At 44.2% G+C, this 57,671-nt stretch carries 37 protein-coding genes (1 of these 37 running past the window's edge); 15 read left to right on the top strand and 22 right to left on the bottom strand.

From position 1 onward, the window contains the following. Positions 1 to 264, top strand: the 3' end of a protein-coding gene (locus AABK40_RS17230) for a sensor histidine kinase (RefSeq protein ID WP_338398297.1). 1,233 nt of this gene lie to the left of the window's left edge; only the last 264 of its 1,497 coding nucleotides appear in the window; its start codon lies beyond the left edge, outside the window; its stop codon occupies positions 262 to 264. A 1-nt stretch (position 265) separates the two neighbouring features. Here the strand turns inward: AABK40_RS17230 and AABK40_RS17225 are convergent, their stop codons facing one another. The 5 genes from AABK40_RS17225 to AABK40_RS17205 form a co-directional block, all read right to left on the bottom strand. Continuing rightward, a complete protein-coding gene (locus AABK40_RS17225; protein ID WP_338398296.1) occupies positions 266 to 859 on the bottom strand; it encodes a hypothetical protein in 594 nt (197 codons plus the stop codon). Between the two features lie 497 nt (positions 860 to 1,356). Next, positions 1,357 to 1,497 (bottom strand): hypothetical protein, encoded by a 141-nt coding sequence (locus AABK40_RS17220; protein ID WP_338398295.1) that lies wholly within the window; start codon positions 1,495 to 1,497, stop codon positions 1,357 to 1,359. A gap of 151 nt (positions 1,498 to 1,648) precedes the next feature. Next, on the bottom strand, positions 1,649 to 2,902 hold the full coding sequence (locus tag AABK40_RS17215; protein ID WP_332921433.1) for a hypothetical protein: 1,254 nt from the start codon (positions 2,900 to 2,902) through the stop codon (positions 1,649 to 1,651). A gap of 116 nt (positions 2,903 to 3,018) precedes the next feature. After that, the gene (locus AABK40_RS17210) at positions 3,019 to 3,162 is read right to left on the bottom strand and encodes a hypothetical protein (RefSeq protein WP_332921432.1); all 144 of its coding nucleotides are present in this window, start codon (positions 3,160 to 3,162) and stop codon (positions 3,019 to 3,021) included. Positions 3,163 to 3,170: 8 nt separating this feature from the next. Continuing rightward, the gene (locus tag AABK40_RS17205; protein WP_338398294.1) at positions 3,171 to 4,190 is read right to left on the bottom strand and encodes a helix-turn-helix transcriptional regulator; all 1,020 of its coding nucleotides are present in this window, start codon (positions 4,188 to 4,190) and stop codon (positions 3,171 to 3,173) included. A gap of 425 nt (positions 4,191 to 4,615) precedes the next feature. On the opposite strand from AABK40_RS17205, the gene AABK40_RS17200 reads away from it, so the two are divergent. Next, positions 4,616 to 7,588, top strand: coding sequence for a SusC/RagA family TonB-linked outer membrane protein (locus AABK40_RS17200; RefSeq protein ID WP_338398293.1), 2,973 nt, complete (start codon positions 4,616 to 4,618; stop codon positions 7,586 to 7,588). Positions 7,589 to 7,601: 13 nt separating this feature from the next. Beyond that, positions 7,602 to 9,002: a RagB/SusD family nutrient uptake outer membrane protein gene (locus AABK40_RS17195; RefSeq protein ID WP_338398292.1), complete on the top strand. Its 1,401-nt coding sequence runs from the start codon at positions 7,602 to 7,604 to the stop codon at positions 9,000 to 9,002. Between the two features lie 68 nt (positions 9,003 to 9,070). Here the strand turns inward: AABK40_RS17195 and AABK40_RS17190 are convergent, their stop codons facing one another. After that, positions 9,071 to 10,918, bottom strand: coding sequence for a peptidase U32 family protein (locus AABK40_RS17190; protein WP_338398291.1), 1,848 nt, complete (start codon positions 10,916 to 10,918; stop codon positions 9,071 to 9,073). 84 nt (positions 10,919 to 11,002) lie between these two features. Beyond that, a complete protein-coding gene (truA, locus tag AABK40_RS17185) occupies positions 11,003 to 11,788 on the bottom strand; it encodes a tRNA pseudouridine(38-40) synthase TruA (RefSeq protein WP_338398290.1) in 786 nt (261 codons plus the stop codon). Positions 11,789 to 12,105: 317 nt separating this feature from the next. On the opposite strand from truA, the gene AABK40_RS17180 reads away from it, so the two are divergent. Continuing rightward, positions 12,106 to 15,363: a two-component regulator propeller domain-containing protein gene (locus tag AABK40_RS17180; protein ID WP_338398289.1), complete on the top strand. Its 3,258-nt coding sequence runs from the start codon at positions 12,106 to 12,108 to the stop codon at positions 15,361 to 15,363. Positions 15,364 to 15,419: 56 nt separating this feature from the next. Here the strand turns inward: AABK40_RS17180 and AABK40_RS17175 are convergent, their stop codons facing one another. The 8 genes from AABK40_RS17175 to AABK40_RS17140 form a co-directional block, all read right to left on the bottom strand. After that, positions 15,420 to 16,736 (bottom strand): ammonium transporter, encoded by a 1,317-nt coding sequence (locus AABK40_RS17175; RefSeq protein WP_338398288.1) that lies wholly within the window; start codon positions 16,734 to 16,736, stop codon positions 15,420 to 15,422. Positions 16,737 to 16,986: 250 nt separating this feature from the next. Continuing rightward, positions 16,987 to 19,227, bottom strand: a complete 2,241-nt coding sequence (locus AABK40_RS17170; protein ID WP_338398287.1) for a TonB-dependent receptor — start codon at positions 19,225 to 19,227, stop codon at positions 16,987 to 16,989. Between the two features lie 278 nt (positions 19,228 to 19,505). Continuing rightward, entirely contained in the window at positions 19,506 to 20,465 is a 960-nt protein-coding gene (locus tag AABK40_RS17165; RefSeq protein ID WP_338398286.1) for an NAD-dependent epimerase/dehydratase family protein, read from the bottom strand. 92 nt (positions 20,466 to 20,557) lie between these two features. Further along, positions 20,558 to 21,784 (bottom strand): helix-turn-helix transcriptional regulator, encoded by a 1,227-nt coding sequence (locus AABK40_RS17160; RefSeq protein ID WP_338398285.1) that lies wholly within the window; start codon positions 21,782 to 21,784, stop codon positions 20,558 to 20,560. 207 nt (positions 21,785 to 21,991) lie between these two features. Next, the gene (locus AABK40_RS17155; protein WP_332921421.1) at positions 21,992 to 25,387 is read right to left on the bottom strand and encodes an efflux RND transporter permease subunit; all 3,396 of its coding nucleotides are present in this window, start codon (positions 25,385 to 25,387) and stop codon (positions 21,992 to 21,994) included. 15 nt (positions 25,388 to 25,402) lie between these two features. After that, positions 25,403 to 26,542 carry an efflux RND transporter periplasmic adaptor subunit gene (locus tag AABK40_RS17150; protein ID WP_332921420.1) on the bottom strand — a complete coding sequence of 380 codons (1,140 nt, stop codon included), beginning with the start codon at positions 26,540 to 26,542 and terminating at the stop codon, positions 25,403 to 25,405. Positions 26,543 to 26,566: 24 nt separating this feature from the next. Beyond that, on the bottom strand, positions 26,567 to 27,901 hold the full coding sequence (locus AABK40_RS17145; RefSeq protein WP_332921419.1) for a TolC family protein: 1,335 nt from the start codon (positions 27,899 to 27,901) through the stop codon (positions 26,567 to 26,569). Positions 27,902 to 28,366: 465 nt separating this feature from the next. Continuing rightward, the gene (locus AABK40_RS17140) at positions 28,367 to 29,680 is read right to left on the bottom strand and encodes an LA_2272 family surface repeat-containing protein (RefSeq protein ID WP_338398284.1); all 1,314 of its coding nucleotides are present in this window, start codon (positions 29,678 to 29,680) and stop codon (positions 28,367 to 28,369) included. Positions 29,681 to 29,885: 205 nt separating this feature from the next. On the opposite strand from AABK40_RS17140, the gene AABK40_RS17135 reads away from it, so the two are divergent. Next, positions 29,886 to 30,593: a thioredoxin domain-containing protein gene (locus AABK40_RS17135; RefSeq protein WP_338398283.1), complete on the top strand. Its 708-nt coding sequence runs from the start codon at positions 29,886 to 29,888 to the stop codon at positions 30,591 to 30,593. 101 nt (positions 30,594 to 30,694) lie between these two features. Here the strand turns inward: AABK40_RS17135 and AABK40_RS17130 are convergent, their stop codons facing one another. The 4 genes from AABK40_RS17130 to AABK40_RS17115 form a co-directional block, all read right to left on the bottom strand. Continuing rightward, complete coding sequence (locus AABK40_RS17130) at positions 30,695 to 33,058, bottom strand: ATP-binding protein (protein WP_338398282.1); 2,364 nt, start codon at positions 33,056 to 33,058, stop codon at positions 30,695 to 30,697. A gap of 6 nt (positions 33,059 to 33,064) precedes the next feature. Beyond that, complete coding sequence (locus AABK40_RS17125; protein WP_338398281.1) at positions 33,065 to 33,496, bottom strand: hypothetical protein; 432 nt, start codon at positions 33,494 to 33,496, stop codon at positions 33,065 to 33,067. Positions 33,497 to 33,836: 340 nt separating this feature from the next. Next, positions 33,837 to 36,182: an amylo-alpha-1,6-glucosidase gene (locus AABK40_RS17120; RefSeq protein ID WP_338398280.1), complete on the bottom strand. Its 2,346-nt coding sequence runs from the start codon at positions 36,180 to 36,182 to the stop codon at positions 33,837 to 33,839. Between the two features lie 148 nt (positions 36,183 to 36,330). Then, positions 36,331 to 37,824, bottom strand: coding sequence for a TIGR00341 family protein (locus AABK40_RS17115; protein WP_332921413.1), 1,494 nt, complete (start codon positions 37,822 to 37,824; stop codon positions 36,331 to 36,333). Positions 37,825 to 38,009: 185 nt separating this feature from the next. Here AABK40_RS17115 and AABK40_RS17110 point away from each other — a divergent pair, with 185 nt between their 5' ends. Then, on the top strand, positions 38,010 to 38,369 hold the full coding sequence (locus AABK40_RS17110; protein WP_332921412.1) for a SnoaL-like domain-containing protein: 360 nt from the start codon (positions 38,010 to 38,012) through the stop codon (positions 38,367 to 38,369). A 138-nt stretch (positions 38,370 to 38,507) separates the two neighbouring features. Here the strand turns inward: AABK40_RS17110 and AABK40_RS17105 are convergent, their stop codons facing one another. Beyond that, positions 38,508 to 40,157, bottom strand: a complete 1,650-nt coding sequence (locus AABK40_RS17105) for a SusD/RagB family nutrient-binding outer membrane lipoprotein (protein WP_332921411.1) — start codon at positions 40,155 to 40,157, stop codon at positions 38,508 to 38,510. Between the two features lie 67 nt (positions 40,158 to 40,224). Then, entirely contained in the window at positions 40,225 to 43,371 is a 3,147-nt protein-coding gene (locus AABK40_RS17100) for a SusC/RagA family TonB-linked outer membrane protein (protein ID WP_338398279.1), read from the bottom strand. A 667-nt stretch (positions 43,372 to 44,038) separates the two neighbouring features. On the opposite strand from AABK40_RS17100, the gene AABK40_RS17095 reads away from it, so the two are divergent. From AABK40_RS17095 to AABK40_RS17070, 6 genes are all read left to right on the top strand, one after another. Continuing rightward, positions 44,039 to 44,428 carry a hypothetical protein gene (locus AABK40_RS17095; protein WP_338398278.1) on the top strand — a complete coding sequence of 130 codons (390 nt, stop codon included), beginning with the start codon at positions 44,039 to 44,041 and terminating at the stop codon, positions 44,426 to 44,428. A gap of 194 nt (positions 44,429 to 44,622) precedes the next feature. Next, positions 44,623 to 45,147, top strand: a complete 525-nt coding sequence (locus AABK40_RS17090; protein WP_332921408.1) for a DUF1648 domain-containing protein — start codon at positions 44,623 to 44,625, stop codon at positions 45,145 to 45,147. A gap of 698 nt (positions 45,148 to 45,845) precedes the next feature. Beyond that, positions 45,846 to 46,682: a carboxypeptidase-like regulatory domain-containing protein gene (locus tag AABK40_RS17085; protein WP_338398606.1), complete on the top strand. Its 837-nt coding sequence runs from the start codon at positions 45,846 to 45,848 to the stop codon at positions 46,680 to 46,682. Between the two features lie 222 nt (positions 46,683 to 46,904). After that, positions 46,905 to 47,741 (top strand): carboxypeptidase-like regulatory domain-containing protein, encoded by an 837-nt coding sequence (locus AABK40_RS17080; RefSeq protein WP_338398277.1) that lies wholly within the window; start codon positions 46,905 to 46,907, stop codon positions 47,739 to 47,741. Between the two features lie 135 nt (positions 47,742 to 47,876). Further along, positions 47,877 to 48,329 (top strand): DinB family protein, encoded by a 453-nt coding sequence (locus AABK40_RS17075; protein WP_338398276.1) that lies wholly within the window; start codon positions 47,877 to 47,879, stop codon positions 48,327 to 48,329. A gap of 5 nt (positions 48,330 to 48,334) precedes the next feature. Continuing rightward, complete coding sequence (locus AABK40_RS17070; RefSeq protein WP_338398275.1) at positions 48,335 to 48,853, top strand: GNAT family N-acetyltransferase; 519 nt, start codon at positions 48,335 to 48,337, stop codon at positions 48,851 to 48,853. On the opposite strand, the gene ttcA is transcribed toward AABK40_RS17070, so the two are convergent. Next, entirely contained in the window at positions 48,839 to 49,651 is an 813-nt protein-coding gene (gene ttcA, locus AABK40_RS17065; protein WP_338398274.1) for a tRNA 2-thiocytidine(32) synthetase TtcA, read from the bottom strand. The genes AABK40_RS17070 and ttcA overlap by 15 nt on opposite strands. A 184-nt stretch (positions 49,652 to 49,835) precedes the next feature. Between ttcA and AABK40_RS17060 the strand changes: the two genes are divergently transcribed. The 3 genes from AABK40_RS17060 (at position 49,836) to AABK40_RS17050 (ending at position 57,658) form a co-directional block, all read left to right on the top strand. After that, entirely contained in the window at positions 49,836 to 53,120 is a 3,285-nt protein-coding gene (locus tag AABK40_RS17060) for a T9SS type A sorting domain-containing protein (RefSeq protein ID WP_338398273.1), read from the top strand. Between the two features lie 272 nt (positions 53,121 to 53,392). After that, positions 53,393 to 55,978, top strand: a complete 2,586-nt coding sequence (locus tag AABK40_RS17055; protein ID WP_338398272.1) for a glycoside hydrolase family 2 TIM barrel-domain containing protein — start codon at positions 53,393 to 53,395, stop codon at positions 55,976 to 55,978. A gap of 90 nt (positions 55,979 to 56,068) precedes the next feature. Beyond that, positions 56,069 to 57,658 (top strand): sulfatase family protein, encoded by a 1,590-nt coding sequence (locus tag AABK40_RS17050; protein WP_421953312.1) that lies wholly within the window; start codon positions 56,069 to 56,071, stop codon positions 57,656 to 57,658. The last annotated feature ends 13 nt before the right edge of the window (positions 57,659 to 57,671 follow it).

Raw genomic sequence — 57,671 nt, 5'->3', positions numbered from 1 at the left:
ACAGTAACACTGGAAGTGAGTGCCGCAAAGGAAGGTATTCAGATTGCCATTAAAGACTCCGGCCCAGGTATTCCGGTGGAGGAGCAATCGTATATTTTTGAACGATATCGACAGGTGGCCTCTTCAAAGCCAAAGATGGGTGCAGGCCTGGGGCTGGCGATTGTCAAGAAAATTCTTGAATTGCATCAATCGGACATCCACATCCAGAGCGCACCCAACCAGGGAACATCATTTTATTTTTCCTTGCCCGCTTACCAGGCTTAGCTCAGCGCTGGTTTGCCAAAAAAAAAGCTTTCAGTTGTAAGGCTGCTTCTTCTTTGGAAAAGGGCTTTTTACCCACCGGAGAGGTCAGATAAACCATATAGTCATGCCAAATTTGAGTCGGGGCGATATAATCAAGAAAATTGAGCATATCCATCCGGCTCATATGTGGCAGGGCATCTTCAAGTTTACCCATGGTGAAAGTGGCAAACTCCTCGAAAGAAATCCCGAAATATTTGAAAAACGCATGACCGTCCTGCTGATCCTGTTGCCAAACTTGCTGATAGTCCTTTAGGGGGGTAAGGCTGAGGAAAATCGAGTTGGAAACCCCTTCAATATCACAAATACTGTCGTGCCATTCAATGCTGTATCCGGCATCAAACGCTTTGCTGATGGCTTCATTGGAATCCAGGAAGTCTATCCAATGGTAAGAATCCGCTTTGGTATGACCGATAATCTGCTGGTCGTTCTGAAAAAAGTCCAGAGAATGCTCCTCAAGGCATACCTGATCAGTTTGTACACAAAGCTCAAATTGCTGCTTTAAAAAATCAATTAACGTGTCGGTATCAGACACTGAGATTACGGAAGTTAAATTCATGGTAAAAGTATATTTTGATGTTGATGGCTCTTCTATAAAAAGTAGATGTCCTGAAGACACGAACATCACATTCACTTCAGTACATTGACCAACAATGGCTTACAATTGCGCACTCCTAAGAAAGGTGGTTCAATCCGGAAAGCAAATGCACTGTTTGTTTGATCGTGCTACATAACTATAAGGGAAGTTTATGCCCAACACCGCATGTGATTTTTTACCAATGGGGAGATTTAGATAATTTTCTAAGTAAAAAAATAATTAGTGATATACAAAAATAAATTATCGCGGAAATTTCATCTCTTTTTAATGTGCTTGCAGGTCACTGCAGCCGAATGATATCACGGTCATACGAACAGGAGGGGACAATAAGTAGGTGTCAATTGGGAAAATATCTTTGGGTATATCGCTTGATATTTTAAAGTGAGATGCACTCCGCATTTTTGATGTCCGGAAAGCAGTTCACTGTAAAACAAATCCTTTATGCTCAACCCAAAGTATCATTTTTTCAAGCTTCGTTTTCTGCGGTCCATCACAATTTTATAAGCCTCTTCGAGCGAGATTACCCCCATCTGATTTAATCTTAACAGGTTGATTTCTTGCGCAGCTTGAGGCGCGAAAGTACTTTGAACAGTTTTCATAATCGATATTGTTTTAAATAATATAAATCTAATTGCTTCAGCAATAAAACAATGTATTGCTTAATCTTCGCTATTATAATTATTTTAACAATATCAATTTTTCAGCCAATCATTGCTGAACACTAAACAAATTTCATATCGACTTTAAAATTTATAAGAATTCCCCAAAAGATTCAATAAAATTCTTGAAGGCTTCAATGATATCCTGATGATAAAATTCTATAATTTCATTCTGATCCACCGGAAAAAGTTCTAAAAATTCGATATCCTCCACCGTAATGGAAAAAGTGATTTTCCCGTCGTAATGCGGCAACACTACAAATTGTGGATTTTGTTTATGAAATAACAACAGCTGCTGCTCCACAACGAGGGTCGTGAAATAACCATTGATCTTTAATGGTCCGCAATAGGGTAAATTCCACAGGCAATAGGCCGAATAAGGCAGCGGCGACAAGCTCAGGCCTTCCTCCTTGGCAATTACCTCTGCAACAGCCGTGGCTGTCTGCTCTGCTTTGAAAAATGCGGCCCGGGCAATGGTATCGACATAAATCAGCTCATTGGTTCTGTTATCAATCCCCAAAAAACCACCGCCAACGGCAAAATAAAAATGATCCTGATCAAACAGCGCAATGGTCTTCTCTTCATAACCCATGAAGAGCGCATTCTCTTTGAAGGGTTCGATCAAAAGCGACTCCAGCAAGGGTTGATCATAAATGGCCATATCACTGACATCCCACGTACTAAAACGCTTGGCATCATCACTTTTAGACAGATAAGGCTCAAAGTCCTGATCTTTAAATTTCAGCTTGTAATAGAAATACTTTTTCTGATCAATCTCATCGTAGGCCTTGGCCGCCACCAGTAAATCTTCGGGCAACGTTATCCGCAGGTCAAAAAACTGTTCATCATTTTCAAACTGCGCCCCAAATTCAGCAAGAATAGGGCGGGCAATACGACCGACAAGCATCAGGTCATGGGCCTGCTCTTCCACCTCAAATTCCTCTTCCTCATTTTCGGAAAACTCCTCATAGATTTCCTGAAAAAGTGTGTCGTTGGCATCGAGCACCTCATCGATATAATCTTCCTGCGAATTGAGGTGCCTGAAATATATTTCCGACATATTCCTCAGGAACAGAAACTGAAGTTCATCGTCTGTGATAGGTTCTGAAAAGTAACGAATCACATGAAAAAAATAAGGGACTACCCCCTCATAATTAAAGATGGCCGCCGCCCCTTCAGGTTTGAGCGTTTCGGCATCCTCGTCATCCAAACACTCTACCCGAACAATACAAGCCGGATCCGACGTTACGGTCATGTATTCCACATCGGGAGCAGTGTCTGGTGCGGGTAAATTTCCGATTATTACTCGGGGAAAATCAAAGGAATTGGACTCTTCAAATGCCATAATTGAATTGGTTTTACAAAGAGACAATTTAAATTAAATTGCCTGAATTGCAAGCAAGTTACTGCGGCTCCTTGACAATACCGCCTTAGCATCTAAAAAACCGACTTTGCCCCTGTTTAAAACTTGTTATCCTCCTGCAAATTCGGAATATAGGTATTGATCTTTGCATTACTGATCAACAATACTGCTGCAATTCTCCCAAAATGACGCTTCATCACCTCTGTAATGCGCCAAATTTTCGCTGCAAATTTCAGTTTCAAACACGCGCTTACTGATAATGAGAAAGAGCTACCTCAAGACTGTTCTTCATCCGTTCCCGTAAGCTCAGGGGCGAAAGCACTTCTACATCCTGCCCAAATTCAAAAATCTTGGAAAGCAGTTCGAGGTTGGGATGCACCTTAATTTTGATGGTCAGCGAATGCGACTCGGGCTCCTGTGCCACCACTTCCTGCGAGCTGTGCAACTTTTTGGTCAGTACATAATTGCCCCTTTTATTCCTGAACTTCAGCACAATTTCCTCAATAGGTTCTCCCTTGCCCAGACTTACGCCGATCAGGTTGTTGAAATAGCTATTGATGTCGGTAATCCCCTGCGGCTCGCGGAAAGAGCAGGCATTAATAGAAAACCCAATAATGCGGTCAAGGGCATAGATGGTCAAATCGCCCGGATACTGATCGAGATTGCCTATCAGAAACCAGCGGTTATTGTACTGCTTGAGCAGGTAAGGGTAAAAAAGATGGGTCTGCCCCATCGGGTTGTTGAAGGACTGATATGTAATATCAAGTGCCTGTTTATGTTTAATGGCATCATTGAGCCCCGACAAATGCTCAATACCTTTCAAATCCACCTGCTCAAAAACAATCGTTGGACGCTCCTCTTCCACAGAAACTTTAAACGTCTCCTTGAGCAATTTCGTGATGTTCCGCAACTCTTTCATCGACTCAAAACTGCCATATTGCTCCAGCAATTCGATCGCCTCTTTCACCGCCTCCTGATCCCGCGAAGAAAGCTTTCCCTCACGAATCGAATAATCGGGCTCGGTATATTCATAATAATTTTTCGACCTGTTGAATTTGATAGGCGCCGGCTTCCCCGTAACCCCCGCTTTCAAATCCTTAATGTCATTCTGGAACTGCCGCTTGCTAATAGAGAAATCATGATCCCCCGTCATTTCCTGCATCTTTTCAATAATATGGCGCAACAGCTGCTCCCTATTGTACTTTCTTGCTCCATTCAGTGCATCATCAATAATCTGATAACGCATCATGGCGTGTTTATTTGTTGACATAAGCTTAAAATAAAATCGTTTTGGTTTCCTACGCGCAATAAAGGTAGTGGCCGAAAATGCAATGTAACTGCACTGAAGTTTGGAAGCATTAATTTTCAGGAAAAATCTCGTCCCGCTAAAAAAGTATGCTTCCAGCAACCCTATACACAAATAGGAAAAATTAAACTAATCATAAAATTAAATCAATTCAAACGCAAAGATAACCAAAATTACAGTTTCACCCCCCTGCTTTTCGGGTGATCAACAGGCCTCCAAGACGCTTCACATTTTTTTGCAACAAGGAATCATAAATTTTGAACAAGGATAAATCAAGCGGGTTAGAAAGGTGAACCCGTACTTTTTTGCCCCTTTTTGCCGTAGTTTTCACGATGGAGGGACGCTGCAAAATATCGGACAAACAACCTTTGAAGATAAATACCATATTGATGAAAAGACTACTGTTTACCTTTCTGCTGTTGCTCGGCGTACTTTCTGCCTGGGCACAAACCCGCCTGATTTCAGGAAAAATCACTGATGAAGAAGGTGAAACCCTGCCCGGAGTGAACGTCCTGATTAAAGGAACCAGCACAGGTACGGTTTCAGATATTGATGGAAATTACTCCTTTCAGATTCCTAAAAATGACCCCGACCTGATATTGGAATTCTCCTTCGTCGGCCTGGCCACCCAAGACATTAAAGTGGGCGACCAGCTGGTGATTAATGTGGAGATGGGGGCTGATGCCAAACAACTCGAAGATGTGGTTATTGTCGGGTATACCAAAGTGGACAAATCCACCAGCGTACCCGTGATTGATAATGTAAAAGACATTGTTACGCCAAACGTTTCACAAACCCTGACAGGGAAATCTTCCGGTGTGGCGATTCAGGCTTCCACCGGGCAGCCTGGTGCAAAAACCAATGTACGGATTCGTGGCGTAGGCTCGATCAATGGCGCTACCAACCCTCTATATGTGATTGATGGGGTGATCATCGATTCTGATGAAGTCATTACCGGTAATCAACAGTCAGAACGTGACCCGCTGGCCAATATCAACCCTTCTGATATTGCTGACATCAGGATTCTGAAAGATGCCGCAGCCACTGCTTTATATGGTGCACGTGCCTCCAATGGGGTGATTGTGATTACCACCAAACAGGGAGAGGCGGGAGAGACCACCTTCTCGGCGAACTTGGCCGCAGGGGTATCCCGAAAATATGACGGTAAATTCGAATTGATGAATGCTGCGCAGTATATCGATTTTTTCGGACTGAATGCCGCAGATTATAATGGTATAGATACCGACTGGCAGGATTTGGCCTTCCGTACGGGACATACTTTGGATTTTCAGATTTCTGCAAAAGGCGGAAATGAGAAAACGAAATTCTTCACCTCTATTGGTTATTTTGATCAGGAGGGGATTCTGATCGGCTCAGACTTTAAAAGGTATTCCGGCCGATTGAATGTGGATAATCAAGCCACAGATAAGCTAAAACTCAGCTTTAGTATCGATGTCGCTAAATCATTTCAGAATGACGCCTCCAGTGGTGGACTGTTCAGCTCTCCACTGCTCGGCTCCTACTTCCAGGCTCCCGTGAACAGCCCTTATGATGCCAACGGAAATTTATACACCAGGCTTCCTGCCACGCCTGTAACACCGATTACGGCAAACTTCGTGTACGATACCCCACTGAATAAAAGACTGACAGAATCTTTGTGGGGAGGAATCTCCGGAAAGTTGGAATATGATATCTGGAATGGGATTTCTTTCCGTTCGACCAATTCCTACCGACTGGAAATCGCGAGGCTGACCCAATATTTTGAGCCAACCACCTCTGATGGTTTCGATCCTAATGCCGCCGGAAGTATCAATGAAACCAATTCGCAGAACGGCGTTTTCACCACCACCAACCTGCTGAATTATGAAACGGCCATCGGTAAAGGGAACTTCACCGCACTGCTCGGTACGGAGTTTCAGGATGCTGATATTTACTTTTCTACCGTCGGTGGAAGTGGATTACCGATTCCCCTTGACGTATTGCAGGCCACCACACAGCAATTTACCGCAGATGGCCGCGGAGACTCCTATAAATTCTTCTCGATCCTTTCTCAGGTAACTTATAATTACGATGGGCGATACTACCTTTCGGGTTCATTCCGTCGCGACGGTTCCTCAAGGTTCGGTTCCGACAACCGCTATGGTAACTTCTTCTCCGTTGGTGCCAGCTGGATTATTGATAACGAAGAATTTTTCAGCAAAGAGGTCATCAGCCAGCTGAAACTCCGAGGCTCTTTCGGTACAACAGGTAATGCCAACGGCATCAGTAATTTCGCCTCACGCGGGCTTTACCGATACGGCGTGTACAACGGTCAGCCGGCATCTACGCATTTTCAAATCGCCAACCCGGATCTTACCTGGGAGGTCAAAGAAAAAGCAAATGTAGGTTTTGACATTGGTTTTAAATCAAGGGTAAAAATGACGGTGGATTTTTATCATGAAAAATCCCGTGACCTCCTCTTACAGGTGCCACTTGCTGGAGAGAATGGCTTTGTAACGGTCACTAAAAATGCAGGTTCTTTGGTCAATAAAGGAATTGAGCTGACGATCACGGCCAATAATATTGAAAAAGAAAATTTCACCTGGGAAACTGATTTCAACATTTCCCTGAATGATAACGAGGTAACCTCTTTGGATGGTATTGCTCCAATACGGACTTCATTTAACACCATTGAAGAAGGACAAAGTATTTACACCTTTTATATGCCTGAGTGGCTCGGTGCCAACCCTGCCAATGGTGATCCTGCCTGGTATGTAAATGAACAAACACCAATTACTCCCTCGGAAGTGAATAACAGCAACAGCCTCTTCTTTGCCCCGAACGGCCGTGTGGCCACCACTAATTATTCGGAGGCGGAAAGAATTTATGCGGGCAGTCCGTTACCAAAATTCACAGGTGGAATGACCAATAAATTTAACTTCTATGGAGTGGATTTTTCATTTCTGCTGACCTTCCAAACGGGGAATAAAATCTATAACCGAACACGAACTTTTAATGATGCCGATGGCACAAGATTTTTCAATCAGGTGGTATCTGCCCGTGAAGATCGTTGGACGAACCCTGGGCAAACGGCCTTCCGCCCACGCTTTGGCAGCCGTGGGGGCACCTCCACTTCCACAAGATATTTGGAAGATGGTGACTTCCTGAGCCTGCGGAATATTACGCTTGGTTACACCCTGCCCGACCAATGGATTGGCAGCCTTGGCCTCTCAAAGGTGCGGGTGTATGTGTCAGGGCAAAACCTCTGGATTCTGACCAACTACACAGGCTATACGCCAACCACCGTAGATTTCGACGGTTATAATTCTTTTGAATACCCTGAAGGGATTGTCATTACTGGTGGCCTGAATGTTAACTTTTAATCCAATCACGACCATGAAAATAAAAAATATACTCCTCTGTACCTTTGTTTTGGGCGCCATGTCGCTCACTTCCTGCAACCTGGACACCGAACCGGATTTTGCAGTACCCGTGGATGTTGCAGCGCAATACCCACAGGATCAACTTGCTGGGGTACTTTCAAATATGTATTCCATCGATTATTATGGAAGAAATGCCTATGTGCTTGCGGATGTAGGTACCGACGATATTGTTCAGGGTATTAATACTGGTGGGCGTTTTGAGTTTGAATCCAGGATGGAAAAATTCGAAGCCATGTCCATCTCAGGAGGAAGTACCTACGACCCCATGTATCAGGCCATAGAAAATGCCAACCAGATCATCAATAACCCTAACACCGATGGTAATATTCGGGGGCAGGCGTATTTCTTGCGGGCGCTGGCCACCTTCGATGCGGTCAAGTTTTACAGTGATGTACCTATTGCCACGGAACCCACAATCGACCTTGACGAGGCATTGGGCAACAATATGCCAAATGTGGATGCCGCAAAGGTGTATGCGCAGGTCGAGCTTGATTTGGATTCCGCTTTCAACCTGATTACCAATACTGATAATGTCAATTTCCCATCGAGAAATGCCGTGGAGGCCTTGAGGACTCGCCTGTACCTGTTCATGGCGGTAGAATCCAATGAAATGCCCTCAGCAGAAGCTTATCAGAAAGTGATAGATGCTGCTGATGCGGTGCAGGGCGTTACCCTTCTGGATACCACAAACTATCCAACTTACTTTCGAAGCAAAGCCAGTAATATAGAAACCATTTTTGAAATTGCAGTGGATCCCGTTCAGAGTCGTGGGTCAAACAATTTTGGGTATGTTTATTTCTTCGACGGCACCACGGGCTATGGCGCTTATACCGCAAATCCAGAATTTGTCGATTTATATGATAACAGCGACATCCGCAAAAGCCTCTTTGTTACCATTGATTCCGTGAATTTACCGGGATATAAATATATCTATAAATTCGACCAGCAAGAGGGAGTAACAGCCCTGCATTCCCCAAAAATTTTACGCTATTCTGAGGTGCTGCTGAACAAAGCTGAGGCATTGGCGCATTTAGGGGACAATACTGCTGCAGCGGCAATTATTGATCTAATTCGTAAAAACAGGTACACCAACCCCAACAGGGCTACCCCTGCCACGGGCGACACCACCGACGTGTACCTTGAAAGAAGAAAAGAACTCGCTTATGAGGGGCACCGCATGTTTGATCTCCGACGCCACGGCCAGCCTGTTACGCTCGTCCGTTTGGTCGATGGGGCGGTGAATGATGATGTTCAAATCTTAAAAACCGTTCCTGCCGGCGACAAACAGTTTTGGTATCCTATTCCACAACGCCCGATATTGGCAAACCCCAATTTGGTACAAACGAAGTATTAATAATTGATGTATTGGCAGGGCATGAAACATACATGGCGGCAGGGCATGCCCTGCCGCCACCTTAATATTTAATCCGCTTTTTCGATTTTCATCACACAAGCCTTACAATCCACCTTCAGGCGGAAACGATGCTCGCCATGTTCCAAAAATAACGGCGTTTCAACACCCACAGGCGGTGTGGTGAAATTCTCATGGAACTGACAAATCCCAATCTGATAATGCAGACAATGGCGGGTGGTCATCAGTCGCGATTTTTGGCGGTCTTCCTCCTCCCGAATTTCATAGCCGTCCTCGATGATTTTTACACCATGACGCTCGTAAAATTTTCTTGAAAGGCTATTGATCACATTGCCATGATGATCCAATTTTCTTTTTGGATAAGGAACGTCGTTTGGCTCAAAAACTTTCTCCTCCCGATGATGTGCATTCAGGCGAACCTCCAACAAGGCCTCCAACAAATCACGGCGCATCTGATTCACAGCTCCCGAAGGCAAAAATGGCACTTCTTCCGGTAAATTCACCTGTGTAATCTGAAAAATAGAATCCCCCGATTTTTTCAAGGATTTCTGTAAACCTGCTACGGCTCTTTCCATATTTTTGGCAGGCTCCAACGCCTGATCGAAAGTCAATCTCGCTTCATGACCATGTACATCAGCAATGGATAAATGCACCTGATTGTCACCAAAGGAAGCCGTCAGTTCTGCATCAATCTTTCTTGTGGTACGGTCGCCATTGAGTTGCTTAACAAAATCCTGATCGTGGTTACGGTAGATCATTGTGCCTTCAGTCAAACCAGCCACATTTGACAAATTCAGCCAACCGTCTTGCCCCACGGTCTCGATTTTCATTCCGCCAAGTTCACCATCATCCTTGATATAGCAAAGGCCATCACCATTGGCAAAATCAAACTCAGAATTCAGCAAAATGCTTTTGTTCTTGATTTTGGAAACCTTGCCCATCGGCTTACCCATCGCCTTTGGCGTATCCTCATTGATCAACGATCGCTTCGGGCGGTGTTCTTCAAAGAAATAAGTCGTATACGTTCGGTTGAACGTGCGCTCAGGATCCGGCTCAAAAGTAGTGCTTACCTTTCCATCACTTGCCGAAACAATCTCAGGGTGTTTTTCCAAAACGGCATCCACCTTCTTGCGGAAGTTACCCACCACATTTTTTACATAAGTCTCATCCTTCATACGCCCTTCAATCTTGAGCGAATCCACCCCCGCCAAAATCAAATCCTCCACATGATCCGAAAGGTTCAGATCTTTCAACGACAGCAAATGCTTCTGTTCGGCAATCTTCATCCCGTTGGCATCCACCAAATCATACGGCCAACGACAAGGCTGCCCACAGGCACCGCGGTTTGCCGAACGGCTACCGATCGAATTACTCATATAGCATTGTCCCGAAAGGCAAACACAAAGTGCACCGGCCACAAAATATTCCAATTCAACATGGGTCTGTTTGCGGATTTCCTCAATCTGCATCAAACTCAGCTCACGTGCCAAAACCACACGATCCAAACCCACATTCTCCAAAAACTTAATGCGATCCAAATCATAGTTATGCGTCTGCGTACTTGCATGCAAAGGCATCGGTGGCAAGTCCATCTCCAGCAATCCCATGTCCTGAATGATCAATGCATCCGCACCCGCCTCATATAGCTCCCAAGCCTGTTTTCGGGCATCTTCCAATTCGTTTTCATACAATATTGTATTCATCGTAACGAATACCTGTGCATGATATTGATGCGCATATTTCGCCAGATTTTCAATGTCCTGCACCGTATTTGGAACTGCCGAACGCGCCCCAAACTTGTCGGCACCAATATATATTGCGTCGGCGCCATGACGGATCGCCGCACGACCCACCTCTATATTTTTTGCTGGAGCAAGTACTTCTACCTTTCTTCCCATGATGATATTCTGCTGTGGTTTTTGTTTTGTTTGATTGAAGGTTGATGTGAAAATTACATTCTGATCAAGCACATAGGCTTGACCCTATACCTCGTCGAAACTCAATTTATTCAACATCAAGCCCGAAGCTGGCGCAATGTAGGAAACAGGCTGATTGTCGCCGCCCTTCAAGGCTTCCTTCAACTGCTCAATCGTCAGCTTCTCCTTCCCTACTGCAAAGATCGCTCCCATCATCAGTCGCACCTGATGGCGCATAAATCCTTTGCCCTGTACCCTTAAGAGGTAACTATTTTCAGGAAAAAAATTCGCTGTGTAAAGGTCATTTTTTACGATTTCACACAAATCAATCGTGCGCTCAAAAATCGTCTCGGGACTTGGCTTGTAGCAAAATCGCTGAAAGTTATGTACCCCCTGAAAGCACTTGGCTGCTTCCATCATTTTCTCCACATTCAATTCCTGTTCCACATACACCATGAAAGGTGCGGCAAAAGGATGATTTTTTTCGCCAGAAGAAAATAAGTAGATATATTCCTTCAGTTTTGATCCCTGAATCACATTGAACTTTTCATCCACCTGCTGCACTTTCGTTGCCCGAATATCACTCGGCAAGTTGGTATTCAGTGTAGATAGAAAATCTTCCTCCAACGGCTCCCAGACGAACAGCTCAATCGCCGCCTCATTCGCCGAAACCATCGCATCGGTTCTGCCCGAAGCCAATATTTTAAATTCATCATGACCCAGCACATAGCGGATAGTCCTTTCGACCATCAGCTGAACGGTTTTTACGTTCGGCTGCTTTTGCCAGCCATGATAACGGTAACCGAGGTATTGTAACTGAATCAGATAGTAATAGCGCTTATTCTTAAACATTTTGCAAAAGTAATATTTTCCTCTCGATTATCGATTGTGGGCTGTAAAAAAAGGTATGTCGCAGAAATCGTGATCATCCTTCTAATCATGTAAATCATGGTCAAAAAATGATGGACAACCTATGCTTGACAAGCTTTCTTCCCACAGCAAGTAAACATTCATCTTGAAAAAGAGGACAATTAAACAATTGCTTTGTCTCCTATAAAGTATTGATTAGTTTGATTTAATCAATTACCACCAATTTTTTATGGAAGGAAGCTGATCAACTCCCACTGTTTGATGCTTCCCCAACTATGAATTGTTAGCATTTTTTTATTATGAGAATTTCAACACTGCTTTTCTGCCTATTTCTGCTGACCAAAGGCTTTGCCTATCAGTCCACTTTTGAAACCTTGTCGCGGGAGAATGGTCTGCCGCATTCGACGGTCAATACCATTGTGCAAGACCATGACGGCTATATGTGGTTCGGTACGCAAGACGGACTCGTGCGATATGATGGCTATGAATACAAGGTTTTCAGAGCATCAAAAACAGCCCCACACGCAATCATTGATGATAATGTCAGCTCTATTTTTGTAGATTCAAAAAATAGGCTTTGGATTCGTTTTGATGCAGGGGGTGTTAGTGTTTATGACTCCGACTTGGGCTATTTTCTAAATCTGTTTCATGACCCGAACGACTCAACTACCTTGAGTAGTGTTATGGTTACTGACAATTCGACCCTTCAAAATCGACATACTTTCTGTGAAGATGCTGAGGGTAATATTTGGATGGCTTCCAATAATGGGCTGAACCGCATTGATCAAAATTACCGCGTCAAAAGATACTTCAAAAAGAGCGGACTGAAAACCAACGAGATCACAGCGCTCTATTATGATCTACAAACAAATCTTGTTTTCGTGGGTACAACACAGGGGCTCAGTGTCATCCACCCGAAAACAGAAAAGATCACCAATACAGGGCTTCAAAGTACAGAAAGTTTCATTACCCTTATTAGAAAGGATCAAACCAATACTTATTGGATTGGGACCAAAAACCACGGGCTCTATCGTTTTCGCCTCACCCATGATTTAAAGATGGTCGGTGAAAAGCGCTTTTTGGCCACCGACCAAGGGATCCAAGAAGAAAAGCCTTTGAGAATACATGACATTTGTATTGCACGCGATGGCCGTATTTGGGTAGGTGGTGATACGGGTTTACATTTGTTGGATCAACATGGTAAAGTTATAAAAAACTATACGGGACATTTTTCAGAACCCCAAATCACGAGCGTAAAAGAAGATGAGAGGGGCGAAATATGGGCGAGCAGCACGGCAATGTCAAGGGGTTTGTTTCACGTTACCGACCATAAGGTAGAGGAATATAATCACAAAGACGCTCGTCGACATGGTTTCGGAACCAACTACATTCTATCAATGACCTTCGACAAAGAGGGCATCCTTTGGATGGGAAGCAGTAAAGGGGGAGTCATCAAGAAAAATCCCTACCTGCCTGCATTTGGAAGCCTGAAGAAATCAGTACTTGAGGCGGATAGAAAAAGTGATACAGAGGTTTACAGCATTTACAAAAACAAAGATCAATTATTTGTAGGTACAAATTCGCATCTATTTGTACTCAACGAAGATTTTGAAGTGGAGCATACCTATAAAATTGGTACAACCGACAAAGATCTATCGGCTAATATCATCGGGGTAATCAAACCATTCAAACAGCAATTATGGGTAGGCTACTTTACAGGTAAGCTAAGCCTTCTTGACCCTGAATTACAATCTTTCACCCATTTTGCCGAACACCTACCTGAAGACCCCACCAAATTCAAAGGTTGGTCGCTAAGGGATATATGTACCGACAAAAATGGCACAAGCTATTTCGCCACCATGTATGGCGGTTTAATTTATCAAAGAAAAGGAGAAAACACCTTCGGTAATGTCGAGGATTTGCTGAAAGGTCAGTCTGTAAATTTCAAAGGCATCATGTCCCTCAAATGCATGGTCGATGGACGAATACTCATTGGCACCAATACGGGGCTGTTTGTTTATGACCCCGAGCAAATCAACCTGAAGCATCTGACCAAAGAAAAGAACGGTTTGTCTCATAACGAAATCAGGTGTATTCATCAGAGTAAGCATGGGGATATTTTCCTTGGCACCCGATTTGGCCTGACGCACCTGAACACCTCCTTCGAGGTGATCAATACCTATGATTATGATAATGGGCTTCCGTCAAATACGATCCATGGGATTTTGGAAGATGAACAGGGACAGCTGTGGATGAGTACAAATAACGGCATAAGCTGTTTTAATCAGGAGCAAAAAACGTTCACGAATTTCACAACCGAGGATGGTATTTCCTCTCATGAATACAACGAATGCGCCTTTTTTCAGGATCAAGAGGGGGTAATGTATTTTGGTGGCTCAAGCGGTTTGACCTATTTTCATCCTGCCCAAATCCATGTGGACTCTGAAGCCAAAAAGGTAAATTTTACAGCTTTGAAACTGAATCAAAAGCTGATTTTACCACAGAACAAAACAGAGGAGGAAGCTTTTCTGACAGACAAAATTGAGAACACCCATCGCCTGAATATTCCATTGAATCAAAACAACATCAGGCTTTCACTGAGTACTTTGGACTACCGCTTCCCTTCGAAAATCTTTTACAGATACCAAATGAAGGGATTTGATAAAGAATGGAAATACCTTCGTGCTGGGGAGCACCAAATTCATTACTCATGGCTCAATGCAGGGGATTATGAGTTATTGGTACAGTCCTCCACCGACGGCAAACAATGGAGTGAAAGTCGGAACTTGGCCATAGAAGTAATCGCCCCATTTTATCAACGATGGTGGTTTTTGCTGATCATCGCTTTGGCGCTTATTTCGGTGGTAGCGTGGAGTATCCGAAACCGCATTCAAAGAGAAAAAGAACAAAAGGTTCTGCTGAATCAACAGGTTGAGGAAGCTGTACAGGAACTCAGGGAACAGCAGTCGCTGTTGGAGGAAAAATACAAAAAAGAAGAAGGCGAAAGATGGCTACAAAAAGAGTTAGGCAAGATGAATAAAATCCTTAATCTGAATAAGGCATCCATAGAAAAGCTCAGCCAACAGATCATCAGTCATTTGGCGCCTTGCATAGAAGCCCCATTGGCGGTTGTACACCTGAAACGTCAGCAACAATTGCATGTGGCCGCGCAGTATGGTTGCTCCCTTGAAATCAGCAGAACCTACGACATCGGGGAAGGCATCATTGGCAGTACCTTCAAAGATCAACAAGCGAAATTTTTTGAACAGCTTCCACCCCAATATTTTCAGCCTGTAAGCTCAGGGCTCGGCCAACTAACGGACTGTTTCCTATACCTATTCCCCATAAAATATGAGGAAATTACCGTTGGCGTACTTGAAATAGGAATACTCAAGCCCTTGGATCCACTTCATCAGTCCATGATTGAAAGAATGCTCGAAGCCATGGCCATCCGATTGAATGCGATGGAAACGCAGGAGCAATTATCCTCGAGGGTTGCTGAAGAGGCAATGCATCAGGCGGAACGTGAGAAGTTTATGGTTGAGGAAGATAATTGATGAAAAGAAAAAAGGCAGACTGAGGTCTGCCTTTAAATTATATATGAAATCTTTTTTTAAACATTATCCAAATCCATATGAAAGCTCGACTCCCCGTGGAATACTTCATCAATTCCAACATCCTCCGTTTCACGATCAACACGCGCTCCTTTGGTAATAAATTTACTGAGGTAGAATAAAACTACCGTGGCGCCACCAGAGTAAATCAACACTACCACAATCGCTTTCAGCTGAATCCACACCTGTGCAGGGTTGCCGTAAAGTAATCCTGTTGCACCATTTACTGCTGGATTGGCGAAAATTCCCGTGGCAATGGCGCCGAAAATTCCCACCAGGCCATGGATGCCGAATACGTCCAAAGTATCATCATAACCCAACCATGCTTTCAGCTTAATCACCGACAAAAAGCCTATTACTCCTGAAAGCGCTCCAATAATCAAAGCCGCAGAAACATCTACATAACCACTTGCTGGGGTAATTCCTACCAGACCCGAGATCACACCCGAAGCAGAACCAATCAAGGTAGGTTTACGCTCCGAAGTCGTCCACTCGATCATCACCCAGGCGATTCCACCTGCCGCCGCCGCAATATTAGTCACCAAAATAGTGTTTGCAGCCACAAAATCTGCCGCCAGTTGCGATCCGCCATTGAATCCGAACCACCCAAACCATAATAAAGAAGAACCCAGAATCATCAGTTTCACTGACGAAGGCTTATGAGCATGTTTTAATTTATGCGTTTCCCGCTTACCGAGCAACAACGAAAGCACCAAGCCAGAAATTCCCGCATTGATATGGATCACTGTTCCACCAGCAAAATCCAGCTCTCCAGAGTTGGATAAAAAACCGCCGCCCCAAATCCAATGGGCTTCAGGAGCATAAACCAAAATCACCCACAGCAGAGAAAAAATAATCCAGGTAGAGTATTTCACCCTTTCGATAATTGAACCACTTACCAGGGCAGTGGCAATAGCCGCAAAGGTTCCCTGAAACATCACGAACAATAATGTTGGAATGGTTCCCGTCAGGTCTGTGATATTAATCCCCTTCAGCATAAAATTCCCCGCATCACCCAACAAAGCATTTCCAGGGTTAAAAGCAATCGAGTAGCCCAGCACCACCCATGCGATGGTGGCGGTACAGAATGCAAGATAACTCATTCCGATAGTATTAAGCACACTCTTTCGCTGTGCCAATCCGCCGTAAAAGAGGGTCAGCCCTGCAGGGGTCATTAACATTACTAAGCAGGTGGCCATGAGTACCCAGGCGGTATCTCCAGCGGAAAGTTGTGACGTTGATGCTGCCTGCGCATACAAGGGGGAGCTCAGCCCCACTAAAAATAACCCCAAAAGGGCGATTACTTTGTTTTTCATAGGTAAGTAGGTTAAGAATTAAAGCAGTTTCCAATTGCTTGCAACAAAAATGTATATACCAGACACAAAAAACAACCCACCTAAATGATTTTTTGTAAAATTATCAGCCCTTAAAGTTAAATTTAAACCAGATTTCAACGAAAAGACAAAAAAATAAAACAATCTGCTTTATTTTTAACCCTTATATAAAAAAAGAGCAGACTTTGGAAGTCTGCTCTATTGGCTATACAAAGGGATATATAGTGTATTTTTATAATTTAATCTTTAATCCAGCAAAGAATGTGCGGGGCATCATTGGCCCGTAAACATATTGTGCATCGCGATCCATGCCACTGTCAAAATCAGACTGATAGGCGTTGGTGATATTCTTTACACCGACACTCCACTCCAGGGTATTGCCCTCCATCAATTGCATGGTGTAATTCAGCTTGATGTTGAATTCCATAAAGTCGGGCGTGTGTACCAGTCTGTCCTCTTCATTATTGCCAGATTCAAAATGAGGCAAGTACATGCGGCCTGTATAATTCCCTGAAAAATCAACGGATAATGGTTTTGTCGGACGGATGCTCAAGGCATAAAAGCCGTATAAATCTGGCGTCCGCAAATAAGTTGTGGTCGTGTTATCCTCATCCTCCGACCAGGCGATGCCTTCATCGTGTCTGCTTTTCTGAAAGGTTAAACCTGCCTGTGCGGTAAAATAAGCATTGGCCAAAGAGGGTGTCAGGCTGATGCCTTGCACCAAAGAACCTGCACCATTTCGTTTTTCCTGCTTCAGCGTACCATTCTCTATACCGATAGGCACATTGACAAAAGTATTGCTGATTTTGGTATAGAAGGCATCCATGGTAACATTAAAATCAAAGGTGCCAATTTCATGATCGAAATCGAAGGAAGCGGTGAAACTGTCGGAATATTCTGGCTGAAGATCATCGGCCAGGAAAGTCACCATGGTATTACCGTTCACCATCTCTACATGCAGGTCTTCGTCGAAGGCCTGAGGCGCACGGAACCCTCTTGCGTAACCTGCACGAACCCGAAAATGGTCGGAGAAATCGTATTTACCGTTTACTCGTGGCACAAAAATAGGTCTACTGATCAGGTTATGACTTTCAATTCTGAAGCCTGTCAGCAATTTAAATTTAGGCGTCATTTGCCAGTCCGACTGCGCATAATAGCCTACTTGTTTAATATGCTGATCAATCGGGCGATCATAAGCCATCGATTCATCCACGATAGACTCATCTTTATACTCCACTCCCGTGGTCAGATCAGTAGTCCCTCCCCAAAGTGGCTGATTGGTGTTGTATCTCAGCCCAGTAACTAAATTGTTATTTTTGGTATTGCCATAGGCATTCGGATCCTGACCCGCACCATAATAAGAGTTACGATGGGTATTTTGATTGCTCAGGTAAAACGAAAACTTATGGTTCATATCATGGGTAAACTGATCGAAAGTAAATCCACCACTGATAATATCATGTTCAAGCGCTTCGGCAACATCTGCCATATGTGGAGGCAACTCAAAGCGGTTACCACCGCGTCGGTGCTCCTTAATAGCACTACCTTCAAGGGTCATTTTACTATAAGCCGTCGGTTTCAGGTATCCCTTGAAACCCAGGGTATAATTATTGATTTCAGGTACTTCCGAGAAATCATCCCCGTCTTTATCCCACCATTGGCGGTCGCGGAAAAAACCATAAACAGATACACCTGAGCTCATATTGGCGCCCACGATATTTCCACCGAATCCATACGACTGATCCAATCGCTGTCCGTCAATCAATGATTGATTAATATTTAATTCAAACTCATTCACCGTAGGCTCTTTGGTAATCACATTGATCGTCCCTGCAATGGCATTCCCACCATATAATGACGAACCACCACCACGTACAACCTCCACACGGTCAATCATGGTTGTAGGCATTTGCTCCAGACCATACACGCCATTCAATGCACTGAAAACAGGACGGCCGTCGATCAATATTTGAGAGTAGCCGCCTTCAAGACCGTTCATTCGTACCTGAGAGAATCCGCAATTCTGACAATTATTTTCCACCCGAATACCTGGCTGAAATTTCAGGCCATCCAAAAGGGTGATGGACTGTGTGGTTTTAAAAATCTTCGCACCAATCACCTGTACAGGAACCGAAGCCTCTTTTCTGTTGATTTCTTCTCGGTTGGCAGAGACCACCACTTGCTCGAGCCCGAGGATATCCTCTTTAAGGGTAACCTCCAAATTCAGGGGCTCATTGGCTAATATATTCACCTGTTGCTTCACGGATTTATAACCCACACCAGAGATAATCAGTGTTTTTGGCCCTGCGGAAACACCATGGAGGTGAAACACCCCATTAACATCCGTTGCGGCTCCCAACTGGCTTCCTTCAACCCGAACCGCAATACCGATCAGTGACTCGCCCCTGGTACCCTTGATTTTCCCATGAATATCCACACCACCTTTAGAGAAGGCGGAAAAAGAAAATAACATGAATATAAACAATATTAGATGCTGCTTCATTTTTTATTTTGGCTGATTGTACTAATTTTTTAGACACGTCTAAATATTTATTCAAATATATAGTATCATAACTAAAGCACCAACTAAAAAGTTGAATTAATTGTAATCTGTATAAATAAGGAATCGCCCTTAACTCGCGAACAATTACCTTTTATTCCTGACAATCAACTGACTACATCAAAAACAGCGCATAAAAAAAGTGCAATCCACTTTTGTGAGTTGCACTTTGATTATTTATTGCTTTGCCATCAGGTCAATTCTTTCTTCTTAACTGTTTCGAGCAGTTTGAAAATGGCGGTGGCTTCCTGATAAAACATCGGGCTGGAATAAATGGAAATCAGGCTCCGTAATTTCTTGCTACTTACATGCAATGACTGATCGTAGGTATTCATGTCCTCCTCATTCAGCGCCACAGGAATCGATGTCCCGAAATAATCCTGATAGGCTTTCTGAACATATTCTGCCACTTCACTCATCTTATAATTTCGCTGACTCGAAAGGTTGAAGATGCCATTGGGTACCCGCTCCAGTTGGCAAATCTGCTCCACGGCCTCCACCACATGTCCCATCCATATAAAATCTCGGGTCGCATTGCCATTTGATTTCAGTACAATTTCCCCATTTTCATAGGCCATTCGGGCCAGATCATTCAAGATCAGGTACCATTTGGAAGAATCGAGGTCTTTAGGGCAACCATAACTGTTGGTCAGTCGGAGGATCGTAAAATCCATATTATGCACCTGATTAAACTGAATCACCGACTGCTCCGCCTGCAGGTGACTCGTTGCATAATCATGTCGGCAATTAGGCAGGCTGTCTTCGTCGATATAACCAGCAGAACGCCCATAAACATGAAAAGTAGAAAGATAGATAAAGTTTTTCGGCGGGCTCATCTTCAATATTTCCAGCAAATTCCTTGTTCCGAGGACATTTACCAAAATCGCACTGCGGAAATAATGGTCTGCATTCCCCTCATTCACACTGGCCGCATGAATCACATAATCAAAATACCGCCCTTTAAGCTGATCATATAGCGCATCATAATCACTGATATCAGCAAATATAATTTCATAATAACCTTTGATTTTCACATCACGCATCTTACGTGCCAGCACCGTTACTTTGTAACCCGCACTAATAAAATGCTGTGTGAGCCATGAGCCCAGGTTCCCTAAACCACCTGTTATGAGTATTCTTTTTTCTTCCATCTTTATTACCTATATGACCTTTTCGAGACAATGTTCCTTGATGTAACATCTTTTGTCCCAAAAGATTTCATAAACTGGATATAAAGCAGGATTTATCCATCAACTCGCTTCAGATCTTGACTTAATGCCTGATTTCGGTATGCTGAAGGGGTCTGACCTGTATATTGCTTGAAAATACTGTTGAAGCTTGACTTGGACCTGAAGCCACTGTCGAAGGCCAGTGCGAGGATGGTCATGTGCTGATATTTGGGATCTGCCAGCAGCATTTTCACCTCGGCAATACGGTACTCATTCACATAATTGTAGAAATTTTTACGGAGGTGCTTATTGAGTAAATCCGTCAAATCGAGTTTGGAAATATTAACCACATGGGCGAGCTGCGCGACGGTCAGCTCTGGGTTGAGGTACAGTTTTTTGGTGGACATATGGTGGTTCAAGGCTTCCAATTGCTCCTGAACTTTTTGCTGATCCATATTTAAATGCCGCTCCGCTTGCTTGTCTTGCGTCAAATCTTCCTTGGTGTTTTCTTCATCCGCCGTTGTTTCCTGCGGAATAATGGCAAACTTACCACCACCCTCCACCTGTTTGAAGTGAGCAAAAATCAGCTTCTGTTTCAGGGAAAAATACGAGAAGCCGTAAGCGAACAGCACCACGCCAATATTACTGATCAGACTTAAAATAAAAACAGGGCTGATCTTACCCGTGGTATTGATTTTCATCAACTGAATCGTAATGCCGATAATGGGCGGCAACAGGTAGGTCATGAAGAAAATCACCATCAACACTTTTACCCAGTTCAGCGTCAGATGGTCACTGATATAGGAGAAATCATCGTCGAGCTGACTATTATGCCTGATAAGCTCACGATAAACCCGCACACCGTACAGGGTAAATGACCCGATAAGACAAAGTAATGTCGCCACCCGAAGCCACAAAAAACCGTCGTTGGCAAAGAATAAATTTTTCAGGAATACGGGCTGAATATCTGCAATGCCCATTCCCAAGCCAATCAGGAGCGGCATGATGAAATGCCATAAATCCTTCAGATGAAATGCCTGGTACCCGTGGAGCAGGTAACTGGAATACAGGTAAAAAATCGGCCCGATCATGAAGGGAAAGAAGATAAACCAGTTGGGGATAAAAACCTGTACCTCCGACTGCCCATTGTTCAGGTACAAATCCAGGGCGACACCAATGCCCAAAACTGCCAAAAACAAACCCGCAAGGTAATCACTTACACTTTTCTCCTTTTTGAAACAAAATGCCAGTGCACCCAAAACACACTGAAAACCGCCGATATGCTGTAAAAACTCATTCATCACCGCAAGATATGACTTATCCGAAAGAAGCCATCGATTCCGCGTGTATTTAGCTCAATTTAATGCTGATGCAAATTCATTTACCCGATTTAAATCGACTGATTTTGTGGAGGCGCGGACTGTTGCCCAATTTCTGCGACCTGACAAAAAAAGAGGCCACCTCACTAAAGAAGTAGCCTCTCATTGGGATATTAATTTTTGCGAATTTTATCCTTTCATTTTCATTTTCAGCTTATCGACCATCAGCACCATTACTGGCACAATCACCAGCGTCAGGAAGGTGGCGAAAGTCAGTCCGAAAATGACCGTCCAGGCCAAAGGAGCCCAGAAAGCCGCGGAATCTCCTCCGACATAATAGTTCAGGTTGTAATCCTGAAAGAACTGAACAAAGTCGATGTTCATCCCGAGGGCCATCGGCACCAATGACAGCACCGTCGTAATGGCGGTCAGTAATACAGGCACCAAACGGGTTTTTCCTGCATCTTCAATCGCCTGACGAAGGTGGGTCATGGTCATTTCCTCGCCCTCTTTGAGCGACATCTGCATTTCTTCTTTTTTCACGTTGCAGAAGTCAATCAGGACAATGGCATTATTCACCACCACCCCAGCGAGGGAAATAATCCCCATCATGGTCATCATCACTACAAAGTCCATCTGGAAGATCACCTCTCCCAAAAACACCCCGATGGTACTCAATACCACAGAAAATAGAATGATCAACGGTGCCGTTACCTGATTGAACTGAAAGACAATAATACCGAAAATCAGTACCAGGGCCAGCATCAGTGCCTCAGTCAGGAAGGACATCTCTTCGGCCTGCTTTTCCTGCTCACCACCAAAACGAACATGGTAGCCTGAAGGGACGTGAACACTGCCGAGCACCTTACGAATCTGATTATTGACATCCGTTGGGTTGTAGCCTGGCAATACATTCGACGAAATATTCAGTACCCTTTCCTGATTCAGGTGGTTAATCATCCCGAAGGTAGAGCTCAGCTTAAAATCAGCCACCGCCGATATAGGAATCTGCACCAGTTTACCCTGATCGTTCTTCATGCTCAGCATCTTGTTCTTGAGCGCATCAATATTCGATCGGTAATCCTCATTGAAGCGCACCTTGATGTCCCAGTCGTCCACGCCATCTTTATATTTTGTAATCAGGCTACCGAAAATCGCCGACCGAATTTCAGCCCCCACCTGCGTGGAGGAAAGACCATAATAGGCCGCCTTTTCACGGTCAATTTTTACATCGTACTCGGGCTTGGTCATTTCAAGGTCACTCGAAAGTGTTTCTATCCCCTGAATATTGGCGCCCTTCACTTTACTGATCAACTCATCACTCAAAGTCATCAGCTCCTTGAATTCATAGCCTGAAATTTCTACCTGAATAGGTTTCCCCACAGGAGGCCCCACTTTATTCTTATCCACCTTGATGATTACCCCAGGCTGATCGTGGATAGCCGCACGCAATTTCCCGAGAATTTTCTCCGTATCTACGCCCTTACGGTCCTCAAAATCCACAAAATCGACGGTAATTCGTCCCTCGTGATAAGAGGTGGACCCTTTGGCCGACAAGCCCACATTAGGGTCACCAGATCCCGTTCCACAGGTGGTTACCACCGACTTAACAACGTCCATATTTGGCTTCAGTACATCGAAAACCTGATGCTCAAGTGCATTGGTGGTTTGGATCGTCTTCTGAATATCTGTCCCGATAGGATATTGCACCATCACGTAAATCTGCGAAGGAATATTATCTGGGAAGAAAAGTACCTTGGGCATAAAGTTGATGAACAAAGCCACTGAAGCCACCAGCAAAGAGATTGTTCCTCCAAGCAGATAGACTGGTCGGCGGCCTTTCAAAGCAAACTTGATGGTTTTTGCATAACCGTTTTCAAGCGACGGAATCCCTTTAAGCTGAAATTTGTAGGCCCACGGAGAGAGCAAGAAGGTATCGAGAATACCCAAAATACCCACCAGCATGGTCAGGTTGCCAAACACCCTGAAGCCGGTCACCAAAAGCAAAGCCCCAACAACTATAAAACCACCCGTGATCATGAGCACCCGCTTTTTGTTCACTTTAGGCTTTTCAATATTGTCTTCCACCTTCATGAAAAAAGCGATAAAGGTCGGGTTGATCACCAATGCGACAAACAAAGAACTACACAATACAATGGCGATGGTAATTGGCAACATGCGGAAGAATTCCCCCATAATTCCAGGCCACAGAGCCAACGGAAGGAATGCGGCTACGGTGGTGGCGGTGGAGGCAATGATAGGCCAGGCAATTTCCCCAGCACCATAAATCGTTGCTTCAATATTAGACATGCCTGATTTGCGCAGTCGCACGACATTTTCCACCAGTACAATCCCATTATCCACCAGCATCCCGAGGGCCATCACCAAACCGAAAAGCACCATCGTGTTGATCGTCATGCCCGCCATTCTGATGATGGCAAAAGACATCAGCATAGACATCGGAATCGCCAGGCCGACAAACATGGCATTTCGGGTATTGAGGAAAAACAGCAACACCAAAATCACCAGCACCATCCCCATGATGATGTTATTCTCCAGGTTACGCAGCGAGTTCCGCGTAGCGGTGGACTGATCACCCGTACAGGTGATTTTCAGGTCGTGAGGAAATACCGATGCCTGCATTTCATCGATGATCTTACGAACGTTTTGCGTCGTTTCGATCAGGTTGTAGCCCCCACGCTTAATAACATCCAGCGTTACGGTTGGGTCGCCATTGATCTTGGAATAAGATTCCTGATCCACGAAACCATAGGTTACCGTCCCGATATCGCGCAGGTAAACAGGCTTTCCGTTTTGCTCCTTCACGATGATATTCTCCATATTTTTGGGGTTTTTAAATTCCCCCACAATACGAACCGAGCGGCGCATACCATCCTTGATGATATCCCCCCCAGAAATATTTCTGTGCTCATTCTGAACCGCATGTGAAATATCCTGAAAAGTGATATGGCGCGCATCCATTTGGTAAGGGTCGATATCAATATGAACCTCACGGTCATCCACCCCTTTAATCTGCCCTTCAGAAACCGAGGCCATTCTCTCCACCTCTTCCTTGAGTTTTTCGGCAAAACCACGGAGTTCATCTACGGTATAAGGCCCTGAGAACGACACGTTCAATACTGGAAATTCCGACAGGTCGATTTTTTTTACCATCGGATCGGTGGGCAGGTCTGTTGGCAACAACGAGCGCGATCTGTCCACGGCATTTTTCACACGAAATATGGCATCGTTAGGATCGACGTCCATATTAAATTCAACCGTAATCGAGGAGAAGCCGTCCGAAGAGGCAGAAGTCAGTTTCTTCACCCCTTCTTCCCTTTTAAGCTCCTTCTCCATCACACGGCTGATCAGCTGCTCAACCTCTACTGGGGAGTTCCCAGGGTAAGCCGTACCGATAAAGACCGTCGGGATATTTACTTCAGGGAAGTTCTCTTTGGGTAATTTTTGGTAACCAATAAACCCAAATATGATGATCAAAGCCGTCAGTACATATACCGTAATGCGGTTTTTCACCGCAAAGGTAGAGGCACCGAAGGACTTCAACAGTTTATTTTCTTTTTCCATTTTTTCTGATCCCAGTTAAGATAAACGCACCACATTGCCTTCATTGAGCTTGAATTGCCCTTTCGTAACAATCATCTCATTGCCTTTAAGCCCTGCTTTCACCCAGGTGTTACCCGCATATTCACTGCCCACTTCTACATAAAGCTTGTGAACAACCGACTTGCCATTTTCATTTTTCACCGTAAAAACATACTGCCCCTTATGGTCGGCAAGGATACTCTCGGTAGGCACAACCATGGTTTCACTGAGGCTGAAATCCGTCATTTTTGTTTTGACCAGCATATTCGGGGTCAGCGCATTCTGATGTTTCCCCTCGAGGCGGGCCTCCACCATAAAGGTTCTTGTGTTCAGGTCGATCACATTGGAAACCGCTGCAATCGGCACCTGAATTTTTTGTGCCCTGTTCGGTACTTCCACCTGCATGGAATCCCCTTTGCGGATGTGTCCCAAATATTTTTCAGACAATGCCACACGGATCAGCATATCGTTATTGCCGACCAGGCGAAACAAGGGAGAATTGATAGATACCAACTCGCCTTTATTGACTGGTAAATAATCCAAAGTTCCCGCAAATGGCGCTTTTACATACGCATGGCCAAGCTGTGTTTTGAGGGTTTTAAGCTTTTTGCTGAGGGATTCATAGTTCGTCTTGGCTTCAAGGTAGTCCACCTCTTTGCCAATGTTCTCTTTCCATAGGTCTGCCCGCTTTTCATAAATCGTTTTTGCCAGCGACAGATTGGTTTCTACCTCCGCAATCTGATCACGTACATTCTCCGCATCAATCTCCATAATTACCTGCCCCTTGCGTACCTTATCGCCTTCCAGAGCATGAATTTTCAGAATCCGACCCGTCGCTTCCGAAGCCACCATCACGTTGTCGCGGGACTCCACTCGTCCGCGAACTTCCACCTGATGAATATAGGTCTGCGGCTTAACTTGCATCACCGCCACCAGTTCAGGGTTTGTATTTTCGCCATAAGTCGGATCAAGCACCTTGATTTTCGCTTCCAGCGCCTGAATTTTATTTTGTGCTTCTGTAATCGCTGAACGTTGCTTGTCCACTTGCTTGGTCAGGCTTTTTACGCTCTCATCTTTACAGGAGGCCATGCTCAGTACAGCAAGGCAAAGGAGTGAGTATTGATATATTTTTTTCATTGATGAAATTCCATTTAAAATATTTTATAGCGAGCCCATCGCTTTTTGCAGCTCAATTTTAGCCACCAATGCCGAATAAATGGCGCGGTAATAGTTGTTCTGTGCCGTTTTAAAGGCATTATCCGCATCGATCACCTCCAGATTGGAACCCAGCCCACGCTGATACTTGGCCACCGCATGCTTATAAACCTCTGCAGCAAGGTCCATATTGTCCTTTTGAATACTGACCGTCCGCACGCTGGTCACCAGTGTGTTTTGCGACTGCTTCATTTCGATCTGAATCTGATCCCGTAAATTGGCCTTTTGCAAGCCCAGTTGGGTTTGCTCAAGTTTCAGACGCTGATGGGTTCGATGCTTGAGCATTCCATCAAAAATGGGAACATTCAGCTGTAGCCCGATAGCGCCACTGGCGAAATAGCTGGTGTTGAAAGTGGTGAGTGAGGCAAAATCATCACCAAAATTATTGTAACCGTAAGTCCCAATTAAAGAAAGGGTCGGCAGGTATTTATAACTGTTCTGATGCTGTTCCAAAAGCTTCAGGTGCTCCTGAGATTCCAGGATGCTGTACTCAATGCGGTTACTTACACTGCTGTGCACCACCTCTTCAAGGACATTTTCATAGGTCTGATCTTCCAGTCTGGTGATCAGTCGCAAGGGCTGATCAAGGTTCATACCCATCTGAAATTTAAGCATCATACGGCTGATTTCCGTTTCCTGACGGTTCTGGTTCAGCTCCACTTCCGCATTGTTAAGCTGTACCTTGATACGGTCCACGTCCATCTTCTCCGCAAAACCTTTCTCGTACATTTTGGCGGTTTCTTTCAGCAATTCCTCCAGGCGGTCATAATTACGCTTGATGGCCTGAAAACTTTCCTCATTGACCAACACCAGAAAATAAGCCTTACTGACATTCTCCTTGACCGTAATTTCAGATTGCTCGGCCTGCTTCACGGCCAATTGCTGGTAAGACTTCGATGCCCGCAAGCCGACAAAGAAGGAGCCGTCAAAAATCATCTGGCTCAACCGAATCGTTGAGTTTCCAGAATACTTCCTTCCGAACTGAATAGGGTTACCGTGCTCATCGACCCCGAAAGTGGCAATTTCATAATTGTAATCCTGACTGATCTGCCCGTTGATCTGGGGCAGGCCCTGCGCCGTGTATTCCTGCGTTTTGCGTCTGGCGATCTGGCTGGCCAAATCAGCGACTGTGAGTTCACGACTGTGTTGCTTGGCGTAGCTTATGGTTTGCTCTAAAGTAAAGGAAAGACTGTCGGTAACACCCTGGTCATCCGCTTTCGCAATATTAGAAAAACACAATAGTAAAGCTACTACAAACAGCCCGATATTCTGTTTGAACATACTTTTATAATAAAGGTAAATCGTTTGTTGCCGACAGCCCTGCGGTCGGCGCTGCATTATTCTTTTTACAAAAAACAGGAATTCCTTCGAAATTGTAGCCTACCTGAACATTTAAAATCTAAATGGACGTCCAAATAAAATTGGACACCCTAATTGACCTTTATATTATGAAAAACACCCTAAAGACAGATTAAAGAACCTTTAGCTTTTCTTCAAAGGGTTCGGTTACATGAAATCAGTCCGCTGTGCTGAGCCATGAATTGTTTGGTAATCGGCACTGAAAAACGAGCGGAACTTCCCTTATTACGACCGAAACCACCCCTTCTGCAAGCCCTAAATACGGCTTCAAAATCAGGCAACGTCAGCCACTCACCATATCAGATATGTACAAAAAAAAGGAAAGCCCTTCGACTTCCCTTTCATGGTATTTTAAAATGTAATTTGATCCAATCTTAACGGTCCGAATTAATTTCGGTCCCGATCCAGAATATGGAAGCGACCAAAGCGTAAGCCAAGCTGAAAACCTACCCACATTTGAATATTGGTATCGCCATGTGTTTGACTGTTCAGTATATTGGTTCTGCTGATGGATGGCAATTTCAAACCATCCTCATATTTCACATTCGAGGTCAGTACATTGAATGAAGGCCCCATCGATAAAGCAGCCCATCGAAACAAGCGTACTTCCATACCCATATGAAATTTGGAAATCAGGTTCAGTGAATTCGTCCAGGCTTCGTTTTCATTCACCTGTGTGGCGGTCAGTTCAAAAAAGAAATGATTCTTGGGGCTGACATGGAACTGCGTTCCCCAACCAAAGGTCAAGCCATAGCGGTAATAATTATTGAAGTCGTTATAGTTGCGGTAACTGATCCCATATATATTGTAAAAATTAGCGGACCCCATTCGGTAAGTTACCATAGCATCGAACACTTCATTCGCCTCCAATGCTACCGCCCGATAACCATGTCTGACGGCAGTGAGCACGCCAATATTAAAACCATCAATAGATTCCGCCACATTAATAACCCCAATCATGGAGCCCTTCACATGACGCGCACTGTTGATAACCCCGAGCTGCACCCCCTGAACATCGTTGGTGGCGATGTTAATCACCCCGACCTGATGTCCCTTCAATCCTCGCTGACTAATATTGATGGGCGCCACCTGAAGACCCGCCAAAGTATCCAGGCTGATATTCACAGCGCCCGCAAATTGCGCCCCCCGAACCTGCTGCAACGATAAGTTTACGGCACCCGCAAACTGGCCGCCCTGCAGCCCATTGGCCAAATTAAATACGCCAGAAAACTGGCCGCCACGTACACTATCGGCAATGTTTGACACCCCTGCAAATTGCGCCCCGAGGACATTTTCTTCCACGATATTGGCAACACCCGCCATCTGCAGGCCACGTAAACTTTGCCCTAAATTGGCAATTCCTGCCATTTGCACGCCTTCTGCAGCCCCCTGAGTGATACTGCCGAGCCCACTCATTTGCAGGCCGCGCATATCGTTGTACAGGTAACTTCCAATACCAGAAAACGAAGCCCCCGAAAGCCCGCCATTTTTCCCGAGCAGTAAATTGATCGAAAACTGATGAATGGTTTGCTCTGGGTCCAGGTTAATGATCTGGTCAGTGGACAATGGTGTCACGAGCGTAAACTGAACAGGATAGGTTTTTAAAGTTTCACTGCCTGTTTCCTGACCAGAAAAATCCTGTGCGCGAACAGCACCAACGGCCAACAGCATAAAAATGACTAATGTAAAATTTCGTTTCATGAATTGATTCATTCTAAAAGGAGATTGCTTGTTGCTAAATATAAATTGCTTTTACACTATCAGGATGCCATTCTTTTGATTTACCCCTACCTGAAAATAAAAAAAATGGCTATTTTTTTCTGCCACTACCCGCATCGGGCTAAATTTGTCTGAAATGACCACTTTTGCATTGCGAGTGGTTCCTTAATATCAAACCCTTTTTACGATGAACAAAACCCTATTACTCTTTTTATCGACCATCCTGTTGGTTGCCTGCTCGGCCAAAGAGTCCAAACAGGAAGTGGAGGTACAACAATTACAAAAAATACTGACACAACAGTCCATACAACTGCTTGATGTCCGAACGCCACAGGAAACAGCCAATGGAATTATAAAGACGGCCCAGATTGCTGATTTCAAGCAAGGCGAGGTGGTTGAAAAAGCCACTGCCATTTTCAAAAAAGATTCGCCCCTGTATGTGTATTGTTACTCAGGAGGGCGCAGCAGCAAAGCCGCAGAACAGCTTACCGCCGCCGGTTTTACAAAAGTATATAATGTAATCGGAGGGATAAAAGCGTGGCAGGCTGCAGGTTTCCCTTTGCAACCCACAGGTAAAATGAAGCCTATCGATCCCGCTGAAGTAACGGCTTTCAAAAAATCACTGGAAGGTGAAAAAATTCAGGCGGTCAACTTTTACGCTACCTGGTGTGCGACTTGCAAGAAGAATAAGCCACTGCTGAACGAAATCGCCCCAGCGTATCAGAATATCACCCTCAGAAATATCGATATTGATCAAGCAAATTCGGTTTATCAGTACCTGAAATTGCAGGCGGTCCCAGTGCTGATTATCTATAAAAATGGTCAGGAAATCAATCGTCTAAACGGTGCACTATCCGCTGAAGCCATTAAGGAAGCTTTTGCCGCTGCCGCATAAATTTTGATTGTAATAACCTGAAAAAGCATGGTGACTGATGGCCTATATTGCACAGGCCAACGTTCTCCATGCTTTTTTTATATCCGCTCGAAAGGGTGGCATTAAGTCAGGTCCATCGGGTTTTCCGCAACCTCATCCTGATTGGGGGTACTTTTGGCGGCATAGCGTTTAATGGTATGGAAAAGTTCATCAGGCTTAAAGGGCTTGGTAATAAAGTCATTCATCCCTGAATCCTCCGCCTCCTTTTTTGTTTCATCCAGCACTGATGCACTCAAAGCAATCACCGGTACGTTTTTGAACTTGCTTGTGCCCTCGCGCAATTTCCTGCAAGCGGTAAAGCCATCCATCACGGGCATTTGCAAGTCCATAAGAATCAAATCAAGTGAGGCACAATCCTCGAGAGCTTCAAGCACCTCGACGCCACTTTTGGCCACCACTGTCTCGACGGCCCACTTGTTCAAAAACTTGGTGGCGACCATCACATTAATGGGGTTATCCTCTGCAAGAATCACCGTCACCCCACGCAGGCCGCCCTCCTCTGCTTTGTGTTCCCGCTCCTGCTGTTCATCAACGGGAATATTGACCAGATCCAGTTTTATTTCAAAATAAAAGCAAGCGCCTTTGCCCTCCTCGCTTTTCACGCCAATAAATCCGCCCATCCGATCGATCAGGCATTTGGTAATCGACAAGCCCAAGCCTGTTCCGCCAAACTGCCGCGTGGTATTACTTTCCGCCTGAGCAAAACGCTCAAATATCAATCGTTGTTTATCTTCCGCAATCCCGATCCCCGTATCCTGCACCCTAAAATTGACAATCGCCTTGTTGCCCTTGTCCTTCTTCATACTGCATGACAGCTTTATTTCGCCCTCTTCTGTAAACTTGAGGGCGTTGCCAATCAGGTTGGTGAGTATCTGATTGATGCGAGTCGGGTCCGCCAAAACCATCAATGGAGGCACCGTTTCGAGGTTCAGCACCAAATTCAGCCCTTTGGCCTCCACCCTGCTTTCAAAGGTTTTCAACACCTGATGACACAGGTCGCCAAGATTTACGGGGATAGATTCAAAAATCACCTTTCCTGATTCTATTTTACTGAAATCGAGAATATCATTGATGATCGACAGCAGGTTTTCCGCAGAAAAGCGCAGCGTTTGCAGGCTTTCCACCTGCTCCTCCTTGGGGTCCTCTTCAATCAAAATGTTGGTCAGCCCAACAACGGCATTCAGCGGCGTCCTGATCTCGTGCGACATAATCGATAAAAATTCCGCTTTGGCTTTAGCGGACTCCTCCGCAAGAATTTTCGCATCTTTCAATTTTCGCTCATAAGCCAGACGCTCGGAAATATCTTTAAAAAACAGGCAGTAACAGCGCGCATCTTCAATACAAAGCACAGAAACGGCAATAGCGACCCGCACTTCCTCTCCGGCAGCATTCAAAATAATCCCTTCTTGATGCGTAAGGTCCTCCATATTATTTTGCTCACAATACTGACCAATGTAGGCCGAGGTAGGCGCATCCTTTGAAAAACTTTGCTGATAACTTACCCCATGAATTTCGGCTCGTTTCCAACCAAAAAGGGCTTCGAAGCGGGCGGTGGAATAAACCACCATTCCCTGCTCATCAATAATGACCACCCCCTCAGGGTTACATTCCAAAACCCTGAAAAGCTGCTCTTGCTGTGCAAGGTTGGAAGCCTTGATCTTTTTATTCTCCGCTGTTTTTTCATTCAGTGCATGAATCAACTCTTGCTGCCTGTTCAATTCTGCCAGCAGCACTTCTTCCATTTGTGCTTTATTGTACTGCAACACCTGATTTTCGTCGAGCACATTTACAGGTAAAAAAGAAAGCAAATACGAAAAAGAAGGCAGAAACTGATAGATCTTCCGCAGCTTGTAAAATTCCTCCTGAAACAAGCCCTTAGTAACCGCCCTGCCAAAGCGGCTTTCCAGCTGGGCAAACAATGATTTGGAGTAATTACTGATGGAAAGGTCGTCGGTCGTGCTGAAATTCACCAAAGCAAGCTGATGTTCAAAAGCCTTTTTCCAGCCCTCATTCAGTGCGCCAAAAGCCTCTTCGGACCGCCGAAGCACCTCGGCCATAAAAAGGGTGGCAATGGCGATTTTCTGCTGATCGAAAGGGAAAAATACCAACGAAAAATAAGGATGATACTCAAGTTCAGGAAAATGTTCGAGCAGATCGCGGCGGGTATGTGTTACCGAATGCCCGTTGCTCAATAAACTTTGTTCATACAACAAAAACAGGCTGACAACGCTCTGGGCACGCTCTTCCGCCGATTGCTTGGCATAAACTTTTACTTTACTCGCAAAAAGGGGAAGCTGCAAAGCCTGCGCTTCCATTTTCTGCTGAAGGTAACCCACCACACGACATTCCAGCCCTGGCGTATCGGAAGTCCCCGCACGCCTTAACCTAAAGATATTATCAAAACGACTACGCCAATTCCACGCCATAGCAAATTACATTTTACTTGCATGATAAATTTTATAAAAGCCCGTAGAAGAAAGGCCCCAGGTGATGATCAGTGCCACAAACCAGGCAATACTCCCTGCGACTTCACCAAGTAAGGTATTGAACAGGTTGAAGCCATAGAAATGATCGATCTGCATATGCAAATGCCCCACAGCCATGACCAAAAAGCCCCAGGCCATAAACTGCATCCCGGTGCCAAATTTTCCGCCTTTCAAGCGGTTGGCTGTTAAAAAACTGAACACTACGGCAATCAAAAGAAAGGGTAATTCAAGGCTGCCCAAAATCCCATTAAGCGCACCACCACTCAAGCCCACTTCAGCTTTGCAAATGGTAATTTCTGGCGTGGCAGGGATTAAAAATAAAAACATTGCCCCAATGCTGGCAACAAAAAAAGTGGAAAGCGTAAGTTTCTTTTTCATAAGTCAGTCATTATTATTTGGCTTTATAACGAAACTACCACTTCTTAGTCCGCAGAGCGTCCTGTTCAACACGTAAGGAAATTCACCTATTATTGAAAAATATTACATCAAAATCCTTCCGCATCGGCCTTCCCCCTTATGTCACGCCATCAGAAAACATTTACCAATGTAATATTCCGCCACGGAACACCCATTTTTAACCCCACAAAAAAGGGGAACACCTGCTGGCATCCCCCTTCATGAATTTTTTCGCACCGAGCAATCAATGAACACACTGAAAAGCTGGGCAAATGAACTTATGTGCTGACCTTCTCAAAACTACTGATGATCAGCCACTTTATTATTGTTCTGTCACAAAATCTGTTTCCGCAAAAATCTGACTGGCCTCCGCCAGTTTTTTCGCCTTCATATTTTCTGCACTATAACTCACGCTGGTAATATTTACAGGATCATCGTCCCCTTTCTGCAAAGCCACCCGCATTTCCTCATTGTTGGTCACGATGATCAGTGATTGCTCATCACCATTGATATTAATGGTCTGATCAGGATACCTGAGGTCATTGAAAGTGATTTTGCCCTTAAAGCCTTTCAAGTCATAAGTATATTCCTGTTCATTCTCATTTCTTCGGTAAGAAAACAGGCACAACTTTTTGCCCAGCCTAAACTGCGTATCGATATAGTCAAATTTCAATGGAATACGTGGCGCAAGAATCACGCGTTTTTCCTGAAGCTCCGGAAGTACACCAAGGAAATACTCACTCCAGATTCTCAGTTGTTCCGCATTGGCATTAGACTGAATCAGGGCGCCATGCATGGTTGGCAAAGCACGTTCACCTACCGTATTGGTTTCCGCCATCTCGCCCACACCACCGATTACGGTGCGGTCCATTGCCAATCGGTTGATATTTTCAAACAATCGGAAAGCCCTGCCGAGTTGGCCCACTTCAAGCATTTGTTTCATGGCTACCCCCGTTACACGAGGCCAGGTTTGTCCGTTGAAATCTGCCAGTACACGTCCCTGTCGGATGGACTTCACAGGATAATCGGCCACAAAATCTTTTTCCGATTTGGCAATCGTCGAAACCCCAAAAGGATAGACCAGTTTAGACCAGATATGCTCCAGAATTTCGTTGGCTTTATAGCCGTCCTTCAACAAATGCAAGCCCATAAGCTGATTACAGCGGAAGGTGAAATCCCTGCTGCCATTAATATCAACATGATCGGCTAAGCCCTGACTTGGCAGCCCCGTGAAATCCTTTCGGAAGTGATAAACCATCTTTTCACTCAGGTTATGCCATTTCCCTTGATCATCTGTATGTGCTGTTAAAGAGGCCATTTCTGCACTGAAGCACAAGGCATCGTACCAGGAAGCCTCCACTTCCACCGCCCTGTTGCCGCGCGGTACAAAAATGAACTTCCCTTCAATATCAAGGCCACTCATCCAGGTTTGGTTGTCCTGATGAAGCAAATACCCTTTTGCGTCAATTTTACCCTGATGCTCAAGGCCATCCAAAATCAGTTTTACATGAGGGTAAAGCTGATCGAGCAGGCTCATGTCGCCAGAATACTTCAGGTAATGCCATAAAGCACTGATGAATTTCAGGCTTGCGGCAGGTGCACTGTAAACGGGACGCCCATCGATCACCTCATTAGGGATTGCCCCATAAGTTTTGGATGCAGGGTCTCGGTCTTGATAGTTACTGAAGTTGATTAATATTTGCTTGGCGACCTCAAATTCACCCGTAACGAGAATTGCCCCTGTAAAGCTGGAGAAACAATCCTCACTCAAATTCCTGTTCGCATACGGAATACCGGTCATCAGGCTCGCCTGCTTCCCGTGGTTAATCAGCATGGCATCCATATTCAGGTGAATCCATTGCATATCCGCATTGAAAGTCGGACTGGAGGAGTGCATGGCATTTGTTCTCAGGAAATTCAGCAAACGGTTTTCTCGTTCATTTTTCCATGTTTTGGCATTTTTCCTTGCCTTGTCCAAGAGGGTCAATGCCTCTTGCTTGTTTTTTCCATAGGCAATAAGAAACTCCACCTTCCCTTTAGGTACTTCCAGCCGGCCACCAACAAATTTAGCGGGCTGATTTTTTCGCTCGCCTACCGCCACAAAACCATTTTCAGTGATGGTCTGATAAACGATGGCGTTATGCTGCTGATCAAAGATCAGCTCGCCGTGCCTTTGCCCAAGCACGGAAATTCCGAGAGTATTTTTTACCACCGTTGATTTTGGGGTAAAATCGATCGCTAAAACGGAATGCTGATCAAAAAGGTGGAAAACCTCCTTGCCCGCATGGTGCATCCTTACCAATTCGTGCGGACGCAATTCCGTTTGTCGCTTCACCTTCACCAGGCTACGGCCATCAGCATACAGCTGATAATCGCGCAATACGATCTGTTTGCCGACATGCCATCCCGCATAAAGGGAATAATTTTTTTGGTCGATTTTCTGGGTCTGCCCAAAGAAAAAATCACCGGATTTATTGGTAAAGAAGAACGGCCGACTCTCGGAATAAGGAATATCAACGGTCAGTTTATCCAACAGAAAAGTGGAGATCCCTTTAGGTGTAGGACTCACCCGCGGGTGCTTTTTGGTTTCGGTTTGCTCGCAGGAACAAAGCAGGACTAAAATGAACAGCAGCGCATGGCTGATTCCATTTCGTATATTTGGCGTCATTTATTATATCTTAATAGTAGGTGCTGATTTCGCAGGTATAAAGATCGTAAATCCTGTCTTCACTAAAAAACGTGCACTCACGATTACCCGCTAAACTAATAATTTTCAATAGCTTAACAATAAATATAGCATAACGTCCCTGAAAATGTTAATCTACCGATTGATCTTCCACCATACGCACCTTTACTTTGGTCTTGGCTTCGAGAAATCGCTGTAGCCTTTTTCGATTTCTTTTCCTTTCTTTTATATACTGCGGCTGATTATAATCCCACCTGAAAGTAGCCAATACGGTTTGTTTTGGCTGTTTTTCACTAAAATCCGAAGTGCTGATTTTTCCTACGGAGAGGCTTTTCAGCTCGGGAAAGATGACTTTGGCCGTTTTGGAAATTTCATGGAACGGGATGCTGTCATTCTGTAAAAACACCAGACTTTTCTGCAGGCTATCGTTAGCGCTGAGCTGATTAACCAAAGCGAGGTTACTCTTTTTTAATTCTGCATCAAAGCGCTGTTGCAGGATGGTCATTTTTGAATTAAAAATCACCAACTGCTGTTTCATTTGCGCCTGTTCCTGATCGGGGGGCGAATCTGTCGGAATAAGTTCGAGCACCGCTTTTTTTGGTGCCGTCATGGCCAATACAATCGATTCATCATATTCCTCAATCAGGTTACTTTCAAGCTGCCGAACAGAATCCTCTGTAATATAGGTTCCAAAGTAATAGACCTTCAGGTTAAGGACATTGAGGGTGTCCCGCTTTTCGGACCACTGCACCCCTTTATTGAGGTCGCCATGAATGTAGCTGGAAATAAAGTTCTCAATCAGTTTACGTTCCGTAATTCTTTTTACTGAGGCAAAAAGATACACAATACTGGGGATCAGCAACAATACCAAAATGACAATCCCCCAGCGTTTGGACCGCACGGACTTTTCTTCGTCGGGGGTTTCAACATGAGGAAAATGAAGCATCCGCACAATGGCGTAGGTCGATAGGCTGATCAGTACCGCATTGATAAAAAACAGGTAAAATGCCCCACCAAACACATTGAACTGCAGGGTGGCAATCCCATACCCCGCGGTACACAATGGCGGCATTAAGGCCGTAGCAATAGCCACGCCCGGAATGGCATTGGTCTTGTCGGTGCGGGAACCCGCAATAATGCCCGCGAGCCCACCAAAGAAGGCCACAAAAGCATCGAGGATGGTCGGGGCGGTGCGGGCTTTCATCTCGTCGGTGAGTTCCCCAAAAGGCGAAACCTTGAAATAAATTACGGCCACCAACAGGCTCAGGCCAATGGCCACCATAAAGTTACGCCCAGATTTTATCAGGTACTCCCGGTCATTAATCCCCATCGACAGGCCGATCCCGAGAATGGGCGACATCAGTGGGGAAATGAGCATGGCACCAATAATTACTGCCGGGGAGTTGGTGTCCAGACCAATACAGGCAATGATGGTGGAACAGATCAGAATCCAGAGGTTGGAGCCCTCGAGCACCACCCCATCCTTGATTCCTTTGATGGTTCCAATATAGTCGGTATCCGCCGCCAGGTTCATGATGCGGTGAAAAACCAATCGGTTATAGGCGAAGAATTCACGCAAGCCCAGTAAAAACAGCTTGATGAATCGTTGATTTCTTTGAGGCATAAATAAAAAAAAATATCCCTGCGGCTGACCATCAGCAGCGGGTATTCCTGTGGGGCTCAATATATATGAAATATTGTAATTGTCGATTTATTCCACCTATAATTTTCACAATAATAACCGTAAAAAATCAGCTTAACATTTAAGCCTCCGTTGTGGTTCATCTGCTGTAATCAAAGATCAAGCAGATGAGTAATTTAGCAAAAGCCAAAGAGCTTTACGATATGATGGCGCAAGGCAAAATGATGGATGCCTTTGAGAAGCACTACCATCAGGACTGTAAAATTATTGAAGCCACGGGGGAAGTCCGTCAGGGAAAAGATGCCCAGCGCAAGGCCCTTGAGGACTGGCAAAACAACTTTGTCAAGGAAATGCATGACGGGGGCGTCGATGCCATTACGGCGGATGAGCAGCAGAACATCACGATGGTGGAAAGCTGGACGGATTTGACCAATCAGCAGGGCGAACGCCTGAAAATGGCAGAAGTGGCGGTACAAAAATGGCAGGACGGCCAAATTATTCAGGAACGTTTCTACTATAATAGCTAAGCCAATGGGTAAAAGTGCCTGAATTTCCATGACCCTATGGCCGAAGGTCCGCGGAGGAATGGCCCTAAAATTAGGAACAAAAAAAAGAAGCACTGGTTGGGTGCTTCTTTTTGTGATGTATAGTGGTTGGGTTATTGATTATTTCTTCGCCCAGATCAATGGCACCAACATGTTGTTTGCTCCAAGGTCTTCAATGGCTTGTGTGTAGTTTGCGCCGTTCAGGTCAAACTCATCCAATGGGTATCTCATACGGGTAGGAACAACATCCTGACCTGCCAAACGTGGCGCAAATGGGTGTTCAATTGTTGAGCCATCCTCTGCCACTTCGATATAAGAAATCTCTCCTGGCAAGTACAATGTACGAGGGAAGCCTGTACGTCTGTACTCTGCCCATGCTTCGTGACTTTGCGTAAATAAGGATAAATATTTCTGAGTAATGACCGCCTCAAGGTCTACCGTTGTCGGCAAAGCGTTGATGTAATCGTTGGCCATATCCGCAGGAACACCCCATTGTTCCATAGAAGAACGGATACCCTTTTCGTAATAGTCTGCATCAAAATTATTAACTTCTGAAAGCAAGAAAGCAACTTCAGCATAAGTCATCAAAGGCTCAAGGTAATCCACCTGCAAGCTGTTTTGGCCTGGCAATGAAGCATACTGCCCTACCTGCTGCGCCAAATTATCACTTACCCCTACAGGAATACCGATATAATCTTGCAATTCGCCTGGCTCCACTTCTTTGGCCTTAATCTGCGCCAAAGCATCAGAAAGCAACATGTTACGCTCTTCATAATTTCCTGGTGTTGCATAGGCATACAAACGAGGATCAACGATGCCTTCGAATGGGTTATTGTAAGAGGCGCCGTCAGGCTTCGATAATTCCCCTTTCAGTACGTCTACAAAGTGTTTCGACAACATGAAATCGACACGGTTATTCACAAAGTACGACTTGTACATTGGTGCCCCTTTAATGTCGTTGGCTTCAAAATGATAGAAAGCCCCTTCGTTTGTTGCGGCAATCAACTCCGCAGGATTACTTTTCAGTTCGTTGATATGCGCCATGGCTACATCTGCCAATTCAGGCACATTTTTCACACGAACAGCAATACGCAAACGTAAAGAGTTGGCCAATTTTTTCCAGTAGGTTGCATTCCCACTGTAAATCAGATCATAATCAGAAAATACAGGCTTCGACTCATCAATCTCCCCGGCAGCGGCTTTAAGATCTTCCAGCATATCCGCATATATCTCTACAGAAGGTGCATATTTTGGGAACATGGAGCCTCCGAGTGCCTGAAAGTTTTCGCTTTCGCCACTGTACGATTCGTAAGGAACTGCACCGAAAGTATCTGCTGTCAGCTGAAAAGTAAAGGCCTTCATCACACGGGCAGCCTGCACCTGGTTGTTGGCATTGCCGTACACTTCCGCATAATCATAAGAATAATCTGGGTGCTCGGCAATTTTAATGATCTGGTTCAGGTTGTTCAGCGAAAGGTAGATCGATTTCCAAACGTCGTTGGTCACACTTTCACGATATACATAACGGTCCTCATCCTGGTAGTTACGCGTACCGTAATACTGCATCCAGATATTCCCGATTCTTGCCCCGAACCACTCATCACGGGTATCGTTCATCAGCTGGCGGGTACCATGGTAAAAGAGGGAATAAGTAGGCACCAATTCCGGCTCGTTTGGGTTGACGTTAATTTTGTCGAAATCCTGTGTACACCCTGCCAGCGTTAATGCTGCCAGTCCAATGCCACAAGCTATGTTTTTCAATAATTTCATTTTGATAAAGTCTTTGTTCAAAAAAAGATAAGGGTGGTGAGGCAGTGGTTACTCCCTCACCTGTTGCTTAAAACTTCACAGACACATCGAATCCGAAAGTAGCTGTTGGTGGCAAGGCGCCACCCTCGATCCCCTGAACGTTACCCGATGAGGTTACGGCAGTTTCTGGGTCGAAGTGAGGATTATCCAATCCCCAGATGGCCAGGTTACGGCCATAAGCACCCACTCTGATGGCCTGGAATGGGCCGATAATGCTGTTCGGGAAAGTATAACCGATGCTGATCTCTCTCAGCTTGATATAAGTCGCATCGAAAACATTCTGCGCCTGTGGTCCTGCGAAGTGAGATTTACCCCAAGTGTAAGCACTTGTTGGGCGATCGTTCTGAACATACTCCCCACTTTCGTTCTGGTAAACGCCAGGTAGAATCATGCCTGTTTCACGAATCCCGTTAGCGGCAGTTTCTTCATACATTCCTGAGTACATACCGAACATATAAGAGGTTGAGAAATAACTTCCACCTTTTTGCATGTCGATCAATACCGAAGCATCAAAATTCTTATAGCGGAACGAGTTACGGATACCGAGGTTAAAATCTGGAAGAATAGACCCCAGTACCTCTGGTGTTTCCGTTGCAGCGTAAACCATTTCGCCTTCACTGTTTTCTACCAACACGCGGTTACCGTTGCCATCATAAACATAATCCGTTCCCATAATTGCACCATAAGTAGAACCTGGGAAGGCATTTACTGTGGCGTTGAATGGCGCTGATGCCAAACGGTAGTTGTCAATACCGTCAGCCAGTTCCACTACCTGATTTCGGTTTCTTGAGAAGTTAAAATCAGTATGCCAGTTGAAATCTTCCTTGCGGATAACATCCACACCCAAGGCCAATTCTACCCCGTAGTTACGCATCGTACCTGCATTCAGCAGATCGAAAGTATAACCTGTTGAAGCGGAAACTGGCACGGCAAGGATCTGATCGAAAGTTGACATGGTATAGTAAGTCGCATCAAGTGTTACGCGATTATCGAACATCGACATCTCCAGACCCACTTCCCACGAGCGTGTTGTTTCTGGTTTCAAATCTGCATTTGGACGAGTGGTTGGCATCATGTAATCTGCACCAGTATCATCCACATTGGCGTAGGTGGTCATTAGGCGGTAAGGGTCTGTATCGTTACCTACCTGTGCCCAACCGAAGCGCACTTTACCGAAATCCAACCAGGACAAATTCTGAATCGCTTCCAATTCCGAGAATACAAAAGAGGTCGTGATCGATGGATAAAGGAAAGAGTTATGGGCAGACGGCAAAGTTGATGACCAGTCATTTCTCAGTGTTGCATCAACATATACCATGTTTTTCCAGCCAATCGAAGCCGAACCAAATACCGAGTTCACACGCTTTTGTTGCTCACGGGCAAAAGAAAGCATGCCACGGCCATTGGTTACATTGTATAAGTTAGGGATCAGCAGGCCACCTACGGTAGAGGCTGAGTTCATTCTGTAATAGTTGTCACGGCGGTTAACACCAGCAAAAGTGCTCAGGTTCCAATCCTCACCAAACTGCTTGGTATAAGAGATCATCGCCTCAAGGTTAACCTCTCTGTTGGTATGGAAATCCTCACCAAAAGATGACTGCGCCTGAGATCCTACTGCTACACGCTCATAAACACGGAAGGTGTAGGCATCATAGAATGCTTTACCGGAAATGTTCAATCCTTCGGCCAATTCGTAAGTCAAGCCCATTGTTCCGTAATAACGGTCACGCTCATCATTCTGATAGTTTTCGTGACGCGTCCAGTAAGGGTTGTCAGTATAAGCTGGTGTTCCATCGGCGTAAGAAGTACGGTTCCATGCACGTTGCGAACCATCAGGATTTTTGTAATCTCTCAATCGGTTGTAATCCAGCTGGCGCTGTGACCATTGCATAGAAGACTGAACGATGTTGCCGTTATCGTAACCCGTCATCGGACGACCCAAAGCGGTAGTACGAATGTAGTTCATCGACGCATTGGCCTTCAGTTTGTCTGTAAATTTGTAATCTCCAGAGAAGTTGAACGTGTTACGGTCCATTTCTGAATTCGGCATATAACCTGTAGAAGTCAAGTTGGTATAAGCAAGACGGAAAGACCCTTGCTCGTTTCCACCACTCAGGGCAATAGAGTTTTGCAACTGCACGCCAGTGTCAAACATCGACTGAATATCGTTTGGTGTTGCTCTCCACTCACGGGTTTCAAAAGTTCCGTCGCCACGGATACCATCCCAGTGTACTACCTGCTGACCGTTGAATTTTGGTCCCCAGGATTCATCAGTATAATAAGGAACAAACTTATAGCCATCGTGCTCTCTTACGGTGTCGAATTCTGAAGAAGAACCACCACCATACTGGTTTTGCATTTTAGCAATCCAGTTTACTTTTTCAAAAGTAACCGATGTTTTGAAATCCACACCAATCCCTTTTTGTTTCGTGCTTCCTTTTTTGGTGGTAATCAAAATTACCCCGTTGGCTGCACGGGCACCATATAGTGCTGCAGCAGAAGGCCCTTTCAGTACCGACATGCTCTCGATATCATCTGGGTTGATATCCTGCGCCATATTACCGTAATCGTATCCACCAGCACCACGGGCAGTGTTAGAATCGTTAAAATCGGAGTTATCCAATGGCACGCCATCAACAATATAAAGTGGTTGGTTATTTCCTGAGATAGATGCTGCTCCACGGATCAATACGCGAGATGAACCTCCCATTGATGAACCACCAGAAACCTGCACACCAGCTACTTTACCCGACAATGCACTCATGGCATTCGGCGTTTGTGCTACCGCAAGGTCCGATCCGCCTACTTCCTGAACAGAGTAACCCAAGGATGCTTTATCTCTTGAAATACCCAGTGCAGTAACCACAACTTCTGTCAGTTGCTTGACGTCCTGCCCAAGGGCTACATCGATCTGTGTTTGGCTGCCTACCTGAATTTCTTGTGGAGCAAGTCCGATAAAGGAAAAAATAAGCGTAGAACCTTCTTCAACGGTTAGTGAATACGCCCCGTCGAAATCAGTAATCGTTCCACCTTCGCCACCTTTAATAATGACGTTCACACCCGGGATGCTCTCCCCGGACTCTGCTTCAGTGACCACCCCAGAAACGGTCTGCTGTGCCCATGCACTCAGTCCGCAAATTAATAGGGTTAAAGTTAGTAGTATGGATTTCTTCATGTAATAAAATGTTTGATTATTTGTTGCTCTTTTGAAGAAAGGCACCAAGCTGCTCTCGCAAACATTTTACAGAAGACATATGTAATAGGTATGGGACAAAGTTGAGGGAAATTTTATTGATATAAAAACACGATGGAGTTTCCATCAAGTATCCCAAAATCACATCGTTAAACAATTCAAGGACGAAAGCGTGTTTTAAATTTCCGTGGCAAAAGATCTGAAAACCTTACTCATTTGAGTGATAAAAATCGATAAAATGATCGTCATTAACACCATTTTTAAAATATTGAGGTACCAAAAATGACAAATTCATAATTGGCCCCTCGTTTTAATCATTATTTGTGTGAAATCTTAATGTTAAATATCCAACACGGATAAAACGCATTGTTATAAAAATGAATTTCGTATTGATAGTCGCCTTTACCACTATTGTATTATTCTAAGCTGATATTTTTTAAAAATATTTTATCTGTTATCCAAAGCCATCATTTTTAGGAGAAAAGGATGTTTTATTTATAACCCGATAAACGATATACGTCATTTTTATAACTAACAGATTTTCATTATAGCATTCAAACCTCTCATCCGACCGTCCCCCAATAACATTGTGACCAACCTTACTGTTACAGTTGTTAAATGTAAGTCGATTGATTTAAAACAAGTATTTATGGTCGGTACCTTCTTAAAAATAGCTTTTTTATGTTGCACAGTTTTGCACATTCCTATCACCAACTTGGAACAGGATATTCCTGGGAATTCCCCCATGGCAAATCAGTACAGTCTGCTTTCCGACAGCCCGAAGCAACAGGAACCAAAATATATCAAATTCAAGATTAAGAATAACAGCAAAGAACGACGACAATTCTTTGTGAAAGGGCCGAAGCCTGATGGTGGCAAGTTTAGCTATGGTTTCCCTATGGAGGGCTTTGAGGAACGTGATGAAAACTGGACCGTCGGCACCAAAATATATATTGTTCAGGAAATGGGTAAGCGAAAATTTATCCGAAAAATTGAAGCCATGGACGAAGGTAATACAGTGCCACTTTTTGTGGAATAGGCAATACATATCAACCTCCCTGCCTCATAAACATACTACTCCATAACGATTTGGGATACTCGCCGACTCAAGATGCTACAGGTCTTTTTTTGTCGATAATACTGATCTGCTCAGCCCAAATTGCCTCATGAGGCAGCCATTCCTGCTGAAGCTTACAAACTGCCCTGAATCATCATATCCCCTTATACCAACTAATGACGACAACATCCTTTAACAAATTTGCCTACCGCCCACGGATAACGATCAACCTGGACTGGACTGATTATATCGTGCTTACCTTCATTTTGAGCGCTTTTATTTTTTTAGCGACCTATCCGGTCATGTATTATGACCAACTGCCACAACAAATCCCCATTCATTATGGCCTGGATGGGCTGCCCGACCGCTATGGCAGTAAAGTGGACATCTTTCTACTTCCTATCATTGCCTGGATCACCTGCTTTTCGCTGTATTTCCTCAACAAGTTCCCGCACCTGTTCAATTACCCCGTAAAAATCACCAAACGCAATGCCCGCCGACAGTACCGTATGTCTACCAAAATGCTGCGCCACCTGAACGCCCTTTTGTTACTGCTGTTTTCGGTGATGGTTTATTGGGAAGTGGAAATTGCCCGAGGCAACCGCCAGGGCTTTAATAATTATATTTTCTTTGGACTGATGTTGGCGCTGACGGTTTTGATTGGGTATTATGTTTATCAGGGTAGACAGCAGAAGGATTAGGTAAGTTGTGGTTTTGCTCCTCCCGGTAGAGGGCTCCTCCACAATCATAGTAGGGTACTTACTCACAGAATTTTACTCTACTGGTTATGGGACTGTCGCATAACTCGGTTTTTTTTATTAAGCACAAAATATTATTTCCTGAGCTGTACGGATGCACCTATGTGTGTATCCAAACCATCCAAAATTTATGATGATTCGGGCAGGCACACAGGTCAGCCCGTTCAGTGTCCAAATAAAGTTTCGTGGTATAATATCGGATTATGGTTGTGCAACAGGCCCAAAATTACCATAGGCAATATTTATTTAGGTCAGACACATGGGGCTGACCCCAATGTCATTAAGTTAAGGATTTTGGGCTGACTCATGTGTAAATTTGAAATGCATGTAAAGGCATAATTCATTATGTCTCACGTAACCATTTGAATTAATCCAAGAGAAATCAGCGTTGTGTTAGACGTTAAAAATAACGTCTCTACGGGGTAAGGCGCTTAACTTAATGACATTGGGGCTGACCCTACCAAAACCGAATATTATTTGGTGATGCAAATTACAATTCAAATTATCCAGCAGCTCCTATATGTTGATTTTGATGTTGATTTTGATGTTGATTTCTCCCACTTAAATAATCATAAATCCTTTACTTTCATCAGTTAATTTATGTTAAACTTTATCTTACAATTATGATGTAAAATGAATTAATATTTACATTATTTTATGATAAAGAATATTTCAAACCTATTTCTGTCCACCAGCCTTGCCTTGCTATTTCATCAACTACCCGTGCTCGGCCAAGAGCATCATGTCATTCATGGAGAAATTTTTTTTCCCAGAAAGACCACCAACCAATACCTTTTGTAAATATCATTGTTCAGAATAAAAATGTAGGTGGAGCTTCCGACATTGAAGGTCGGTTTATTATCAAAGTAGGCATACAGGACACCCTGATTTTTAGTGCGGTCGGTTATAAGAAAACATCCTTTACCATCACAGAAAAGATGATACAATTAGGCGTACTGGAAGTCAATATGCAGGAAGATTCTTTGGTGCTTGAAAATGTCGATGTCTATTCCAATGGCAATCAGCCATGCGTTTTCCGGAAGATCAATGAACCGTACTATATTCCCGGCATTGGCATGGAAAGAAAGCCCCCAAAGAAGCCTGAGCTCCAAAAACCTAAAGATCCGACCATTGCAAATTATGCCTTAGGCATGGTTTTCAACCCAATATCTACCTTACACAGTATCATCAGCAAAAAAGAAAAGGAGGAATTGAAAATGCGCCATATATTATATGATGAAGCGATCGCAAAAAAGAAACAGGAGCGCCGTGAAAAATTTGCAGGCATACTTACGGTAAGTAATATTTTTGATATTGATACCCTAAAAGCAAAGCGATTTCTTGAATATTACTCCCCTTCGGATAGCATCATTTTGAATCATGGACAGGTTGAGGTTACGATTGACCTGATGGAGCATTATGGGGAATATCTTGAATATTTAAAGAGCGAACCCAGGGAAATTCCCGAAGAAAATTAGATTATTGTCGTTTAAACAAGACCTTCGGAAACTTTTTGTACCTCACGGTACGGACGTTGCATGCAATGTCTCTACAAAGCGCACTGGATTATTATCATTATTATCAATATCGGTACACATTTTGCAACTCTCTCATTTACAAAGGTTAAATTTTGTTAATCTGAGCCTTGTGGTTATGATTGATATTAAATTAAACCTAATATTGCGCCGATACTCCTTGTTATGACATATAAAAATCCGATCGTCTTTTTGCTTTGCGTCTTGCTGTTATTCTTTGGCCAACTCCCAGCTTTCTGTCAGGACAATCCTGTATTGCACGGGAAAATTTTCACGCAAAAAGACCATCAGCCGATCCCATTTGTCAGCATCATTATCAAAAACAAAAATCTGGGGGGTGCCTCGGATACTGAAGGGCGATTTAATATCAAGGTCAGTGCGCAAGACACCCTGATCTTCAGTGCAGTCGGCTACAAAAAAACACCGATTACCATTTCAGACCAGATGATATCGTCGGGTATTTTGCAGGTGCGTATGGCCGAAGACTCTTTAATGCTCGAGAATGTCAATGTCTATTCCAATGGCAATCAGCCTCGGGTTTATCGTGCCAAGGCGAATGATCCCTACTACATTCCAGGTATTGGCATGCAAAAAAAGCCCAAGAAAAAGCCTGGACTTCAGGCGCCAAAAGACCCCAATGTTGCGGACTACGCCCTCGGGATGATATCGAATCCATTATCGACCATCCAAAATGCTTTCAGTAAAGAGGCCAAAGAAAAGCGGAAAATGCAGCATGTGCTCTATCAGGAGGCGGTTAAAAAAAAGAAGCAAAGCCGGTATGATCAATTTGCAAGTGCTCAAGCCATACAAAAGCTATTTGACATTGACAGCACGCAGGCGAACGCTTTTTTGGAATTTTATCACCTGCCGCTAACCTTTGTAATGAATAACACGGATGCAGAAATTACCATTGCTTTAATGGATCATTACGGACAATTTCTGAACCGCCTGAAAATGCAGGAAAACACACATGCCGCCCATAAAGCACCAAAACAGGGCTGATCGATGATTAATCCGTCGAAATGAGATTTTATGGTACTTTATTCTTATTCAGTCAAAATAAACCATGAATTGACCCTATCTACTGGTCTTTAGCGGCAAAAGGATCGTTTTCATAATCAAACATTACCTGATTTTATGAAAGCACTCTTTGAAGATATATTCCAATACCATTTGCAGTTTAATGAAATGATTGGTCAGCAGTTAAAGGAGAACAATCTTCTGCAAGGACAGGAAATGCAGCTGTATTGTCATTTACTGAATGCCCACCAAATATGGAACGCCCGCATACTTCATCAGGCAGCAACACCCCTTCATCAGTTACTTGATATCGATGCCTGCTTTGCCCTCAATGAACAAAATCACCGGGAGACACAGGAAATTCTTGCACAGCGAAATTTAGAGCAAACCATTATTTATGATAACTCCACTGGAGACCTCTTTCATCATTCCCTCCGTGAAATCCTGTTTCATATTTCCAATCACCACACGCACCATCGGGGGCAAATTGCTTTTATGTTACGGCAGCAGAACGTACAACCTTTACCGACCGATTATATTTTCTACAAAAGAGCACAACAGTCCGCATAGCCGATATGCTAAAAATCATAACCCCCAGAACTTCCATTGTGCCTATCAATCTACAGGACGATCAGTTTCTGCTTGAATTGATGAACACCAAAGGCTGGCTGACATTTATCGGAGACAAGTATATCGAAAATACGCAACATGCAAGAACCTATATTATAGATTCTATTATTCCTGCGTATAAATCCCCCACGATGGGTATGCGCAAAATTGTGCTCAAGAGCTCCAATACACCAATCGGCATCTGTGGTTTTGTGCAAAGAACTTACCTTGACTTGCCTGATATCGGTTTTGCACTCTTGCCCCAATTCAGTAAAAAAGGTTATATGCTTGAGGCATGCCGTGCCTTGCTCGCTTATGGAAAAGTCCGAGGCATTCACCCATGCGCAGCCATTACCACCTCCTCCAATGTCAAATCCCAGCAACTGTTAAAAAGGCTTGGCTTTCAACAACAGCAGCACCTACCGCCACAAATGCCCAAGAAGTTTATGCTGTTCAGCAATCAATCTCCGCTACCGCAGTGCTGACAAATCGCGACCGTGCATATTCATAAAATCGAATAATTGATGATCCAACAGGTGCGAAGGACTCACATTCTGAAGCGCATTCATGATGATCTCCATACGATCGGGATAAGCCTGTTCCCAAGTTTTGAGCATTCCCTTGACCACCTGTCGTTGCAGTTTCGGTTGTGATCCACACAAATTACAAGGGATAATCGGGAAGGCGCGCAACGCTGCATAGTCAGCGATGTCCTGCTCACGGCAATAGGCCATCGGACGCAGAACGGTTAGGCTTCCGTCGTCGGTCAGGTATTTGGCGGGCATGGCCTCCAGTTTTCCGCTGAAAAACAGATTCAAGAAAAACGTTTCGATAATGTCATCCTGATGATGACCAAGGGCAAGTTTATTTGCGCCCAACCGCTTGGCAGTTTCATAGAGGTTGCCTCGTCGCAAGCGTGAACAAAGGCTACAAGTCGTCTTGCCTTCAGGTACTTTTTCTTTTACTACTGAATAGGTATCCTTTTCGACAATCTCAAAATCAACCCCCAGATTTTTCAGGTATTCAGGAAGAATGTGCTCAGGAAAGCCAGGTTGTTTCTGATCCAGGTTCACCGCAACCACATCAAAATGAAAAGGCACCACCCTCTGCGTATGCAACACCATATCCAACAAGGCATAACTGTCCTTTCCTCCCGATAGACAAACCATCAACTTATCCCCTTCCTCCAGCATACTGAAGTCCATCATTGCGCGAGAAGTTGCCGAAGTCAGTTTTTTCTTCAACTTCTTCAGCGCCTGCTTTTCATTCACTAATTCTTCCATTGGTGCAAATATCAGTGGATTAAAAGGATTTTCAAAACCAAAGAGGATATGTTGGAAAACAGGCAAAAAAATATCAATCTGTTTCAATGAAGGGTAAAAGCCAATCTAACAAGTATCCTATGGAAAATTTGAGACCATAATTATTTTATCTATTTTTATAAAAATATCAACCAATACTTTACATATGAAACTATCTTTACATCCTTCAATGAAAGGGTTAATGAGATTAACATACATGGTTATGCTCTCATTTATTTTACCTACTACCCTATTTGCTCAAGATCCATCTAATTGCGAAGACGCAATAGAATTTACGGAATCCATCACACTGCCGCTTGCCCCTGGAGGTAATTGGTACAAACTTATTTCTCCTATTGATGGCTACATTCACCTAACTGCTAATGAGCATTTTATAAGCTTTGTTTACCCAAACTGTCAAACTGATAAAGTGGATGACTATTTATCTGGAAAAGATCAGCGTATCAAATGCCAAAAAGGGCAAGTTTTTTTGTTTAAGTGCCAAAACTACAATAACGACGCTCTTGAACTGAGTATTGATTTTCGGTCAATAGTTGGAGGCGAATTTTGTGATTTAGCCATTCCTGTAGATGCTGGTGAAAACATCACCAACTCAACACATACTTCAACTTATTATACCTTCACTCCTGAAACTAATGGGCAAATATCAATTGTTTCAGATCCGAATATGACCTTCTACCTCAAATCATCTTGCAATGGTAATGACGAATACGTTAGCCCTTCTCGAAACATAAAATATGATGTCTTCGCAGGAGAAAGCATCTATTTAGAAGCCAATCCCAATTCCATTACCACAGATTTTGAATGGAAATTAATTTTCCACGACCAGGAAAACTTGGAGCCATCTTGTTTGAATGCCATTGCTGTGCAGCATGGGGAAACAGTAGATTTCCCAAGGGATCAAACGGCTCAATATTATTCCATAAGCCTTGAGGAGGACAAATTATTGACCATTGATGCAGAAGGGCAAAGTCATTTGAATATCCAAGTAAAAGAATCTTGTACCAATAGCGGATATTTTAATAGTCTTCCTTTTGAGAAGAATTTATCAAAAGGCAATTACCTCATTTTCTTAGGCTTAGAAAATGGAACAAGCATAGAAGAAGATTTTCCGATTACCTTCAATCTATCCGAACCAATGGAAAAGGAAATTGGATCATGTTCCAACCCACTGCCTCTAAAGATCGGAGCGAATGAAGTACCAAAAGATATTTGGGAAGTCTATTATACATTTACACCTGAAACCGACGGTATATTACACTTCAATCCAGAACAGGTTAACTGGATTATATTTGGCAAAGATTGCAAAGGCCATAAAACACATACCACACATGATATTTTGCTCAAGGCGGGTGATCAGTATATATTTAATCCTGGCTTCATTAATAGGGTTGAGTCATTTGACATTACTTTTGAGTCAAAGCAAAACTTACCAACACATTGCGCTAATGCTCAGGTATTACCAATAGACTCTTTGACGATTAACGGAAATGAAATAACGCCTGAATTTTATCGATTTGAAGCAACATCAGATGGAGTATTGGTCTTTCACAATGCAGCAGACATCAGAATTGAGGTGGGAACTTGCGATGAATTTAACTTTTCTACTCCTCGATTTGCGGTAAAGAAAGGGGAGCAGATTGATTTTAAATTTTATAAATCCCTTCAAAAAAATAAAAAGATTTTCATTGAATACAGACCTATCGAGGAAGGTGACCTATGTGAAAATGCTCAACCTTACCATTTGGGTGAAAATGTGGTGGGGAATGAACAATACTGGAGGTTTACAGCACCACAGGATGATTTTTATCAATTTTCAGCAACTCTGGCCAAACCAAGTAATGGCATTAACACCATGCAAACTTATTTCTATCTGGATTGCTTTAATGAACAACCTTCATATCGACAAAATAATAACTTCACTCGAAGTGTTGAACTTTTAGGTGAATACGACATCAGTTCGAGTGATATATTCTTTTTAAGAAAAGGTGAAGAAATAATCGCCTATTCAGACCAATTACATCGACAAGACACCATTAAGATCAGTTCAACCATCGCTGAAACAAAAGAAACGTGTGCAACCGCTATGGAATTTGAACTGGGTGATACCTTAGCTTTGCTGGAGAACAACTGGAGGGCCAACTATTTCAAATACACCGCCGCATTTAGTGGACTGCTAAATCTGGAGTTCATAGGATCATCCAAAAACATCGGCTTGCATGTTAAAAATTCATGTGATGCAACTTATCAAACAGGTAGTTATATGTATTCAGATTCTCCTTTCTATGTAGAACAGGGCAAGACCTATTACTTTGAAGGGAAAAGATATCTTAATAATATCAACCAAAAGATTCGTTTTACAAAAGGGGATGAAAACCATGGAAGCTGTACGCAGAGCCTCCCCTTAATTCCTCAAATCTATGAGTTGACAGAGCATACGGTATTTTTTGAATACTTGGCACCAGCAAATGGAATAATTTCGATTGGAAATTGTAACCTCTCACGAGATAATAAGCTCTCTATTTATACATTTACAGGAAGTTGTGAACTATTAATCAATGGCCGTAGCGCTTCATCCATCACAACTTGTGCCTATGGTAACACAGAGCATTATTCTGTCACGGCAGGAGAGACTTATTATTTTAAGGTGAAAAATCACGATAAAAACGCCATTGGAAAGATTCAGGTCGAAATCGAGTTGGAGAATCAGCCTTTAAAAGGAATAATTAGCGTAAATGGAACACCTCAATTTGGAGAGGCGATTACCGCCTTGGTTGATGAAATTAATGTGACTGATTATACTGGAGAATGGTATAAGTTCGATACACCAACAGGCATTACGACTAACACTTTAACCTTAGATGAAAGCCTGCTTTATGCAAACCTTAAATACGTGGTAACTTCTTCTGAGAAAGATGGAGTGATTGCTTCCAAAGCATCCTACGCAAAAATATTCGAGCAAAATAAGCCTAACATACCAGAAGCAGAAAAAATAGATGCCAACCACATTACTTTAAAAGAACAACCCTTCATGGAATACCGCATTGAAGGCGAAGGCTGGCAACGAAGCACGGAGTTCCCTGATCTTGCAGAAGGAGAAACTTACAACTTCTATCAGCGCGTCTATGCGAGTGCGGTATCCAAAAGATCAGATGCTTCAGAAGCCTTGGCGGTAGTAACCCGACCACTTGGTGCGGACAAACCACAAATTGCACTTTTAGCGTATCCGAACCCAACGACAAACATCCTGAATATCGAGGTGGCGAACCCGTCGAGCGTTCAGCTGATTTCGATGGCGGGAACGGTATTGATTGAGCAGTTTGTTGATGCCGAAGGCAAGATCAATGTAAGCCATCTTGCTCCTGGGCTTTATATCATCAGAGCACTGGACGGTGAAAATGAATTTACGGGAAGAATTGTGATTGAGTAGGTATAAAATCCTCCAACATCAAAGCCCAGGCAATGAAAGCCTGGGCTTTTTTGCATACAGTAGTACTCATATTGTAGGGTTTTTAACCCTACAACATTACTAACCTCGGGTTACATTATCACAAAAAATAGCCAAAAACAACTCTTTTATAGCTCATTAGTGCGACTTCACCCTTCGCAGTAGATTTGATGTGGGTTAAAAATCTTTATTCTATTATTTATCCATGACCTTTGGGTAAAGAAAGCAATTAGCGTTTTTAACCTCTTACAATAATGAAGTATTTTTTATTAAGCTTACTGGCCGTTTGTCTGCTTCCCTTTCAGGGAATATGCCAAACATCGTCATTCAATGGCGGATGGAGCTTTGCGCTGAGTGATGCCTCGGGGCACCCCAACGCCAAGATGGAAGCCATCCATATTCCGCACACTTACAATCTGGATGCCTACAAAACGAAGGATTATTATCGTGGGTATGCCGTTTATGAAAAGCAATTCACCATCGACAAGGCGGAAGCTGGCCGATTGCACTATTTACACTTCGAGGGTGTCAACTCCAAAGCTCAGGTATTTTTGAACGACCAACTTCTTGGGGCGCACCAAGGAGGCTATACGGCCTTCAATATTGCACTGGATAAAGCCCTGAAATTTGGGGCAACCAACAGGCTGAAAGTTGTGGTGAACAATGAAAATAAAAACCTGGCACCGCTATCGGGGGATTTCACCATCTTCGGGGGGATCTATCGCGATGTATGGATGGTTTCCAAAGCCAAAACGCACTTTGACCTTGATCAGCTTGGTGGCTGGGGAGGAATCATTCGCACGCCAAAAGTAAGCGCCTCTCAGGCTTCACTTTCTTTTGAAGGTAAAATTAACAGCGCACAATCGCAGAACCTGAAAATGGAGGTGGTCCTGACTGCCCCTGACGGATCAAAGGTGATGGCGAAAACTTTCAAAAAGTATTTCCATAAAGGCACGAAATCCTGGCACGTAGAAATGCCGACGGTCAACAAGCCACAGCTGTGGAGCCCTGACAGCCCGTTACTCTACCACTTGACCGCAACATTGAAAGATCGCCATGGACGCACACTGGACACCTTCTCACATCAGGTAGGTTTCCGATGGTTTGCCATCAATGCACAAAATCAATTTGAACTCAATGGCGCACCCCTAAAACTGATCGGTGCAAGTCGCCATCAGGATAAAGCCCCTTATGGAATTGCGGTGTCGGATGAGCAACATTTTGCGGACATGAAAATGATCAAAGACATGGGTGGCAACTTCACCCGTCTGGCACATTATCCACAAGACCCTGCTGTTCTGGATGCCTGTGACCGCTTGGGGATTATCGTTTGGCAGGAAATCCCACTGGTGGATATCATGTCGAAAAATGAAGCCTTCACTTCGTCGGCCACAAATATGCTCAAAGAAATGATTGAGCAGTATAGAAACAACCCGTCTATCGCTATTTGGGGACTGATGAACGAAGCCTGCATTCAGGTGAAATACCGCATCAAGAAAAAAGAGCCTCGTGATTTGTTCTGCCTATGGACTGCCAAATTTGGCAAGTCACTGAACAAGCTGGCCAAAGAAGAAGATCCTTCACGACTAACCGCCATGGCCTTTAATGAAGACATCAATTACGACCGCTATGGCATGTCGGGTATTGCTGACATCACAGGGTGGAACCTCTACCCAGGCTGGTACGGTGGCCAACTTAAAGGCTTCGAACATTTCATTGCCGAGCAGCACCGCCTTTTCCCACACCGTGCGCTGTTCATCTCGGAATTTGGAGCAGGCTCCGATGCCCGTATCCATGCCAACAATCCGCAGAAGTTCGACTTCTCTATGGAATATCAGCAAAAATATCTTGAGCACTACCTGAAGGTGATACAAAACACCGATTATATCATGGGTGGATCGGTTTGGAACCTTGCAGATTTCAGCTCCGCTTCCCGTCAGGAATCTATGGTGCATATCAATAATAAAGGTCTGGTGCATCTGGATCATACCCCAAAAGATGTCTACTACTTCCTTCAGGCCTGCCTGGTAAAAGACCGTCCGATTGTTCACATTGCCACTGACGACTGGGCGAACAGAACGCAGGTTACCGAAGGCGATCGTGCAAAAATTGAGGTGAAAGTGTACACCAACCAAAACCACCTGTCCTTATTTGTGAATGGCATCGACCACGGCGAACGTACGGTAAGAAACCACATTGCCCGCTGGAAAATGCAAAATAAAAGTGGCGTATATCAGTTGATCGCTGCTAAAAACCGCACCATGGATGTGGCTACCCTGAGTTTGAATAACATCCCTGCGAAGCTCAAAAAAGGTGCTCCAGTAAATATCCATATCAATGCTGGCTCATCAGTCATTTATACGGATCATGCTAAAACTACCTGGTTTGCCGATCGTGCCTACAGCGAAGGTGGCTGGGGTTTTATTGGCGGGGAACACTTCAAACAAGGCGACCGCAACGGAACCGTAGCGACGATTAAAGATACGGACGAACAACCCTTGTTTCAGACCGCAAGAATCGGGGATTTCAGCTACAAGTTTGATGTTGCCCCAGGGACTTACCAACTGGCGCTCAACTTCGCTGACCTGTCCAACTGGGGTCCACAATCAGCCTATTTGCTGAACAATCAACAAGGGCAGCAAACAAAAGTCGGGGCGATTGATGTTGAAATTAATGGCAAGGTGGTACTGAAAAATTTCACCCCCGCGCAGGTTGTGGGCGGACACCGTGCACTGGTTAAAAAACTGTTAATCCAGAATGACCAACAGCAACTGAACATCAAAATTACAGGATCCAACGGACAGGCCTTTTTGAACGGTCTGAGCCTGATTTCCAAATAAGCAATTTCAGTAAATAAATTCATAGAATAGGACGCGGGCCGTTACCCTATTTTTTACGGCCCGTGTTTGATTTCACAGACATATTCTAAGATGAAAAAAACTATTTATACGCTCTTGTCTGCGGCCTTATGCCTGGGTTCATTCCATATGCCCACCGCACAGGCAGCTACGCATACCGATCAGGTGAGTCAGCAAAAAAGACCCAACATCCTGTACATCATGTCGGATGACCACGCCATCCGCGCAATTTCCGCTTACAAATCTGATATTGCCAAACTGGCGCCAACCCCAAATATCGACCGACTGGCCAACGAAGGGACGCTCTTCATGCGTAACTACTGCGCCAACTCGCTGTGCGGACCTTCCCGTGCCACGGTACTCACTGGCACCCACTCGCATATCAACGGCTTTATGGCCAACGATGGCAAAACCCATTTCAATGGAAACCAGCCAACGATCGCCAATATCCTTCGCAAAAACGGATACCAGACAGCTGTTATCGGTAAATGGCATTTGATTTCCAACCCAGTAGGTTTTGATCATTGGGAGATTCTGCATGACCAGGGAGAGTATAACAACCCCGACTTTATTACCAAAGATGGAACACACCAGGAGAAAGGGTATGTTACAAGCATCATTACTAAAAAGTGTGAAAACTGGCTCGACCATCGCGATAAAAGCAAGCCTTTCTTCCTGATGATGCACCACAAAGCGCCACATCGCAACTGGGTGCCCGATGCCAAAAATTATCACCTGTATGAGGACATCCACTTCCCTGTTCCATCGAACTACTTCGATGATTATAAAGGAAGAGTTGCCGCTGGAAAACAGGAGATGAGCATTGCACGGGATATGTACGAAGGCCATGACTTAAAAATGGTTCGTGGCATTGACAGCGACAGCCTGCTGTATGACCGCTGGCCACAGGTATTCTTCGGACGCATGACCAAAGAAGAAAAGCAAGCATTTTTGGACGCTTACCGAGAAAGAAACAACGAGTTCTACAGCAAAAAACGCAGCCCAAAAGAAATCGCCATCTGGAAATATGAGCGATATATGCAGGAGTACCTGGCCACCATTCACTCTGTGGACGAATCCGTTGGGGAGATCTACGATTACCTGAAAAGAAACAATTTGCTCGATAATACAATCGTTGTTTATACCTCAGATCAGGGATTCTATACTGGAGAGCACGGCTGGTTCGACAAACGCTGGATGTACGAAGAATCTTACCGCATGCCATTGATGATCCGCGACCCTTTCATCAAAGCCAAAGGAAAGAAAATCAATGCACTGACACAAAACATTGACTTCGCCCCAACCTTCCTGGATATGTGTGGGGTGAAAGCACCAGAAATTATGCAGGGGAAATCATTCCTCGGACTGATGGACGGTTCCGTATCGGAGAAAAACTGGAGAAAATACCTTTACTATCACTTCTATGAGTATCCTGGTTTCCACTCTGTACACCGACATGACGGCGTAAGTGATGCACGATACAAGCTATTGGATTTCTATCAGGATGGGAACTATGAAATGTACGACCTTAAAACCGACCCTACGGAAATGCATAACATCTTCGGCAAGAAGAAATATGCTGCCACACAGGCACGCCTGATGAAGGCACTACAACAACAACGCGACTATTATAAGGTACCTAAAAAATTGTACTCAAAATAATTCGCCTGTTTTG

The sequence above is a fragment of the Persicobacter psychrovividus genome (assembly GCF_036492425.1).
Lineage (GTDB): Bacteria > Bacteroidota > Bacteroidia > Cytophagales > Cyclobacteriaceae > Persicobacter > Persicobacter psychrovividus.
The sequence above is the reverse complement of the archived record's forward strand: the minus strand, read 5'-3'. Positions and strand labels throughout refer to the sequence as shown.

Bases quoted from the DNA above. Each gene is read 5' to 3' on its own strand.
- truA (WP_338398290.1), bottom strand. From the start codon at position 11,788: ATGTTTAAGAATAAGCGCTATTACTATCTGATTCAGTTACAATACCTC.
- AABK40_RS17095 (WP_338398278.1), top strand. From the start codon at position 44,039: ATGGTCGGTACCTTCTTAAAAATAGCTTTTTTATGTTGCACAGTTTTG.
- AABK40_RS17110 (WP_332921412.1), top strand. From the start codon at position 38,010: ATGAGTAATTTAGCAAAAGCCAAAGAGCTTTACGATATGATGGCGCAA.
- AABK40_RS17170 (WP_338398287.1), bottom strand. From the start codon at position 19,227: ATGTTATTTTCTTTTTCCGCCTTCTCTAAAGGTGGTGTGGATATTCAT.
- AABK40_RS17050 (WP_421953312.1), top strand. From the start codon at position 56,069: ATGAAAAAAACTATTTATACGCTCTTGTCTGCGGCCTTATGCCTGGGT.
- AABK40_RS17145 (WP_332921419.1), bottom strand. From the start codon at position 27,901: ATGTTCAAACAGAATATCGGGCTGTTTGTAGTAGCTTTACTATTGTGT.
- AABK40_RS17130 (WP_338398282.1), bottom strand. From the start codon at position 33,058: ATGGCGTGGAATTGGCGTAGTCGTTTTGATAATATCTTTAGGTTAAGG.
- AABK40_RS17155 (WP_332921421.1), bottom strand. From the start codon at position 25,387: ATGGAAAAAGAAAATAAACTGTTGAAGTCCTTCGGTGCCTCTACCTTT.
- AABK40_RS17150 (WP_332921420.1), bottom strand. From the start codon at position 26,542: ATGAAAAAAATATATCAATACTCACTCCTTTGCCTTGCTGTACTGAGC.
- AABK40_RS17105 (WP_332921411.1), bottom strand. From the start codon at position 40,157: ATGAAATTATTGAAAAACATAGCTTGTGGCATTGGACTGGCAGCATTA.
- AABK40_RS17200 (WP_338398293.1), top strand. From the start codon at position 4,616: ATGAAAAGACTACTGTTTACCTTTCTGCTGTTGCTCGGCGTACTTTCT.
- ttcA (WP_338398274.1), bottom strand. From the start codon at position 49,651: ATGGAAGAATTAGTGAATGAAAAGCAGGCGCTGAAGAAGTTGAAGAAA.
- AABK40_RS17075 (WP_338398276.1), top strand. From the start codon at position 47,877: ATGAAAGCACTCTTTGAAGATATATTCCAATACCATTTGCAGTTTAAT.
- AABK40_RS17060 (WP_338398273.1), top strand. From the start codon at position 49,836: ATGAAACTATCTTTACATCCTTCAATGAAAGGGTTAATGAGATTAACA.
- AABK40_RS17180 (WP_338398289.1), top strand. From the start codon at position 12,106: ATGAGAATTTCAACACTGCTTTTCTGCCTATTTCTGCTGACCAAAGGC.
- AABK40_RS17160 (WP_338398285.1), bottom strand. From the start codon at position 21,784: ATGAATGAGTTTTTACAGCATATCGGCGGTTTTCAGTGTGTTTTGGGT.
- AABK40_RS17100 (WP_338398279.1), bottom strand. From the start codon at position 43,371: ATGAAGAAATCCATACTACTAACTTTAACCCTATTAATTTGCGGACTG.
- AABK40_RS17165 (WP_338398286.1), bottom strand. From the start codon at position 20,465: ATGGAAGAAAAAAGAATACTCATAACAGGTGGTTTAGGGAACCTGGGC.
- AABK40_RS17140 (WP_338398284.1), bottom strand. From the start codon at position 29,680: ATGAAACGAAATTTTACATTAGTCATTTTTATGCTGTTGGCCGTTGGT.
- AABK40_RS17055 (WP_338398272.1), top strand. From the start codon at position 53,393: ATGAAGTATTTTTTATTAAGCTTACTGGCCGTTTGTCTGCTTCCCTTT.
- AABK40_RS17070 (WP_338398275.1), top strand. From the start codon at position 48,335: ATGCTAAAAATCATAACCCCCAGAACTTCCATTGTGCCTATCAATCTA.
- AABK40_RS17125 (WP_338398281.1), bottom strand. From the start codon at position 33,496: ATGAAAAAGAAACTTACGCTTTCCACTTTTTTTGTTGCCAGCATTGGG.
- AABK40_RS17220 (WP_338398295.1), bottom strand. From the start codon at position 1,497: ATGAAAACTGTTCAAAGTACTTTCGCGCCTCAAGCTGCGCAAGAAATC.
- AABK40_RS17120 (WP_338398280.1), bottom strand. From the start codon at position 36,182: ATGACGCCAAATATACGAAATGGAATCAGCCATGCGCTGCTGTTCATT.
- AABK40_RS17135 (WP_338398283.1), top strand. From the start codon at position 29,886: ATGAACAAAACCCTATTACTCTTTTTATCGACCATCCTGTTGGTTGCC.
- AABK40_RS17195 (WP_338398292.1), top strand. From the start codon at position 7,602: ATGAAAATAAAAAATATACTCCTCTGTACCTTTGTTTTGGGCGCCATG.
- AABK40_RS17090 (WP_332921408.1), top strand. From the start codon at position 44,623: ATGACGACAACATCCTTTAACAAATTTGCCTACCGCCCACGGATAACG.
- AABK40_RS17175 (WP_338398288.1), bottom strand. From the start codon at position 16,736: ATGAAAAACAAAGTAATCGCCCTTTTGGGGTTATTTTTAGTGGGGCTG.
- AABK40_RS17215 (WP_332921433.1), bottom strand. From the start codon at position 2,902: ATGGCATTTGAAGAGTCCAATTCCTTTGATTTTCCCCGAGTAATAATC.
- AABK40_RS17205 (WP_338398294.1), bottom strand. From the start codon at position 4,190: ATGTCAACAAATAAACACGCCATGATGCGTTATCAGATTATTGATGAT.
- AABK40_RS17190 (WP_338398291.1), bottom strand. From the start codon at position 10,918: ATGGGAAGAAAGGTAGAAGTACTTGCTCCAGCAAAAAATATAGAGGTG.
- AABK40_RS17080 (WP_338398277.1), top strand. From the start codon at position 46,905: ATGACATATAAAAATCCGATCGTCTTTTTGCTTTGCGTCTTGCTGTTA.
- AABK40_RS17225 (WP_338398296.1), bottom strand. From the start codon at position 859: ATGAATTTAACTTCCGTAATCTCAGTGTCTGATACCGACACGTTAATT.
- AABK40_RS17115 (WP_332921413.1), bottom strand. From the start codon at position 37,824: ATGCCTCAAAGAAATCAACGATTCATCAAGCTGTTTTTACTGGGCTTG.